We start from the raw sequence: 55338 nt of genomic DNA on the forward strand, positions 1-55338 counted from the left end.
GATGATGCCGTTGCGCGGATCCGCCTTCTTGTAGACCCGGTGGCCGAAGCCCATGATCTTTTCCTTGTCGGCCAACATCTGCTTCAGGCCGGCCTCGGCGTCGTCCGGATCCTTGAAGGTCTGGATCAGCTCCATGGCCTTTTCGTTGGCGCCGCCGTGCAGCGGCCCACGCAGCGCGCCGATGGCGGCGACCGTGGCCGAATAGAAATCGCTCAGGGTCGCCGTGACCACGCGCGCGGTGAACGTCGAGGCGTTGAACTCGTGTTCTGCATAGAGAATCAGCGAGGTCGACATGCACTTGATGGCGTCTTCCGACGGCTTCTCGCCGTGCAGCAGATGCAAGAAGTGGCCGCCGATCTTGTCGTCGTCGGTATCCACTTCGATACGCTTGCCGGATTCCACGAAGTGGTACCAGTACATCAGCATCGACGGAAAGCTGGCGAGCAGCCGGTCGGCAACATCGTGCTGCTGCTTGGCCGGGTCGTTTTCCTGCTCTATGGTGCCCAGCACGGAGGCGCCGGTGCGCATGACATCCATCGGGTGGGTGTCGCGCGGCAGCACTTCGAGCGCCGTCTTCACGCCGTCGGGCAGCGTGCGCATGCCGGCCAGACGCTTCTTGTAGTCGTCCAGCTGGCCCTGTGTGGGCAGCTCGCCGTAGAGCATGAGATAGGCGACTTCCTCGAACTCGGCCTTGGCCGCGAGATCCTCGATCAGGTAGCCGCGATAGGTGAGGCCCACGCCCTGCTTGCCGACCGTACAGATCGAAGTCTTGCCGGCGGTGACGCCCGCCAGGCCTGCGGTGTTTTCAGTCTTGCTCATGCCCTGCTCCCGGGAATTTCTTTCTAACCAACGTGATGCGTCGTATCAGGCCTGGATGTCGACCACCGTGCGACCGGTGTTCTCACCGGCCATGATCTTCTCGCACACGCCGTGAACGTCGGCCAAGCCTACGGTTTCTGTCGCGATCGCGTCCAGATGTGCCGGCTTCTGGTCGCCCGAGAGCGAAGCCCAGATTTCCTCGCGCCAGGCGTTCGGGCATTCCACCGAATGGATGCCCAGCAACGACACGCCGCGCAGGATGAACGGCATCACCGTGGTGGCCAGCTTGGGCCCACCGGCGAGGCCAATGGCAGCGACGTTTCCGTACGGCTGAACCTGGGCGACGATATTGGCGAGCAGGTCGCCGCCGACCGCGTCGATCGCGCCGGCATAGACCGGCTTGCCCAGCGGCTTGCCCTCGATATCAAGCGCGTCCGGCGTGATGACGTCGCTGGCGCCGAGCTTCTTGAGGAAATCGCCCTCGGCGTCGGCCTTGCGAGAGACCGCCACCACTTCATAGCCGGCCCGCGCCAGGATATCGACTGCGAACATACCCACGCCGCCGGTCGCTCCGGTGACCAGCACCGGCCCGTCCTCGGGTTTCTGGAAGTTGTCGGTCATGCGCTTGACCGCCATGCCCGCGGTGAAACCGGCCGTGCCCAGCGCCATGGTCTGCCACAGCGTCAGCCCCTCGGGCTTTTTCACCACGCATTCCGCGGGGATGCGCACGTACTCGGCCAGGCCGCCGTCGCGCGTCTCGCTCATGAACCAGCCGGTCACGACCACTTCGTCGCCGGGCGAAAAGCGGTCGTCCTCGCTGGACTCGACCACACCGGCCACATCGATACCGGCATTGAGCGGACGCTTGCGCGCGACTTTGCCCTTGCCGGTGATCGCCAGTGCATCCTTGAAGTTCAACGAGGAGTAACGGGACTTGATGACGACATTGCCTTCGCTGAGCTCGTTGAGCTCCATATCGGTGATGTCGGCGCTCGTGCCGTTGTCGGTATCGACGATGCGCAGTGCTTTCATATCCGGGTCTTCGTGGCTGAAGTCAGGCCGCGTTTGTATCACATTGAACAAGTGTTCGGCAGCGCTTGAGGCCTTCGGGACTCGGGCGTAGGCTTGCCGGGTCAAATCTTCAAAGAGAATGATTCATGAGCGATAACGTATATAAATCCGTCGAACTGACCGGCTCCTCCGAGACCAGCCAGGAAGATGCCGTACGCACGGCGATTGCCGAGGCTTCCAAGACGATCGGCAACATGCGCTGGTTCCAGGTCACCGGCGTTCGCGGCCATATCGAGAACAACGAGGTTGCCCATTGGCAGGTCTCGGTAAAGGTCGGCTTCACCCTCGAAGAAAAAGCGGGATGAACCCCGAACGCCTGCTAGTGGGGGTTACCTACCGCGGCTATCCGTCGTGAGCGACGCCCCCAGCGGCTGGCAGGGACGGCTCGACCGGCGCGATCTCGTCAAGGAGAACGCGCCGGCCGATCCGCTCGTGCTGTTTGCGAACTGGTACGCCGCAGCGCAGCAGGCCGACATGATCGAGCCGACGGCGATGACGCTGGCCACGGCCGACGGCAATGGCCGGCCCTCGGCCCGTATCGTTCTGCTCAAGGGCTTCGACGCGCAAGGCTTTCGTTTCTACACCAATTACGAAAGCCGCAAGGGCGAAGCACTGGCGGCCAATCCGCAGGCTGCGCTGGTGTTCTGGTGGGAGCCGCTCGAACGCCAGATCCGCATTGAAGGGTCAGTCCGCAAGCTGGACGCCGAACTGTCCGACGCCTATTTCGCGCGCCGCTCCCGCGGCAGTCGCCTGGGCGCCCATGCCTCGCCGCAAAGCCGTGTAATCGCCAATCGAGACGAACTCGAACAGCGCGTGCAAGACGTCGAGGCACGTTTTGCCGACCGCGATGTCGAACGACCCGTGCACTGGGGTGGCTATGCGCTGGTGCCCGAGATGATGGAGTTCTGGCAGGCACGCCGCAGCCGCCTGCACGACCGGCTCTGCTATCAACGCAGCGGCGCCGACTGGCAGATTGATCGCCTCGCCCCCTGAACCACACCGTGCGCGCGTCGCGCCGGCAACGAATTCGGTACAGTCTGCAGTCGCACCGACCGCATCACGCTCCGGTATGACCGCTTCGGATGGAACCAATCTTATGACTTTGCGCCCGCGCCCGGCTTCTCGTTATATATCCGCCGTCATCGCGGCGTTCGCGCTCTGGCTCGTTGCCGGCGCTGCCCAGGCCGCCATGTACGACATGCCGGCCGAAGGCTCCGACGTGGTCGGCAAGCTTCAGCATATCGAGACCTCGGAAGAGGACACGTTCGTCAAACTCGCGCGCCGCTACAACGTGGGTTATCGCGAGCTGCGGTTGTCCAACCCCGACGTCGATCCATGGCTGCCGGGCGAAGGTACGCCCATGGTGATTCCGACCCGCTATGTACTGCCCGATGTGCAGCGCAAGGGCATCGTGATCAACATCCCCGAGATGCGACTCTATTACTACCCGCCCGAAGACAGCGAGTACGCCGGCAAGGTGGTGACCTATCCGCTGGGTATCGGGCGTGAAGGCTGGTCCACGCCGCTGGCCAAGACCTCGATCGTGCGCAAGAAGGCGGATCCGACCTGGACACCGCCGGCCTCGATCCGTGCCGAGCACGAAAAAGCCGGCGATCCGTTGCCACCTGTCGTGGCCGCCGGCCCGGACAACCCGCTCGGCCAGCATGCGCTCTATCTCGGCTTGCCGTCGTACCTACTCCACGGCACCAACAAGCCCGCGGGTATCGGCCTGAAGGTCTCGCACGGCTGTATTCGCCTGTACCCGGAAGACATTGCCTCACTGTTCGCGCTGGTGCCCACCGGCACGCCGGTCAACATCATCAGCCAGCCCTACAAGATCGGCTGGGAAGGCAACACGCTGTATATCGAATCGCACCCGCCGGATGCCAATGGCGACGCGCCGGTGCGCTCGTTCACGCCCTGGGTGGAAAAGCTGATCTCGGCAACCGCCACCCATCCGGACGCGCCGGTGGATTGGGATCGAGCCCAGTCGGTGGTCGAAAAGACCGATGGCATGCCCGAGCCGATCGGCGTGCAGATCAACAGCGGCTAGGCGACAGACCGTGCCTGCTTGGCCGGTGGCCGTCTGCGCCAAGCCGAGACATAAAAAAGCCCCGCTCGAAGGCGGGGCTTTTTACTGTGGCGTTCAGCACGCCACGTCGCGGCGCCTACTTGCGCTGCGAGCTCTCGAACATGCGCTCGATGCGCTGCGAGTTCGCCTGGCTGGCGGACTTGGCTTCCTGCGCGGTCTGCATCGCGCGGTTCGCCGTACGCTGCGCCTCGTTGGCGGTCGTCTGGGCGGACTCGGCCTTACGCATGGCCTGGTCGACATTCGACTGCATGGCATCGTTGTTGCCGGCACAACCGGCAGCCGCGGCCACAACACCCACAACGAACGCGGATTTCAGCAGCGTCTTGGTCATAATGAGACTCCTGTCTTTCATACATATAACGCCGGGCGCGCGCCCGACAAGGCGTACACAAGCTATCACAGCGATGCGACTTTGTAGATTACGCCCGTTTACCGCGCGTTCAGCTTCACTTGTGGCTGACGCATCAATCGCGCGAGCATGCGCGCCCGCAAGCGTTCCGACAGTCTGAACCCATGACCGAAACCGCCATCGTCTTCGAAGAAATCGCCAGCACCAACGGCAAGCGTATCGGCCGGGCGACAATCAACAATCCCGGCGCGCTCAACGCCTTGACGCTGGACATGCTCGATCCGCTCCACAAGCAGCTCACCGCCTGGGACACGGATGCCGAGATCGCGGCCATTGTCCTCGACGCCAGCGGTGACAAGGCTTTCTGCGCGGGCGGCAACATCGTCGCGCTCTACAAGGGGCTGACCGGCCAGGGCGATCCCGACTATCCGGATCGTTTCTTTACCCTGGAATATCGCCTCTGCCACGCCATCCACATGCTGGCCACGCCCTGTATCGCCTGGGGTCATGGCCTGGTGATGGGCGGTGGCATGGGCGTTTTTTCTGCCGCTTCGCATCGAGTAGTGACCAGCGCGTCGACGCTGTCGATGCCGGAAATCAAGATCGGCCTGTTCCCGGACTGCGGCGCGACCTGGTTCTTCAATCGCCTACCTGGCCGGCTCGGCCTGTTTGTCGCGCTCGGCGGCGCGCGCCTTGGCGCCCAGGACGCGCTGCTTGCAGGCCTGGCCGACCGCGCGATCGATCACGACGCCAAGACCCAGGTCATCGACGCGCTCACCCAGATCAGCGACTGGGCCCAGCCGCATGCGGCCGTCGATCGGGTGCTGCGCCAGAGCGCAAAGGAACAGCCGGCCGAGCTCGGCCCATCGAAACTGCTCGAGCACGCCACGACCATTCGCGACGCCACTGATGCGGCCACGCTCGGCGGCATCGTCGGCGGCATCCGCAAGCTCGGCGACTCGAATGACCCCTGGCTGGCCGAGGCGGCCGCGAATCTCGACGGCGGCTGCCCGGTGACCGCCCACCTGATCTATCGCCAGCTCCGCCACGGGCGCTATCTGTCACTCAAGCAGGCCGTGATGCGCGAACTCAAGATGGCACTACAGTGCTGTCGTCACCCCGATTTCGCCGAAGGCGTGCGCGCGCTGCTGGTGGACAAGGACAAGACGCCGCACTGGCATTTCGAGTCGGTCTCGGCGGTGCCCGCCGATTATGTGGACGCCCACTTTCGCCCGCCGTGGGACGGCGACCATCCGCTGCGCGACCTGCCGGACGTCAAACCCTAGCTAGGACGAACAACTGAGCACGAGACCGCGCGCCCAGTCGGGCGGCAGTTTCGCGTAGTCGGCGTTTTCCGGCTGCTCGTCGAAGGGCCGACGCAGGATCGCGTGCAGCCGCTCGATCTCGCTGTAATCGCCTTCGTCGGCGCGATCAATCGCGTTTTGCGCCAAGTAGTTTCGCAGGATGTACTTGGGATTGGTCAGCCGCATACGCTCGGCGCGGCCGACATCGTCAGCGTTGGTATTGCCCAGGCGCTCGCGCCAGCGGGCGAGCCAGGCCGAAGCCGCGTCCCGATCGGCGAACTCGTCGATGAAAGGCGCATCGCTTGCCTCGGGGTCGGCCGAGACATGGCCAAGCGCGCGGAAGGTGCGGGTGAAATCGGCACCATCGGCGGCCATCGTCTTGAACAGGCCATCGACCAGCTCGCGATCGTCGTCGCGGGCTTGGCTCAGGCCGAGCTTGGCGCGCATGCGCTCCATATAGGCGTCGTCGAACACGCCGCGATAGCGCTGCAACAGCTTCTGGCCGATCTCGACCGCGGTATCGGGATCGCCCGACAGCAACGGCAGGATCGACTGCACGAAGCGGCCCAGATTCCATAGCCCGACATGGGGCTGCTGTTCATAGGTATAACGCCCGCCGGCGTCCGTGTGATTGCAGATCCAGTCCGGATCGAAGCTGTCCATGAAGCCGTAGGGGCCATAGTCCAGCGTGAGCCCGAGCACGGACATGTTGTCGGTATTCATCACGCCGTGACAGAAACCCACGGCCTGCCAGTCGACAATGAGCTCGGCGGTGAGATCGATCACACGCTCGACCCAGGTCCGGTAACGCTCGGCGTCGTCCTCGATCGCCGCGATCTCGGGGAAATGTTCCTCGATCACATGATCGGCCAGCGGCGCGAGCGCGTCGAAGTTGCGGTTCTCGAACAGGATCTCGAAGCTGCCGAAGCGCACCAGGCTGGGCGCGACACGGGTCATCACTGCGGCATGTTCGACCGTTTCGCGATAGACCGGCGCATCGCTGCCGACGATGGCTAGCGCGCGCGTTGTCGGAACCCCGAGCGCGGCCAGCGCTTCGCTGCCCAGATATTCGCGCACGGTCGAACGCAGTACGGCGCGCCCGTCGGCAAAGCGCGAGAACGGCGTCTTGCCAGCGCCCTTGAGCTGGATCTCGTAGGCCTGACCGCGGCTGTTGCGGATATCGCCGATGGTGATCGCACGACCGTCGCCCAGCTGGCCGGCCCAGACGCCGAACTGGTGTCCGCCATAGCGGTGCGAAACCGGTTCGCAGCCGTCCGGCAGGGCGTTGCCGGACAGCGCTTCGGCATAGCCGGCGGCACGAACTGCGTCGGCGTCGAGATCGAGCAGGGCGGCCACATCGTCGTTGAAGGCGATCGGATAGGGCGCCGGTAACGTGCTCGGCGCCTGGGCAAAGAACCACGGCTCGCCCAATGCGGCCTGGCGATTGATCCAGTTCAGCGCCAGCGCGCTCGTGGTCTGATCTGCGGTTGCTGCGTCACTCATGAGTTTAACAATGGCGACGCGCACGCGCTCAGACAAGCACGCCGACGATCAGATCACTTCTGGCCGTTCGCGGGCTGGCAGTAGGTCGCATCCGGGTCGCCGCTGCCGTCCTTGATCGCCACCTCACGGGACCCGTCACGGGCGCGGCATTCGGCCTGGCGGCGCTGGGTTTCGGCGCGCAGACGCTGCTGTTCCTGCTCGTAGGTCTTGCGCGCGTTCTGCAGACGCTCGATATCGGTCGACAGTGTGGTGTCTTCGCGATTGGTCGCGCCGCCGGGGCGGCTGGGCTCGCCGACGGCTTCAAAGGCATCGACGGGCTCGTCCAGCGGGCCCAGCTCGGCACGCTCGGGCTCGCTCGCACAGCCGGCAAACGCCAGTACACAGACAAACAGGGCGCTCGACAGCATCGCGCGCAGGCTCGGATAGGACATCGCTTTTCCCCCAACGGCTTGGATCTCGAGTCTAGAACAAATCGCGCCGCGAGGGGGCGTCATTCGCCTGTCATGACGGCAGGTTACAACGCGGCCTTGTTACAACGAGCTGATGCCCATGTTCGCTTCCGATGCCCGACTGCTGCTGCGTCTGTGGTTACAAGCACCGCGCCGTATCGCCACCGCTGCGCCGAGCGGGCGCGCCGTGTGCAACGCTCTGATCGACGATGCCACGAGTACTCACGCCCGCGACGGCTGGGTGGTCGAACTGGGCGCGGGCACCGGCCCGGTCACCCGACAGCTGCTCGCGCGTGGCGTGGCCGCTTCACGGCTATTGGCCGTGGAGGCCAACCCAGACCTGCACGCGCGCCTGTGCGAGCGCTTCGAGCCGCGGGTTCTGGCCTGCCACGACGCCACCAACCTGCCCACGCTATTCGACAGCCGGGGCATCACGCGCGTGGCGGCGATCGTATCGACCCTGCCGATCCTGAACATGCCGGTTTCGGCCCAGCGCGCCATCCTGGACGGCTGCTTCGAACGCGCCGGGCCAGATGCCAGCTTTACCCAGATCACCTACCTGCCGGGCTCGCCGGTACGCCAGCATCGGCTTGCGGAATGGGGCTATCGCGCCGAAGTCGCGCGCTTTGTGTGGTCGAACCTCCCGCCATCGACAATCTGGCGCTATAGCCGCGCCTGACTGCCTGAGCCCGACCTAAACGCGGTAGCATGCGCGCCTTGCTTGCGCGGACCATCTACCCATGCAGAGTATTCACGTTTCCCGTGTTTTCGAGGCCGATGCGGCCACGGTATTCGACGTCATCTCGGACCATGCCGGCTATGCCAGCCTGCCCGGCGTGCGCCGCGCCTGGCTGCGCCAGACGGGCGACGATCACCGCGACGGCGTGAACGCCGAGCGCGTGCTGGATCTCGGCCTGGCCCGGATCGTCGAGCGCATCACCGAATACGACCCCGGCAACGCGCTGGGCTACCAGATCATCGAATCGCCGCTACCGATCAAACACCTCGGCGCGCGCCTGCTGTTCGAAACGTTGCCCGGCACCACGCCGCGCACCCGCGTGCACTGGCGCTCGCAGCTGCGCGCCCGCACGCCGCTGGTCCAGGCACCGGTCGCCTTCGCCATTGCCCGTCAGATGGGCTTTGCCTACGGCATCGCGCTACGCATCTGGGCACGACGCCTGCGCTAAGGCCGGCGGTTTCTTTGGCGCGATACGGCGTAGCAGCACGCTCGTGTCGCGTTGCTACGCCACGCTCATCAGGCCTTGCCTTGCAACGCTAAAGATCGCCGGCAGCACAAGCCGGATGACGGCTACGGGCGATCCTGCGGCGAACGCTCGCGCAGCGCGTCGCGGATCTCGGTGAGCAGAACCTCTTCGGTCGACGGCGCAGGCGGCGCACTCGGCTCCTCGGCTTCCTTGCGCTTGAGCGAGTTGATTCCGCGCACTACCAGGAAGATCGCGAACGCGATGATCACGAAGCTGATGATGGTCTGGATGAAAATGCCGTAGTTGATCGTGACCGCGGGCGCTTCGCCCACCGCTTCACGGATCGTCACGCTGAGGTTGGAGAAATCCACCCCACCGATCAGGATACCCAGTGGCGGCGTGATCACATCGGCGACCAGCGACGACACGATCTTGCCGAACGCCGAGCCGATGACCAGACCGACCGCCAGGTCGATGACGTTGCCGCGCACGGCAAACGCCTTGAATTCACTTAAAAAACCCATGACTGACCCCCTTTAGGCAAGAACGCCTTTGGCAATCATAGCCCGCAGGCCCGCGAATCGGTAGCGTCGCCAGCCTGCCGGCGGGTCAGTCCCAGCCGATCGATTCGTAGCCCTGCTCGGCAAGGCAACGGTTCACATAGGCGCGATAGACGGGCGCCGGGTCGTTGCGATCGAACATGCCACGTATCAGGCCGGCGGTGGCGCCGCCTGCGGCACCGGCCACGGCGCCCCGCGCGGCGCTGCCATAGATGGCGCCGGCGACCGCGCCGCCCGCGCCACCGATCGCGCCGCTTTCAGCCGTGCGCCGGGCGACGTTGCCCTTGGAATAGTCGAGTCCGGCCGCCTCGGCGCGCTGCATACAGCCTTCGATGGCCTGATCGCCGGCCACGCCGCCGCGTTGCTGCAGGGTCGAGTTCGGATACAGCACCGGTCGCTGGCTCGCGCAGCCGGCGAGCAGCAGCACGCCCATACCCGCGCCCAACAGGGGATGACAAAGACGGGCCATGACAATACTCCTGGCGTCAGCCGCCGTAGGTCTGGCGCAGATAGCGCACGATATCCGCCGATTCATACATGGCCGTACCGGTGTTCGGGTCGATCAGATACGGCACCTGCATGCGCCCGGTGAGCTCGATCATGCGCTTGCGATTGCGACCCTGAACGGGCGTGTCCGGAAAGAACTTCGCGCGCACCCACGGGGGGCCCATGTCGGCCTTCACCGCCTTGCCCATGTTGCGCAGCACATAGGCCAGCTCGAGTTCGCACAGCGCTTCGCGCGCAATGCGCGAGAACGGGCTGGATTCGAAGCTGTAAAGCTCAAGCAGCTCGCCCGGGCCGCTGCCGTTGGCGCCGCGCGCGGTCATGCCGGCAAAGCCGCGCAGCGCGGTGGCCGCATTGGCGCCGACCTGCGCCAGCGGGCCCGGCGTGCCGGCATTGCGATTACGGCCTTCGCCGTAGCTCTCCCGCAGATAGGCAATGATCTCCGACGACTCGTAGAGCACGCGGCCGGTATTGTCGTCGACGAGCAGCGGGAACTGCTGGCGGCCGCCGATCCGCTCGGCTTCCGGGCGCCAGCGGGTGCCGCCACGCGGACAGGGATGGATCACCGCATCCAGGTCCAGCTCGGTCAGCGCCTCGCGCACCAGCCGGCAGAACGGACATCCCTCGTATTCGTAGAGCTTGAGCATCTTTTCCGGTTGACGGGACTTGCGGGCCCCATTTGTTCCGCGCCAGCCGCGCGCCGTGCTGGCCAGCGTGGATGTGAGCGCATTGACGATCTGCATCGTGCGTCTCGGTCGTGAAAACACCGATTTTACGCATTTGTCCGACGCGCACCTGAACGAGCCCACTTGTGGTCTGGCCTGTGCCTCGCCAGAATCCGCGCCCAGCGCGCCAGACGCGGTTTCAACAGCACGAATCGGGCCGATTGGATGGACAAGCACGACTTCGACTACGACCTGCCGGCGGATTCGATCGCCCAGCAGCCGCTGGCCCAGCGCAGCGCATCGCGCCTGCTCGCGCTCGATCGCGACAGCGGTCAGCTAAGCGACAGCGCAATCACCGATCTGCCGGCGTATCTCGAAGCGGGCGATCTGCTGGTCTTCAACGACACGCGGGTGCTCGCGGCGCGCCTGTTCGGCCACAAGAACAGCGGCGGCGCGGTCGAGGTGATGCTCGAGCGCATTCTCGATTCGCAGCGCCTGTCCGCCAAGATCCGCGCGAACAAGCCGCCGAAAGCGGGCACCGTGATCGTGATCGGCGACACCACGCTGACCGTCGAAGCGCGCGAGGGCGAGCTCTATACGCTGATACATACCGATGGCGAGTCCATCGCGACCATGATCGATACCCACGGTCATGTGCCGCTGCCGCCCTATATCCGCCGCGAGGACACCGCTGGCGATCGGGCCCGCTACCAGACCGTCTGGGCGCGGCACGACGGCGCGGTGGCCGCTCCCACCGCCGGGCTGCATTTCGATAGGCCGTTGCTCGATGCGCTGGCCGCCAAGGGCGTGGAATTCGGCTATGCCACGCTGCATGTGGGCTCTGGCACCTACCAGCGCCTGCGCGAGGGCGATCTGGCCGATCAGCGTCTGCATGCCGAACGCGTCACCGTGGACGCGCGTCTGTGCGAGCAAGTCGCGGCCGCGCACGAACGCGGTGCACGCGTGATTGCAGTGGGCACGACCGTGGTGCGCAGCCTGGAAAGCGCGGCGCGCCAGCCCGGCGCCGAGGGCTCGCTAGAGCCATTTCACGGCGAGACTGCGCTGTTCATCAAGCCCGGCGACCCGTTCCATGTGGTCAACGCCATGGTCACCAACTTCCACGAGCCGCAGTCGAGCCTGTTGATGCTGGTATCGGCCTTTGCCGGACGCGAGGCGGTTCTTGCCGCCTACGAACACGCGAAGACCGAGGGCTATCGCTTCCTGAGCTATGGCGATGCGATGTTCATCGGCGCGGGCTTGTCTACGTCGGGCTAGCTGCGAATCCGGGGTTGCCTAGCTGCGCCCCAGCCCCACCCGACGCACGAACGCCTCGAGCACGCTATACAGCCCGAAGGCCATCACCCCGATGCCGAGCACGCCCAGCAATACGCGGCCGTAGTCACGCTCCTGCACCCAGAGCATCACGCCTTCGATCCCGCGCGCGTCCGACGGATCCAGCGTGAGCGCCGAGTAGGCCACGAACGCGGCGATGCCGATGAACAGCAGGCCCCGTGAGGTCAGGCCGATGCGGCTGATCGGGTCGATCAGTTTCATCGCCAGAGGCGGCGCTTCGAACCAACGCCGAAACCCGCCGGTCACCGCCTTGTGAATATGGGCGATCCCCGCCCCGGCCACGATCAGGCCACCGATCACCACGATCCAGCGCCCGTAGGGCCATTCCAGCGTGCGTGCGACCGCGCTCTGTATCGGCTTGCTGCCGCTGTCGGACAGGCGCATGGCGATCTCGGCACAACCGAACGCCAGCGAGGCGTGCATGATCGCGCTGACCAGGAGCCCGATACGCACCGACAGGCCGCGCAGGCTCCAGCCATGCTCGTCCACGTCCAGCGTGGTCTGCACCGCACGCCACAGACTGTAGGCGAGCAGCCCCACGGCCAGCCCGAACAGCGCGATCTGGCCGCCCGCGTGGGTGCTGACCTCCTGCATGGCGCCGCGCACATCGCGTGCCTCTTCGAATTCCATCGCCGCATTCAGCGCCAGCGCGCCGACGGTCAGATAGACCAGACCACGCGCGCCGTAACCGACACGTGCGACCCATCGCACCGTCATGCGGGTGTAACTCATCGGGATTCCTCTGGGTATACTCGCCGCAAGCTTAAACTGCCTTGACCTGCTTATGGCGCCCCTGCCGTTCTGGCAACTCCTACTCGGCCTGATCTGTATTCTCGTTGCCGGGCATGTGCTGGCCTGGTGGGCCTGGCGTGCATTGGCTTTTTCCGGCCCACGCCTGGGGCGTGGCATTACCGGCATGGCCCGTCGCCGCAAGGCGCTGGCCTGGCTGCAGCGCCGCGCACCCGCGACCACGCGCTTCGTGGGCGCCCGGCTGACGGTCGAGCGCTTTTCCGGGCTGCCACTGACGCTGATCGCGGGCCTGGCGGTTTACCTCGTGTTTCTCGGCGCCGGCCTGCTCGAGGATCTGTTCGAGGGCGAAGAACTCGTGCAGTTCGACCAGCATGTGAACAGCGCGCTGGCCGTGGTGCGCAACCCGCATTTTCTCGAGTTCGCAGGCGCGATCACCGCCCTGGCCAACCTCGAGACGCTGATCGCCATCACGCTGGTCTCGACGGGCTTCCTCTGGGCCCATCGGCGCTTTGCCTATATCCCGGGGCTTCTGGTCACCGTGATCGGCTCGCAGGCCATCACCTATATCGGCAAATACGCCATCGCCCGCGATCGACCGGATTTCCTGACCTTTGCCAGCGCCAGCACGCCCTCGTTTCCGAGCGGCCATGCGACCGGTGCAATCGCGGTCTATGGCTTCATCATCTACGCCATTGCGCGTGATATCCCGGGCGTGCGGCGCCGCTTCGAGCTGGCTTACTGGGGCTGTGCGCTCATTGCCTTGATCGCCGCCAGCCGCGCCATCCTGTCGGTGCACTTCGCCAGCGACATCGCGGCCGGCCTGCTGGTCGGCGGCTTCTGGCTTTTATCGGGTTTCGCGCTTACCGAGTACCTGCGCCAGCGCGCCGACATGCCCGGGCGGTGACCCCTTCGTGCTAGATTGCATGCGGTAACAATAAATACCGATGCGTCTCAACGAGGGGAAAACCACATGATTTCCAAACTGTCACTCGGCTTTGCCGCCGGCGCGCTCGGCGGTCTCGCGACCGCGCTCACGATCTGGATCTTCGGCGTGCTCGGCATCAGCCAGGCCGCCGGTGTGAGCATCGCACCGGCACTCGGACCGACCTTTCTCTACGGCCCGATCATCTGGGGCGGTATCTGGGGCTGGATCTTCCTGACCCCGCTGGCTGCCGGCCTGCCCCTGTTCGCACGCGGGCTACTGCTCAGTCTCGGCCCGTCGCTGGTGCAGTGCTTCATCGTTTTCCCGTTCAAGCTCGACGCCGGCATGCTCGGTCTTGCCGTGGGCACGCTGACCCCGCTGTTCGTGCTGATCTTCAACGCCGTATGGGGCCTGGTCACGGCCGCGACGCTGCGTGCCCAGGGCGGCAGCGCACTGCCGGGCAGCCGCTTCTAGCCGACAGGGCTCGAGCAACCGGCCCGGCGCGCCCTGGGCGTCGGGCCGGCGCTATCCGCCGGCGTGTTCGGCTTCGTCGCGCTCGAACTGTTCCTCCAGTTCGTGCGCGGCTTCCATCACCAGCTTGGCGTAGCGGGTGTCGTCGTCGGCCGCTTCGTAGTGCTCGAACAGACGTTTTTCGTCGTGACTACGGAACATCCGCTTGGCGCGATCGACCTCGTCGGACTTGAAGCCGAGCGTCTTCAGCGCATCGCCGGCCAGCTCCAGGCTGGACAGGAAGGTCTCGCGCTGAAGCACCGTGATACCCAAATCCATCAACTCGTAGGCATGTTTGCGGTTACGCGCGCGGGCGATGATCTTGAGATTGGGGAAATGCTCGCGGACCGTGCGCGCCGTGCGCAACGATGCCTCGCGATTGCCGATGGCGAGCACGAACAGGCTGGCCTCTTCGGCCTTGGCGGCCCGCAACAGGTCGAGTCTCGACGCATCGCCGTAATAGACCTTGTTGCCGTACTTGCGCACGAAATCGACCTGATCGGCGTTGATCTCGAGCGCGGTGAAGCCGACATGCTTGGCGCGTAGCAGACGCGCCACAATCTGGCCGACGCGGCCGAAGCCGGCGATCACCACCGGGTGCTCGGAGCCGTCCGGCGTATCGAAGGTCGGCTCACTCTTGGGCGTGCGCCAGGCGTTGTAATAAGCCACCAGTTTCACGAACAGGGGCGTGACCACCATCGAGAGCGTCACGGTCGCCACCAGCAGGTCGGCCTCGGCCTGGACGAACAGCCCGCCTGCCACCGCCGTCGACAGAATCACGAAAGCGAACTCACCGCCCTGCGGCAGATAGGCCGCCAGCCCGCGCGACGCGCTCCAGCTCAGCCCCTGACGGCGGCCAAGCACGAACAGGATCGCGGCCTTGGTCAGCACCAGCCCGACCGTGAGCGCGAGCAGGAACAACGGCTGGGCGGCGATCAGTCCGAGATTGATCGACATGCCGACCGCGATGAAGAACAGCCCGATCAACAGATCCTTGAACGGTTCGACGTTGGCTTCGAGCTCGTGCCGGTACTCGGAATCGGCCAGCAGCACGCCGGCAACGAACGCGCCGAGCGCGACCGATACCCCGGTGGCCTCCATGATCACCGCGGTGCCGACCACGATCAGCAGCGTCATGGCGGTGAAGATCTCGGGCATGCGGGTCGCCGCGACCAGCCGGAAGATCGGGCGCAACAGATAATGGCCACCGACCACCATGGCCGCCATCACCGCCGCGATCTTGAGCGTCTCCAGAAGGGCGCCGAGAAAACTCACCGACTCGCTGCCGGACGACAGCAACGGCAACAGCGCCAGGATCGGAATCACCGCCAGGTCCTGGAACAACAGGATCGCGAAGGCCGCGCGCCCGTGCTTGGCGGTGAGTTCGCCGCGCTCGGCCAGCAATTGCAGCGCGAACGCCGTTGACGAGAGTGCAAGCGCGAGACCGGCCACGATCGCGGGTGCGAGCGGCAGATCGAGGAACAGCGACGCCGCGAGTGCGAGTGCACCGGCCGACAACGCCACCTGCATCCCGCCCAGCCCGATGATGGTCTTGCGCAGCGCCCACAATCGCTTGGGCTGCATCTCCAGGCCGATGATGAACAACAGCAGCACGACGCCGAACTCGGCGATATGCAGGACTTCATCGACTTCGCTGATCAGCCCCAGACACCAGGGCCCGATGACCACGCCGGCCGATAGATAGCCCAGCACCGACCCCAGCCCCAGGCGCTGGGCAATCGGCACGGCGACAACCGCCGCGGCCAGGAAAATCGCGATCTCTTCGAGTAACGGCTCCACACTCCACTCCCTTGCGACATGGCCCGTGATCGGACTTGTCAGGCATGATTCTAGCCGAGTACCCGGCGCCGAGGAGCCCGAATGCCTGCCCCGAAAATCCATCATCTGAACTGCGCCAGCATGCATCCGCTGGCCGGCTTCCTGCTCGAACATCGGGACCAGGCCCGCGATTACGCCGGGCTGGTGTGCCACTGCCTGCTGGTCGAGACGACCGACGGCCTGGTGCTGGTCGATACCGGCCTCGGCACGGCCGACGTGGCCGGCGGCCGCCCGCGTCTGGGAACGATGTTCAGCCACGTCGTACGCCCCGCGCTACGGCCCGAGGAAACCGCGCGCCATCAGGTCGAGGCGCTGGGTTTTTCAGCCGCCGACGTGCGCCATATCGTGCTCACCCATTTAGATGTGGACCATGCCGGCGGCGTCGGCGACTTCCCGAACGCCCGCGTGCACGTGCTGGCCGCCGAACATGCCGCCGCCGAGGCGCGCCGCCACGTCAAGGAACGCGACCGCTATCGACCGGCCCAGTGGCAGGGCCACGACGACTGGCAGCTCTACGACGCGACCGGCGAGGCCTGGAACGGTTTCGACGCGGTACGCGCGGTCATCGATACCGACCCGGATATCCTGCTCGTACCGGTCACCGGCCATACCCGCGGCCATGCCGCGATTGCCGTGCGCCACAACCAGGGCTGGCTGCTGCACGCCGGTGATGCCTATTTCCATCGCGATGAAATGGCGGCCAAACCCTGCTGCCCGTTCGGCCTGCGCCTGTTCCAAGCCGCCGTCGGCGTCGACAACGCGGACCGGCGCCGCAACCAGGCGCGGCTGCGTGAACTGGCGCTCGGCCATGCCGACGTGAACGTGTTCTGCAGCCACGACCCGGTCGAATTCGCCCGTGCCGGCGGCGTGCCGGGCGGCTGATCCGGGCCGCCCGCGATGGGCATGAGGTTGGTAAGCTCGGTGCGTTCAGAAGACAACAACAAACCGCGATGAACCGAACCCTGATCCGCCGCGTCTGCTCGTTGCCGGAGTACTGCGCATGAGCACCGACACGCCCCCGGGCAAGAGCGAAGGGCCGCGCGCCGGCACCATGGCCCGCCAGCAGGCGATCTATACCGCCGGCATGTCCGGGCACAAACCCACGGTGCCCATCGACTACAGCGCGCTCGAAGCCGCCGCCGAAGAGGCGATGTCGCGCGAGGCGTTCGCCTATATCGCCGGCGGCGCCGGCCGCGAATCGACCATGAGCGCCAACCGCCGCGCCTTCGAACGCTGGCGCATCGTGCCGCGCATGCTCCGCGATGTGGACAGCCGCGATACGTCCATCGAGCTGTTCGGCCGGCGTCTGAATCAGCCGTTCGTGCTGTGCCCGATCGGGGTGCTGGAAATGGCCCACGACGAGGCGGATATCGCCGTGGCACGGGCGGCGGCCGCGCGTGGCGTGCCGATGCTGTTCTCCAACCAGGCCAGCCGGCCGATGGAAGACTGTGCGGCCGCGATGGATACCGTCACGCCCGGCGCGCCGCGCTGGTTCCAGCTGTACTGGTCGAAATCCGATGCGCTGGTGGAATCGCTGGTGGCTCGGGCCGAGGCCTGTGGCTGCGAAGCGCTGGTGGTCACCCTCGACACCACGCTGCTCGGCTGGCGTTCACGCGATCTGGATATGGCGCATCTACCGTTCCTGCTCGGCCAAGGCATCGCCCAGTACACCTCGGACCCGGTGTTCCGAAAGAGTCTGGCCGGCGCCAGCGATAACGGCCCGCGTCCGAAGATCACCACCCGCACGCTGCGCAACGTGCTCGCCGCGGCACGGCATTTCCCGGGTTCGAGCCTGCGCGCGCTGACCAGCGGCGAAGCGCTGGCCGCCGTGCGCCAGTTCATCGCCACCTATTCACGCCCGAACATCACCTGGGCGGATCTGGCCTGGCTGCGCGAGCGCACGCGCCTGCCGATCGTGCTCAAGGGCGTGCTCGACGGCGCCGACGCGAAGCTGGCGGTGGAACACGGCGTGGACGGGCTGATCGTGTCCAACCACGGCGGTCGCCAGGTCGATGGCGCGCGCGCCAGTCTGGATGCGCTGCCGGAAATCGTGGCGGCCGCACCGGATCTGCCGGTGATCCTGGATTCCGGCATCCGCGGCGGCGCCGACGTGTTCAAGGCCCTGGCGCTGGGCGCGACTGCTGTGGGGCTGGGCCGGCCCTATGCCTACGGGCTGGCGCTGGCGGGAGAGACCGGAGTCGGCGAGGTACTCGACAACCTGGCCGCGGACTTCGAGCTCACGATGGCGCTGGCCGGCTGTGCCGATATCGCCGCGATCCGGGCCGGCGATACGCGGCTGGTTCGCGACGAAACGGCGCCAGGCTAAGGCGGCGAAGCGACCGAGCCATGTTCGAGTTCTTTCCCTGGCTGATCGGCCTGTCGGTACTGGCCCTGTTCTGGTGGCAGTCGCTAGGCGCGCGCTGGAGCGCCCGGCGCGCGGCGCTGAAAGCCTGCGAAGAAGCCGAGGTGACGTTCATCGACGAACTGGCCTTCCAGCGTCTGTCGCTGGGCCGCGGCACGCTCAAGCGCCGCTACCGTTTCGAGTTCTATCGTCGCGGCGACCGGCGCTATGCGGGCTGGGTCGATATGCGCGGCCAGCGGGTCGAACACGTGGAGATGGACCCGCACCCGTTCTAGTCAGCGATCTGGCGCCGCTATTCGGCCCGGCTGGTCGTTGAGCGGCCTGCGGTCAGGCGCGCGGGTCGCCGCGCCGGATCTGGTCGACCCATTCCTCTTCGCTGATCACGCCTTCATCCTCGGCTCGGCGCTGGTCGGCGTCGGAAAGCACGTCCTGCAGCCCCTCGATACGCTTCCAGCCGGCCAGCGGCGCCTCGGCGTCGGCCACCGGTACATAAGACGAGGCGGCGACGCGCTGGTAGCGATGGATATAGCGCGGACAGTTCTGCCAAAGATCGTCGACCGCCACCCGTACCAGCAGATCCGCACCCGGCCATTCGCCGATCAGCGGATCGTCCGCGCTGACAGTCGCCCGCCCCTGTACACGCAGGCGATGCGGGGTCTCGAAATCGATGAACAACAAGCCGATTTCGGGGTTCGATTGTGCGTTGCCCATCGACAGATACATGCCGTTGCCGTCGTAATTGGGAAACACCAGCGTGCTGTCGTCGAGCACACGCACGAAACCGGGCGCGCCCCCCTTGTAGGACACCGTCGGCCGACCATCGGGGTCGATCGTGGACAAAAAGAACAAGTCGCGACTTTCGATGAAGGCGCGTGTCTCGTCCTCGATGACCGTCGTCGCGGCCGCGGTCTCGATCCGGTCGGCCAGCGCACGGGTGTGGAAACGATCCTGGAGTGCGCGATGGGGCGCGCCGTAGAGTCGGCTCATGCATGTCTCCGCCGTCGCCCGGTCGGGCGGTACGTCGAGACTGGGCCGGGCGGCGGCGCGGGTCAAACGTCCCCGCCGCCGTTACCGACCCGTTCTACAGCGCCTTGCGCGGGTCGGTCTCGGCGATCATGGGCCGGTCGGCAAAACGCTCGCGCAGGTCCAGCAGCGGGTGATGGCTGCTGAAATCGAAAAGCGACCGCATCTCGGCCCAGTCGACGAGACAGAACAGGCACATGCTCGGGTAGTGCCAGGCGTCGAAGACGCCATCGGCAGCCATCTCCGACAGCGCGTCGATGGAGCGCGCGATGCGTTCGTGCTGGAGGGCGTAGAAATCGATCTCGTTGCCGGTATCCAGCCCGGAGCGCTTGGACAAGGCGACGGTGACCATCGAATCGTTGGCCGCGTCGATCAGCGTGAGCTGGTTTTCCTGCGCCCAGCTCAGGCTTTCCATGCCCATCTTCTCGCTCAGATAGCGCGCGATCACGCGCGAGTCGTAGATCGAGTGCTCACCGTCGATCAGCATCGGGATCTTGAGCGCCGGATTGTGCTGGCGCAGCTCGTCACGATCGGCGCCGTAGATATCGAGGCTGGCGAATTCGTAGTCGGTATCGCCCAGCAGCAGGCGCGTGCGGCGCACATAGGGCGATGTGCCTGAACCCAGCAGTTTCATGTCGTTTCTCGGCGGATGGAATGACCCGGGCGATTCTACGTGCGCGGAACGGCCGGGCACAGCTAGACTTCGAGCTCTTGCCCGCAGCCCGGAAAACCGCGATGAAACCGACCCCCAAAGCCGATATCACCCTGCGTTTTCTCGCCGAGCCGTCGGATGTGAACTTCGGTGGCAATGTGCACGGCGGCAATGTCATGAAGTGGATCGACCACGCCGGCTATACCTGTGCAGCGAACTGGAGTTCGGCCTACTGCGTGACCGTATACGTGGGCGGCATCCGCTTCCTCAAGCCGATCAGCGTGGGCGATCTGGTCGAGCTCAAGGCCGAGCTCATGCATACCGGCCGCACGAGCATGCATATCTCGGTGAGCGTGCACGCCCGCAATCCGCGGGACCCGGCACGTCGGTTCACCACCCACTGCATCCTCGTGTTCGTGGCTCTGGACGATCAGGGCAAGCCGGTGCGCATTCCGGATTTCGTGCCCGAATCCGAGCATTCGCAACGTCTGAACGCCTACGCAAAACGCATGATCGAACTACGCGAGCAGATGCAGAGCGAGGCCCAGGCCTTTCTTACCGAAATGGACGTCTGAAGACGCGCTCGCTTCGTCGAATCCATGCGCCGGAACACAGGATCTGCTGGCGCCTCAAGGTCTACGGCGACCGGCTGCGTCATCCGATCGTCGTGCGCATGTTGTAATCTGTGCCTGGTCGGACACGCTCGGCGGGTTCGGCTTCGCCAATGGGGGACTGTAAAAGGCATGGCGAAAAGCGCAGGCAATTGCGGTCGAATCGAACGGTATTGACGCCGATGGAACCCTGATCGATGCCGCCTGTCTTTTCTTTCGAGTTTACGAAGAGCGAGCCATGAATCGACGCAATCTGCTGAAGGCCTCACTGGCCCTGACCACCCTGGGCCTGCCGACCTTCCCACTATGGGCCAAGACTCTCGGCGAGGATTCACCGGGCAAGCCGTTCGACTTCGAATGGCTCAAGCAACACGCCAAGGCAATGGCCGACAAGCCGCACAAGTCCAACGCCGAGGATTTGCCGGACACGCTGTCGAACCTGCAGCCGCTCGACTATCAGAAGATCGCCTACGACCGGGCCAAGGCGCTTTGGCATGGCAATTCTGATTTCGACCTGCGGATCAATTTCTTTCATGTCGGCATGCAGTTCGATGTCCCGGTGCGCATGCATGCGGTCGATCCGAACACCAACACCGCGCGCGAAATCCATTTCCGCCCCGAGCTGTTCAACTACGACAGCTCCGGCGTGGATACCGCGCAGCTGCAGGGCAAGGATCTCGGCTTTGCCGGCTTCGTACTCGCCCGCAACCCGGAATCCGACATCATCGACGAGGCCGGCGCCTTCCTGGGTGCAAGCTATTTCCGGTTTATCGACGAGAACAAGCAGTACGGCATCTCTGCGCGTGGCCTGGCGGTGGATACCGCCACCGACGACACCGAAGAATTCCCGGATTTCACCGAATTCTGGTTCGTACAGCCGGAAAACGACAACCGCCGGGTCACGGTCTACGCGCTGCTCGACTCACCCAGCGTGACCGGCGCCTACCGTTTCGATATCGACGTGCAGAAGAAGGGCACGGTCATGGATGTCGACATGGAGATCTTCACCCGCAAGCCGATCGAGCGCCTGGGCATTGCGCCGATGACCAGCATGTTCCTCAAGGGCACCAGCCAGCCGCGCGGACGCGACACGATCCATCCCCAGGTCCACGATTCGGACCGACTAGAGATGTGGCGCGGCAACGGCGAATGGGTCTGCCGGCCGCTGTTCAATCCCAAGACACTGCAGTACAACGCGTTTCCGGACGAGAATCCGCGGGGTTTCGGGCTCGTGCAGCACGACCACGATTTCGACAACTACCGCGATGACGTGGCCTGGTACAACCGCCGCCCGAGCCTCTGGGTAGAGCCGACCAGCGACTGGGGCGCCGGCGAGGTTGCCCTGATCGAACTGCCCACCGTGGGCGAAACGGTCGACAACATCGTGTCGTTCTGGATACCGCAGGAGCCGGTCGAGGCCAACCAGCACCTGCATTTCAGCTACAAACTGCACTGGCTTCCGTTGCCGCCGGTCGGACCGACGCTCGCGCAGGTGGAAAAGACCTGGTCAGGCATGGGCAACGTGCCGGAAGGCTGGATTCCGGGCGATCGCTCGCCCGAGGAATATGCCCGCCGCTTTGCGGTCGATTTCGTCGGCGACGAACTCGACGACCTGCCTGCGGATACCGATGTCGAGGCACGCGTGGAAGTTTCCCGCGGCAAGCTGGGCATGATCGAAGCCCGGCGCTTCGAACCGATCAAGGGCTATCGCGCCATCTTCGACTGGGTGCCGGAAAGCGATTCGGACGAAGCGGTTTCGATCCGCCTGTTTCTGCGCGCCGGTGACCGGCCGCTGACCGAAACCTGGCTCTACCAGTGGGTCCCGCCCAAGCCCGAGGATCGCTATTACTAGGCGCAGCGTCCCGGCGGCGCCAGGCCGGCGCAGGCTGTCTTGAGCGGCGTCTTTCTGGCACTGGCCTGGCGGCTGCCGTTATTGGTCCTCACCCTGGCGGCCAGCGGCTGGGGCGCGCTGGCGCTGCATTTTCGCGGTCCGGAGCATGCGGCCGTTCGCTGGGCGCTCATCGCGCTCTGGCTCGCAGCCGGTGTGGCCACACTCGTGACAGTGGCGCTGCCGCGCGCGCCGGCATCACTCTGGATCGGCCCCGGCCTGTTCGTGTTCTCGATACTCGTGTTCGCGGGCTGGTGGCAGGGCATTCAGCCAAGCCATGACCGCGACTGGGCGGATGACGTCGCTCGTTTGTTGAAGGCCGATATCGACGGCGATATCGTCACCCTCGAGAACGTACGCAACTTCGACTGGCGCAGCCGCAGCGATTTCGACGCTCGTTGGGAGACCCGCCGCTACGATCTGACCCAGCTCCAGAGGGCCGATCTCGTCGTGTCTTACTGGATGGGTCCGGCCATTGCTCACACGCTGGTCAGCTTCGGCTTCGATGACGGCCGCCAACTCGTGTTTTCGGTCGAGGTACGGCGTACCCACGGTCAGGAGTTCTCTGCGCTCGGCGGTTTTTTCCGCCAGTCCGAGCTGGTGCTCGTGGCCGCCGACGAGCGCGATATCGTGCGCACCCGCAGCAACGTGCGCGACGAACAGGTCTATATCTACCCGGTCGCCATGCCGCGCGAAGAACTTCGTTCGCTGTTCAGAGCCTATGTCGACGAGGCCCAGCAATTGGAGCGGGAGCCACGCTTCTACAACACCCTGCTATCGAACTGCACGACGATCGTCTACGACATGGTCAAGCGCATCGTCCCCGGCCTGCCGTGGGACTATCGACTGCTGCTGTCGGGCTATCTGCCGGACTACATCTACGATCTCGGCGCGCTGGACACGCGCCAGCCGTTCGCCGAACTCCAGCGCCGCGGTTATATCAACGAACGCGCTATCGCCTCGGACGTGGACGGACACGCCAGCCCAGCGTTTTCGGCTGCGATCCGCGCCGGCGTGCCGGTTCCCGAACGCCCGCCGGGCGACTGACGCGCACCGGCCCGCGCCGGAGTGCGCGCGTCCGGGCTGGCCAAACCGGCCGATCCGCGCAACGATGGCAGGGCGCAGGTCCCAAGTCGGCCGCGCGCCATCGTCAGGGGAGGGCCTGCCATGTCGAAGCGTTCGATGATCTTTGCCTTTGTCGTACTGCTGCTGTGCAGCCTGCCCGGCGCCGCGCTTGCCGAGGCGCTCGAACCGTCGCCGGCTCTGTCACCCACCGACGTGGTCCGCGCCCAGCTTGCCGCTCTGCGCGCCGAAAATCGCGACAACGGCGCACGTCGTGCCTTTCGTTTTGCTTCGCCGGCCAATCGCCAGACCATCGGCAGTGCCAGCGATTTCGCGGCCGTGCTCGAACAGGGCTATGCCGACATGTTCAGCCAGGTGCGCGCTCGCGTGAAGCTACAGCAGCGCGACGGCGATCAGGCGCGGGTGGTGGCCGAACTGGAGCAGATCGACGGCCGCCAGAGCGCCTATGTGTTTTTCCTGAGCCGTCAGCCAAGTGGCAACTGTGAAGACTGCTGGATGACCGACGGCGTCTATCCGCTGGAGTCGACCCACGACGCACCGATGTACAGCATCTAGGCCGAAGCGGTCGCGTCGGAGTCGTTGCACCGCTCAGGCGTGGGGTGGCGGTTGCGCCGGCGGGCTCGCATCATTGTTCAGCGGCGCGCCAGCGACCTGGTCGCGACCGTTGTTCTTGGCGTCGTAGAGCGCGCGATCCGCTGCATGGACCAGCACGTCAATATCCGCGTCGCTGTCGGCATCAAAATTCGGCTCGAACGTGGCCACCCCAGCACTGATCGTCATGGTGAGCGTCCGGTCGGCTACGTCCGGGATCGTGAAAGGCCGCTCCCGCAACGCGACTCGCATCCGCTCGGCGACCTCTAACGCCTCGTCGAAGTCCGTTTCCGGTAAAAGCACCACGAACTCCTCGCCGCCGAAACGCGCCATCAGATCGCTCTGGCGTATATAAGGCGTCAGCGTCTCGACCAGGTGGCATAGCGCGGCATCGCCCGTGGCATGGCCATAGGTATCGTTTATGCGCTTGAAATGATCGATATCGACAAACATCAGACTCACCTTGCGGCGGCTGCGCCTGTGGCCTTCGAGGGTCCGCTTGCCTTCGATCAGGAAATAGCGCCGGTTGGCGAGGCCGGTCAGGGCATCGGTCACGGCAAGCGCCTCGACCTGGCTGCGATAGATGAACACCCGTGAATACAGGAATTCGCACAGCAACTGGATACAGACGATAGGCAGGAATCCCATCCAGACATAGGCGTTGTACACACGCCAATCGAGCCCCGCAGACAGGCCGAGCGGCTCGACCAGCATGGGAAAGACACAGATCAGGGTGAGGACCAGAACCGCAAACGTGATCGATTGCCCGACCACGAGAAACGGCCCGAATATGAAGAAATAGAGAAAACCGCCGACGCCGTAGACCGGCCCGTTCTCCAGGATCGAAAGGATCTGGATAAATGCCGCAGATGCCACCAGCGGCATGAGCATTGCGCCGATCCGCGCCGTGAACGAATGAATGTTGCGCCAACTCGCAAGGGTCCAGACCACGATCGCCCCGCACTGGACCAGGCGAAGCCAGACAGCGCGGCCGGCGTTGTCGGGATCGATCGCGTAATCCCAGGAGATGGTCAGCAAAACGAAAAGCGCCGTGATCACCAACGCGCCGCGGGTGAACAGGCGAAAGTCCTCTGCCTTGGTCGTGAGGTATTCGGCACTGTGGATATGCCGCAGCCAGCCCACGAGTTCCCGCGCGCCGCGACGCACAATCGTGTTCGCCTCACGAAAGGTCATCTACAGTCCTTCGTTGCGGGCCAACGAACGGGCGGAACCCTTGCCCCGAAAATTCATCTTAACGGTTGCGCGCGTTGTGAGCACGATGTAAACCCCGCAGAAAGCGGGCACAATCCACTAGCCCGTGAGCCTCTTGTACATCACGAAGGCATCGACTTCGCCTTCGACAGGGTGGCGGAACGCGCCGGGCAACTGCCCCACGATCTCGAAACCGAGTCGCTGCCACAATCGCACGGCGCCGGTATTCGTTTCGACCACCAGGTTGTACTGCATGGCACGAAAGCCGTGGGCAATGGCCTCGCTCTGCGAGTGTTCACACAACGCCGATGCCACGCCCCGGCCGCGCGCTTTCGTCGCGACGATGTAGCCGCAGTTGCAGACATGATTGCCAAGTCCGGGCTGGTTCGGTTTTAGGAAGTAGGTACCCAGCAGCTCACCGGTCCCCGCATCGACAGCCACGAAGGTCGCGACCGGTTGCTCGATCCAGACGGCTCGCGCCTGCTCTTCGGAGATATCGGTCGGGTAGCTGTAGGTCTCGCCGGCACGAAAGACCGGCTCGATCAAGGCCCAGAGCTCGGCCCAGTCGTCGCCACGGAATCTGCGGATCGCGGTCATGGTCGACGCTCTCCTAGGCACTGCCGCTGTGGTCGATGATCTGCCCCGGGGCGCCCTGCTCGAAGCGCTGTTTCAGATCGTCGGGAATCGGCGTCTTGGCGAAGGGCTCGGTCGTCATGAGCACATAGGTCGCTTCGGCACGACACAGCGGTGTGCCGTCCTCGGCGCGCACGATGTCGTATTCGATCGCAAACGATGTCCGTCCGACGCGGATAACCTGTACCTGGACATCCAGCACCTCGTCGAAATGAGCGGGTGCCTGCCACTCGAGCGTCAGCTTGACGACCTGATTGTCGAGCCCGCGCGCCAGAAGCTGTTGATAATCCCGCCCCAGCGCACGCATGAACTCGGTCATCGCGAGATCGACATAGTCCGCGTAGCGGGCATTGAACACGACCTGCTGGGCGTCGCATTCGTTATAGCGCACGCGGAACCGGTAGCGAAAAGGGGCGGTGCTCATAGCGTTATCCGGCCGGGCAAACGCGCCACGCCGAGCGGCATGGGCCGTATGCAGAGAAAAGGGATGCGATCTGTCATTCTGACCGAGCACATTACCAGCAGCGCCCGCTCATCGCAGGCCACACCCATGATTCAGCAAGCGATTTTTGGTAGCGACACGCCCAAGCCGTATGCTCGCCGGTTCGCCGACGACAACAGCATCCCCAACAGTCGCCATCCCGTGCTCATCTATCGTGCGAACGCCGCCGATCAAGACGGGCTGGCGAACCGGCTGGAACAGCTATTCGCATCGCACGGCTGGCCGCCACAGTGGCGTGGCGGCGTATTCGACTACCACCACTACCATTCGAACGCGCACGAGGTCCTTGGCGTTGCAAGCGGCACGGCCATGCTGATGCTCGGTGGCGAACAAGGGGAAACGGTAGACATCGCGCCGGGTGACGTCGTCATCCTGCCTGCCGGGACTGGCCACTGCCGTATCCAGGCGAGCGTGAATTTCGAACTGGTCGCCGCCTACCCACCCGATCAGCAAGACTGGGATCTGTGCCGGCCGGGCCAAGTCGACCTCGGCGCAGCCCGTGATCGAATCGCCACGCTGACTGTGCCAGAGCAGGATCCCGTTGCGGGCGCTGAGGGGGCTCTGGTCTCACTCTGGCGTTGACCACCGATCGACTGTTCTGTCCATGGCGGCCGAGCCATGCACAATAAAGATCTCGATCTCGCGAACGACGAGCAAGGAGTATCGCCACATGGGGCTGCAGAACGATCTGACCCGCCGACTGAATATCACCTATCCCGTGATTCAGGCGCCGATGGCCGGCGGGACCACCACGCCGGAACTGGTGGCCGCTGTATCGAACGCCGGCGGACTCGGTTCGATCGGCGCCGGCTACATGCCCCCCGAGGCGCTCGAGGCTGCGATTACCCGCACCCGCGAACTCACGGATCGTCCCTTCGCGGTGAACCTGTTCATACCGAACGCATTCGCTGTCGATGACGATCGTGTCGAGCAGGCCAACGCCCGCCTGGACGATTTTCGTCGCGAGCTCGCGATAGAACGACCGACGCCGCCCACGCAATACGCACAGTCTTTCGAAGACCAGTTCGAAGCCGTGGCAAGCGCCGGCGTTTCCGTATTCAGTTTCACCTTTGGCCAGCTCGAATCGGGCCGTATCGAACGCCTGCACGCTGGCGGCACTACCGTGATCGGCACCGCAACCACCGTCGCCGAGGCGCGCGCGCTCGCGCTGGACGGCGTAGACCTGATTGTGGCCCAGGGCGCCGAGGCGGGCGGGCATCGCGGCACTTTCCTTGGCAGCTTCGAACAGGCCTTGGTCGGCACCATGGCACTCGTTCCCCAGATCTGCGATGCCGTCGATGTGCCGGTAATCGCCTCCGGCGGCATCATGGACGGTCGCGGTCTGGCAGCCGCCACCGCGCTCGGCGCGCAGGGCGTTCAGATGGGCAGTGCCTTCCTGACCTGTCACGAAAGCGGCGCCAAGACGGCCCATAAAAAAGCGCTGCTCGCCAGCGGCGAACGCGCAACGATGGTGACTCGAGCGTTTTCCGGCAAACCCGCTCGCGGGCTCGCGAATCGGTTCATCGCGGCCATGGCGTCACTGGAGCCGGCGCTGCCCGATTACCCGGTGCAGAACGCCTGGACGAAGGATATTCGCGCGGCTGCCGGACAAGCCGGCGACGAGGCTTTCATGTCGCTATGGGCCGGGCAGGCGGCTGCACTCTCGCGGGAGGTGGCCGCGGCAGATTTGCTTGATTCGCTGATCACCGACTACGCGCGTTATATCGACGGTGTCAAAAACGATAGCGACTGAATGTTTCACGGGAAACTTCGTAAAGTCAGACGGATAGGGCGCATAAAATGATCGGCGAAGCTGAGATGTCGCACTTGAGACGCTGCGTGGCGCTGGCGGCCGAAGCCTTGGCAGCGGGCGACGAGCCTTTTGGCTCCGTCCTTGTGGACGGACAGGGCCAGGTACGGACTGAAGATCGCAACCGCATAGCCGGTGGCGATGCTACCCAGCACCCGGAATTCGCGCTGGCGCGCTGGGCCGCGGCCCATATGACGGCCAAAGAGCGTGAAGCTGCTACCGTCTACACGTCCGGCGAGCATTGCCCGATGTGTGCCGCTGCACACGGCTGGGTGGGGCTCGGGCGTATCGTCTACGCCAGCTCTTCGGCCCAGTTGGTCGACTGGCTGACCGAATTCGGGGTAGAACTACCGCCAGTCACGCCGCGTCCGGTGCATGAAATTGCCCCCGCCGTGCGCGTCGAGGGGCCGGTCGATTCCTTGGCTGTGCAGATCCGCCACCTGCACGCGCAACGCCACGGCCGCGGCTAGGCGCAAGCGCGACAGGCGACTGAAAACTCGTCGTCGCCGGCCGATAGCTCTAAGAGCGAAAAGAAAAAAACCACACCGGCCCGGCCGGCGCGACCGTCACATCCGGGCCAGCCGACGCCGGCGAACGAGAAGAACCACTGTGCCAACATCCGATGCGCATGCGGCAGGCGCCCGCTACGCCATAGCGCGCCTGCTCGGCGAATTTGCCGACCCGAACACCGAAGAGCGCTATCGCAAGAGCGTGCAGCACCGTATTGCGCGTCATCTGCGCCATGTAATCGGCGTCTGGGGTGCGCTGTGGCTGGCCTTCAGCCTGAGCGACCTGCACTACTACGGCGCAGGCGCGCAATACTTTTTGATGCTCGGCTGCCGCGTGGCGTTTGTGGGCCTGCTGGGCGGCTGCGCGATGTGGATCAAGCAAAAACCGGCGTTGGCGACCGACGGCCGTCTCATCACTGCCGTGACGATCCTGGGCTTCACGCAGGTCTTTGCTGTCTACTTCATCAGTGCAGACGATGAAATCCGCTGGCTCGCCGCGCTGACGATCGTCTTGATCATGGGCGTGTTTGTCCTTGTGCCCAACCGCACCATGCTCGCGGTCGGCGCGGCGCTCTACGGCGCTGTGGGCACCATGATCTGTGTGGCGCTGAATATAAGCGAAACCAGTGCGTTGCGTATGGCAGTGCTGGCCTTGATGCTGTTCATGCCTGGCATGGCCGGTGGCATGGCAGCGTATCGCTTCGACGTGGTCCGCCGCAGTGAGTTCGCCGCGCTCGAACAGGCCGAGCAGGAGATCGAGCGCCGTCGCGAGTTGGAGTTGGAGTTGCGACGTCAGGCGCGCACCGATCCGCTCACTGGCGCCAGTAATCGTCGCGACTATGAAGCCCTGTTCGCCCAGGAGCGCCGACGCGCGATCCGCTATGGCCGGCCGCTGTCCATATGCGTGCTCGATATCGACCGTTTCAAGTACGTCAACGATACCTATGGGCACGGCGCAGGCGATGCCGCCCTGGTCGCGCTGGCCGATATCTGCCGAGTCGCGATGCGAGATGCGGACATACTCGGGCGCATCGGCGGCGAGGAGTTCGTGCTGATTCTGCCCGAGACCACGGTCGACGACGCCGTGGCATTCGCCGAGCGGCTACGCCTGAGTCTTGCTGCGGCAAATATTCAGGCCGGGGCCCACAATTTCCGGCTGACAGCGACGTTCGGCGTAACCACGCTGACGGAAGAGGATAAAGACATCGCCGACCTCATCCTGCGTGCGGACCTTGCGCTGTATGCCGGCAAGGACGGTGGCCGCGATCAGGTGCGCTCAAACTGAGCGCCCGCGCTGCCATCCACGCGCTGGCGCTCAGTCGCGAATATCCAGACGCAACCGCTCGATAACCGCCACGCCCTCCACCACCCGCAAGGTGGCGCTCTCGTGTAGATCCAGCGTGCGCACATCGGCGCCCGAGGCGAGACGCTCTTCGATCTCGGAAAACGCCAGCACGCCCTCGTCGGCTGCGAGAAGATCGGGCTCGGCACGGCGAAAGGCGTAATCGTCGGCACGCTCGAAGGTGTCGCGCCATAGGGTTTCGAACTCGGCACGCGTGAGCTGCGTCCAGCCGGCGCCATTGGGCCGACGGACACGGATCTCGGCATCGGCCGAGATCTGCTGCGCAATACCGGCGGCGTCCTGCGCCTGGGCGGCCGCGTCGATAGCCGCGAGGGCCTCGAGTACGGCGGCGCGCCGGGTGGAATCCAGCGTCGTTTCCACTTGCCGGCCCTCTCCGCGCTCGGAAAGAAACTGCTGGGCCCGCGGGTCATTGCCGTTCCAGGCCGCGGTACGAATCCAGTCCAGCCCGGCGAGATGGTCGCCACGACGGTACAGGCGACGGCCGATCACCCACTGCGCCCGCGGGTTGTCGTGTTCCGCGGCGGCGCGATACCAGCGATCGGCAAGTGCCGCGTCGGTGGGTGCGCCGCGCCCTGTGCGGTAGGCCCTGGCCACCTGGTACATGGCGTTCGCATCGCCCCTACGAGCAGCCTTTGTATACCAGTACAGCGCCTGTTCCTGGCTGCGGCGCCCGCCTTCGCCCGCGGCATACATGCTGGCGAGATTGGTCATGCCCGGCACGCTGCCCTGCTCGGCGAGCGTACGGTAGCGGGCGCGGGCTGCTTCGAAATCGCCGGACTTGTAAACCGCATAGGCCTTGAGCGCGCGCACCATGTCGCGTGCGACCTTCTCTTGGCCAGTGGCCGGCGTAGACTCGCCAAACCCGGCCGGCTGAGCGCCGGCCGGCGTCAGGCAGACAGCCAGCAAAAACACAGAAACGCCACGCCAGAATCGCGAACAGACCACGTGCATGCCCTCCCTCACGCGGCGCGCTGGATCGCGCGCTACGCTTCGACGAACCCCCGTGGCCGAGATTAGCAGGCCCGGCGGCGCCGCGCCCTCGCTATCTAGCCTTTCTCGTTGAACATCTGGATCCGGCCGCCGTCGACGACGAGATCGTGGCCATTCACGAACGCTGCCTCGTCGCTGGCGAGAAAGACCGCGGCGTTGGCGATATCCACCGCATAGCCGGAACGCGGCAGCGGCGTGGCGCCGGCCAGATTGCCGGTGAGCTTATCGAGCTTGGCCGCGTTTTCCTCGTCGGAAAGAGTCTGCGCACGAGCCGAGCCGCCCCAGAAGATCGGCGTGGCGATCGCGCCGGGCGAAATGGCGTTCACACGAATGCCGTGTTCGCCGAGTTCGACGCTGGCGATCCGGGTGAAATGGGCCGCCGCGGCCTTGGCGCCGGAATACAGATAGCCGCCCTGGTTGAGCCGGTGCGCGGCGATGCTGGCGTTGTTGATGATGCTGCCGCTGCCCTGGGCTTTCATCACCCGTGCGGCGTGCTTGATGCCGAATGCGACGCTGCCGGCGAGCAGCCGCATGAAATGATCGAAGCTGGCTTCGTCGATGGTCTCGGCGGTACTGCGCTCGCCAGCGCCGGCATTGTTGAACAGGCAATCGAGCCGGCCGAAGCGTTCGACCGTGGCATCGATCAGGGCGGCCATCTCGCTTTCGTTGCTCACATCGGTACGCGTGAAGGCGACCTTGTCGCCGAGCTCGGCGGCCAGCGCTTCACCCTTGTCCACGCTGCGAGCGGCGAGCATAAGCGTGGCGCCTTCCTCGGCAAAGCGGCGCGCCGTGGCTTCGCCGATGCCGCTGGTCGCGCCAGTGATGATGGCGATCTTGTTCTCGAGTCTTGCGGTCATGACTATTCTCCTCCTCAAGGACGAAAGCGCCCGCCCGGCGACAGCCGGACGAGCGCTTTGCAGGTGGCGTTCGGCGCTGGCTATTGTGCTTCGAGTTCGGCCAGTGCCTCTTCGCGGCGCTCGCTCCACAGGTCGGCAAACGCGTCGTCGTCGAGCTCCTCACCTTGGTCGACGATTTCGTCCCATGCCGCACGCAGCGCGTTCAGACGCTCGAGCCGCGCTTCGTTCCACTGCTCGGAGTCGTCGTTCCAGACGCCGATCTCCTTGAGATAACGCACGGCACCCGGATGGAACGGCGCATCGATCGGCGGAACGGCCGCCTGCTTGATCGCATAACGCGGCGCGGTAGCCGTCGCGTTCTTGTACATGCCGTAGGTCTCGTCCAGCGCCTTGGTAACGGCATAGGCGGTGTCGTCATCCATATCCGAGCGCACGGTGAGCACCGGATAGCGATACGCCATGAGCTGGGCCGGATTGTCTTCCGACAGGCCGGCACCCTGGGCTTCCGATACCGGTTTGAACAGCGGCGCGACGTCGTTCAGGCGCGCCCAGCCAGCTTCGTCGCTGGCATCAAGATCGAGCCACTTGATCCCGCGTGGCGATTCGGCGAGTTCATACATCTGGCCGGTGGCGGTCACGGTGCAGGTGACGTCGGCCTTGTTCTCCGACAGCGAGGCCATGGTGGCCGCATAGGTCGGGAACGTGACCACTTCGACGTCATCACGACTCAGCCCGGCGAAGGCGAGCATTGCGTCGCACTTCAGGCTGCTCGACGGATTGGCGGCCGGGTAGGCCACGCGCTTGCCTTCGACATCGGCCACCGACTCGATGCCCGTATCGGCCGCGACGGCCATGCCGAAGGAATTGACCTTGCCCATGAGCACGCGCAGATCCTGCGGCCCAAAGCGCGGGGTGGCGAAATCGAACAGGCCTTCCGTGGCGAAGAAGGCTTCGTTGCCGAGAAAGCCGATATCCGCGCGCTCGTTGAGGATCGGCTGCAGGCGGCCGATCGCCGAACCCGAGGGCTGGATCCGCACACGCATGCCGTATTCGCGACCAAACGCATCGGCGATGGCCGAGGCCTCGGCATGGCCAGAGGCGCCGAGATCGTAGGACGTCCAGATCATGGTGCGGGGCATGTCCTGGGCCTGAGCGCTCGTGGCGGTCATGAACAGACACAGCGCAACAAACGGGGTCGCGGCGAGCAATGCCAACGAACGTCGGGCAATCGATTGCAGCATGGGTTCTCCTCCAATGGCTGGCTTTCGTTTTATGAAATAGCGTTTCGAGCGACTTTTGCACGATCGACAGGGCAGCGCAATCCGTCTTACGTCGGGCGAGCAAAGCGTTGCATCCTTTGCCACGCAGACCCGTGGCCTCAAACGACGACACTCGACGAAAACGTGCAGGCGGCTACGTTCGCGTATAGGATCACCCAAATGCGTGCATATACACCCAAATCCGTCGGCAGCAATCCATGCATCTGTGCGCGGGTACGTCGCGGCGCCCGCGCGTTGACGGCGCTCTACGATACGGCGCTCGCGCCTGCCGGATTGAACGTGGCGCAGTTCTCGCTGCTCCGACACATTGAGCATCTGGGCCCGATCGGCGTGCGTGCGCTGGCCGAATCCAGCGGCCATGAACGCAGCACGCTCGCACGTACCCTGCGCCCGCTCGAAAGCGCCGGCTGGATCGAGATCCGCCGCGGGGCGGACCGGCGCACGCGCGAAGCACGGCTGACCGACACGGGGCACGCGACGCTCAGACAGGCTGCCCCCCTCTGGAAACAGGCCCAACGCACCGCCGACGCACGCCTCGACGGTGAACACGACACGCTGTTCCGCCTGCTCGAACGATTGGAGATCCCCGCACCATGAGTGCCATCGAAAACCCGGCCCGCGTATCGCCGTGGGTGATGGTGGCCTGCGGCGCCGCCATCGTCACGCTGTCGATGGGCGCGCGTCAGGCATTCGGTTTGTTCCTGCTGCCGATGTCCGGTGATATCGCCATCGACCGGGAGAGCTTCGGCCTGGCAATCGCGATCCAGAGCCTGCTGTTCGGCCTCGTCCAGCCGTCCGTCGGCGCGGCCGCCGACCGCCACGGCGCGGGGCGCGTGATTGTCGCCGGTGCGCTGCTCTATGCGGGCGGCCTGGCGCTGGCGGCAACGGTCGGCAGCGCGCTGGGCATCAATGCGAGCCTGGGTGTGCTCGTCGGCCTGGCGCTGGCCGGCACGACCTTCGTGGTCGTTCTCGGTGCCATCGGCCGGGTGGTCAGTGAAAAGCAGCGCGGGCGGGCGTTCGGCATCGTTACCGCCGGCGGTTCGGTCGGCCAGTTTCTGGTTGTGCCGTTCACCCAGGAAATCATCGGCGTGGCCGGCTGGCGCGAAACCCTGCTCGTGCTGGCCGGCCTCATGCTCATCATCATCGCGCTCGCACGCGGGGTGACCGGCCGGGCGCCGCGCGACGAACTCGCCGACGGCGTGGATACCGGGTCGTGGCAGGCGCTAAGGCGTGCCTCGGGCCATTCGGGATTCCTGCTCCTGAATGCCGGATTCTTCGTCTGCGGCTTTCATATCACCTTCCTATCGACCCACCTGCCGGCCTATCTGGGTGACGGCGGGCTGGATGCCTCGATCGGCGCGAATTCGCTGGCCCTGATCGGGCTGTTCAATATCTTCGGGTCGTATTATTTCGGTTTCTGTGCCGATCGCTATCGCAAGAAACATGTTCTCACTTGGCTCTATCTGGGCCGGGCCGGGGTGATTTCGCTATTCGTCCTGATGCCGCTGTCTTCGGCCAGCGCGCTGATCTTCAGCGCCGCGATCGGCTTTCTGTGGCTGGGCACCGTACCGCTGACCAGCGGCTTGGTCGGGCAGATCTTCGGCATGCGGCATCTGTCGCTGCTGTTCGGCGTGGTGTTCATGAGCCACCAGTTCGGCAGCTTCTTCGGCGCCTGGGCGGCGGGCTGGTCCTACACCCTCACCGGCTCCTACGATCAGACATGGGTCGCGTCCATCGTGCTGGCGCTGGTCGCGGCGGCCCTGCACTGGCCGATCCGCGATACGCCGGTTTCGCCGATCACGGCGACGCCCGCCAGGGCCTGAGCCGGCGGGCTAGGCGGGCTGCCAGGCGCGGCTAGGCCGGCGCCAGCAGCACCCAGGTCTGGGCATGGATGCCGGGGAAGAGCTTGATGCGCTTGACGATGCGCAGGCCCGCCTCGGCGACCTCGGATTCGAAATCGCGGCGCGGAATCATCTTCACGCGCACTTTCTTGCCCTTGAGGCGCATCAGCAGACGCTTGCTCCAGTAATGCAGCGAGCCGTCGTCGTAATAGGTCATCACGATCTGGCGCTGATTGGCCGCCAGCGTGCGCAATGCCTTGATGCGCAGCTCGGGATGATGCAGATGCTGGAACAGGCGCACGCACAGCGCGCGGCTGGCCCCGTCAGCGGTCGCCGGCAACGGCTTGAGCACATCGGCCTGCTCGGCGTGATCGCCGTCGCAGAAATCCGCGTTCCCACTATAGATGTCGACCATGGCCTGGGACTGGTCCATGGCGCTGACCCGCAGGTTCATGCCCTTGAGCAGCGGGTAGAACCGCCCGTATCCACAGGGAATGTCCGCGATATGGCCATTGCATGTCGGATGTGGGTGCTCCAGCAGGCGGGCGGCCAGCCGCTGCTCGCGACGGGCGACCAGGCGCTGGAAGAAGCCGCGATAACGACGCACGGCATAGTCACGACCGCTGTCGGCCTGCCTGAACGGCTTTGTGGATCTGGCTTGCTGCACGTATGCGCCGGGATTGAAAAAACGAGCGACGAGCCTACGTGCTTTGCTGCAACCCCACCTTAATGTTTCCGTGATGTTGCAGCGCGTCAGGCTTGTAAGGCCTGAATTCGTGATGTTTTCGGCGACAAGGCGCTGTTTTGACGAAACTGCATCGCCGACAACACCCACATGCAAAAAGCTATCGGCGCGCTATTCATGCATGTTGAATGCATTTTTAGGGCTCTATCGTGACTTCCGGCTTGAATAGCCCTCGAGCCGCGTCGCGACCGTCCTCACGTGCGCGCACTCCAGGCCACGTCGGCAACGCCGCGTTTGAGATTTTCATAGCGCGCAGCGGTGAAGAAATAGTCACTCAGACGATTAACGAAACTGCGCGCCGGCGCGGACACGGGATCGACGTGGTGCAAGCTCTGCAGGTCACGCTCGCAGCGCCGGCAGACCGTGCGCGCCATATGCAGCACGCTGGCCGCCTGACTGCCGCCGGGCAGGATGAAGTTCTTCAATGCCGGCAGTTCCACATCCGCGGCATCGATCCAGCCCTCGATCTCGTCGGTATCGGCCGTGGCGATGCTCGGGATCTCGAAACCGACTGCCTCGGGATTGGGCACCGCGATCTGCGAGCCGAGCACGAATAGACGGTGCTGGACGATATCGAGCTGGGCCGGCAGCGGCGCGCTCAGCCCTTGTGCGATGGCCATGCCGACGAGGCTATTCAGTTCGTCGGTATCGCCGTAAACCGTCAGCCGTAGATGATCCTTGGGCACCCGCCCGACGCTGAGCAGCTGGCTGGTGCCCTCGTCACCGGTACGGGTATAGACCCGCGCCTTTTTCGTGTCGCCTGTACTCAATCAGGACACCGGATCGCCGGCGATCGTATCGCGACCACTCAGGGTCACGAGCGCGACATGCGCGACGCCCGTCGCGGCGACCCAGAAGGCCATCGTGGCGAGATAGGCCGGGAAGTAAGTGACCTCGCGCGCCGCGAACTCGGCAAGACTCGGGTTAGCGAACTGGCCGGACAGCCAGTAGAAACCACCGCTCGAGAAGGCTTCGCAGAGCAGCGCACCTACCAGCACGCTGGCCACCAGCGGCGCGACGGTGGACCAGGCGAAGCGATGCTGGCTGGCATACCAGCGGCCCGCGCCCCAGAGCGAGGCATAGGCAGGCAGCAGCATGGCGTAAGCCGGGGTGAAGCAATAGGCGCTGACGCCGGACCAGCCCACGGCCACCGCATCGAGCACGAAGGCCAGCACCAGCAGCGCCGGCAAGGCCAGCGCGGCATTCAGATACACGCCGGCAGCAAAGAACACCGCCCAGGAGCCGCCGTGCAGCAGATCGCCGCCGGGCACCTGTGGGCTGCGGGTCACGGCCATGAACAGCGCGAGCGCGCCGGCGACAAGCAGCTGATTTTTTGTCGACAGAGGATGCGTCATCGGTTGGCCTTTCTGGTCGGTTGCGGCTTCAAGCGCTTCAAAGTGTTCAAGATCGGCGCGCCACGCCGGCTGGCGGCACGCGCGTTGCTACCAGGCAGCATAACGCAAGGTCACGAACAGGCGGCGTCCCGGCTGCTCGAAGAAGCGAGATGTCTGATAGGTCTCGTCGAAAATATTATTCAACTGGGCTTCGACCTGCCAGTTCTTGGCGAATCGGTAGCCGGTCCGCAGATCCACCAGCTGGTAGGCGTCGAGTTCGTTCTCGTTGGCCAGGTCCTCGTAGCTGGAATCGGCCACGAACAGGCTGGCGCCGACCGATACGCGTGCGAATTCGCGATCGACATCCAGCTGTACGGAATGCTCGGGCCGGCGAATCAGCTCGTTGCCCCGGTTGGCTCCATCGTTCCGGTTCTCGGCATCGAGCCAGGTCGCCTGCGCATTGATCTGCCATTCGGCGATGGCCGTGCCCAGGCTGGCCTCGACGCCGCGGATGCGCGACTCGGACACGTTCACCGGCGTATCCACGAAACCATCGCCGTCGGTATCCGCGTTGGTGATCAGGTTGTCGATATCGGTCTGGTAGGCATGCAGCGACCAATCGCCCCAGTCCTGGGTGGCGTCCAGCCCCACTTCGATCGAGTCGGAGGTTTCAGGATCGAGATCGGGATTCGAAAAGCCGGGAAAATACAGCTCGTCGAAGGTCGGCGCCTTGAACGCCGTGCCATAGGACGTCATCAGCCGATAGCGCTCGGTGAGATCGAAACCGTAGGTCGCCGAACCGGTGGTCTGGCTGCCGAACTGCTCGTTGTCGTCGTAGCGACCGGCGAGCTGGACGTGATGGCGCCCGGCATCGCCGAGATACTGGGCAAACACGCCGGTATTGTCGCGGGTGGTGCCGTCGTAGTCAGTACTGCTGTCGAGGTTGTCCTCGTCGTGGTCCGCGCCCAGCGTGAACAGCCCGATATTCCCGAGATCGAAATCGTTCTGCCAGGACAGGCTGTTGCGGCGCGTATCGAAACGGCTCACGAAAACACCGTTGAAGTAGTTTTCGCTCTCGTCCCAGTTGGCGCCCGCCGTGAGTTTGGTACGCCACAGTTCTGTCGCCTGCCAGTCCAGCGTGGTGCCGAGCACCTGGCGGATCGCATCCGACTCGTTGCCGACGAAGATCGAACCGTCGTATTCGTTCTCGCTTTCCACGCGCAGCAGGTTCAGACCGAAATCGACGCCGCTGTCGAAACGATGGCCGAAGTTGAGCGCGCCCGAGACCCGCTCGTAGCCGTCGTCGTCGGGCTCGTCAGCAAAGCAGCCGCCGCCCGCAGTCACGGATTCGCCGTCGCAGGCGTCGAAACCGTGGGTCTGAAAACGCGACACGCTGATGTTGTAGTGCGTCTTGCCGTCATTGCCGGCCAGGCCGGCGCGGGTTTCGAAGGTGTCGTCGCTCCCGCCACCGATCGAGAAGCTCGGCTGGGTGCCGCGTATGCCTTCGCCGCTGCGGGTAAAGATCTGGATCACGCCGCCGATCGCCTCCGAGCCGTACAGCGAGGAACGCGGCCCGCGCACGATCTCGATACGCTCGATCTGGTCGACCGGCAGGTCCTCGATCGCAGGCTGGCCGGAGGTCGCCCGCCGGTACTCGATGCCGTCGACCAGCACCAGCACGTGATCCGATTCCGTGCCGCGCATGAAGATGGACGTGAGCTTGCCTTGGCCGCCCTGATTGGCCACGGACACGCCCGGCGAGCGGCGCAACAGATCGTAGGTAGTGCGCGGCTGCAACCGCTCGATATCCTCTCGCGTGATGACGGTGGTCGGCGCCAGCGTGGCGCTTTCACGCTGCGGCGTGCGCGTGGCCGTGACGACGATATCGTCGAGCCCGTCGGCGGCATCTTCGGCAGGCGCAGCAGCAGCGGCGATATTCACGGGCAGCAGCACGGCACAGCCCAGCAGTGCCACAACAGGCAGACAACGGTGGTTCATCGGTTCCCCTCGTACAACGAGCGCGCTCACCCGCGCGTCGGACAGATATCTGTCGGACAAGGCGCAGACGTGACGAACCGGATAGAAAACTCGAGCGCCGAAATACCGCTCGGCGCGCAATTGTCTCCATGCCAGCCCATCGCCCACCGCGATGCCAGACCCCCAAGTCGTACAGGCCGGTCTCCGGGCTCGCGAGTTGGCCATCAGGCCCGAGCGTCGTGCCTTCCCGGGGTCGGTGTGCAACCGATAACCCAGTGGCCTGATACGACGCCGTCGACTCGCCTACCGTTGCGGGGGCAGCGCCGGAATGATCGACACTTCACGCATCGACGCACCGGCTTCCCGTTTAATCCGTCGACCATCGGCCGGCGGACACCTGTAGCATCGCAAGCGTAGAGAGCCTTTGCATACGGCGTCAAGCCGCTCGTGCCGGGCTTCAGGCCGCGCCAGAAGCACTCGATCGGCACCGTCTGGACGCCGGAATCGCATGCATCAAGGCCCGCCGCTTTTCTGTGTATCCGGATAAGCGGATATAATCACCGCCAATATTCAGCAGGCTTTAGCAGGATTGGGACGATGAGCGATCTTACAGACGCGCTGGCCGAGCGCATTCTCGTGCTGGACGGCGCCATGGGAACCATGATCCAGAACCACGACCCGGACGAGGCCGAGTATCGCGGCCAGCGTTTCGCGGACTGGGAGAGCGATCTCAAGGGCAACAACGACCTGCTCACGCTCTCCAACCCGGATCTCATCCGCGAGATCAGTGCCGCCTATGCCGAGGCCGGCTCGGACATCATCACCACCAACACCTTTTCGTCGACCACGATCGCCCAGGCCGACTACCACATGGCCGATCTGGCCTGGGAAATGAACGTCGAGGCCGCAAAGCTCGCGCGCGAGGTCGCCGAGGAATATGCCACGCCGGGCAAGCCGCGCTGGGTGGCCGGTGTGATCGGGCCGACCAACCGCACCGCCTCGATCTCGCCGGACGTCAACGACCCCGGCAAGCGCAACACCGATTTCAACGAGCTGGCGCAAGCCTACGGTGAAGCCGCCGAAGCACTGCTCGACGGCGGCGTCGACATCATCCTGATGGAGACGATCTTCGATACGTTGAACGCCAAGGCCGCGATCTACGCCTATCGCAAGCTGCTGCGCGAGCGAAACGTCGACGTGCCGCTGATGATCTCGGGCACGATCACCGACGCCTCGGGCCGCACGCTTTCGGGGCAGACCACCGAGGCGTTCTACAATTCGGTCGCCCACGCCCGCCCGCTGACCATGGGCTTGAACTGCGCACTGGGCCCGGATGCGCTGCGCCAGTACGTGGCCGAGATGTCGCGCATCACGCCCTGCTACACGCACGCCTACCCGAACGCGGGTCTGCCCAACGAGTTCGGCGAGTACGATCTGCAGCCGGACGAAATGGCCGAGCACATCGGTGAGTGGGCCGAAGCGGGCCTGCTCAACATGGCCGGCGGCTGCTGCGGCTCGACACCGGAACATATCGGCGCCATCGCCCAGGCCGTCGCCGGCAAGACGCCGCGCCAACGTCCCGACATCAAGCGCGCGATGCGCCTGTCCGGCCTCGAGCCGTTCACGGCCTCGGCATGAACGCGCCTCATATCCAACCGCTTCAGCGCGTACTGAATTGATGGCCACGTATCGGGATGACGAAACCTATGCCGTGCTCGGCGCCGCCATGGAAGTACACCGTGTACTCGGCCAGGGCTTTGCCGAGCCCGTGTATCACGAGGCGCTCACCCTCGAGTTCGAAGCGCGCGGGATAGCGTTTCACCGTGAACTGCCGCTGACCATCGAATACAAGGGCGAAGCGCTGGCCGCGGCCTATGACGCGGATTTTCTCTGTTTCGATAATGTGCTCGTCGAACTGGCAGCACTCGATACGCTGACCGACAGGGACCATGCGCGGGTCTTGGCCTGCCTGAAAGCCTGCGGTATCGACAAAGCCCTGCTGATCAATTTCGGCCAGACCAGCCTGCAATACCGACGCATCACGCGCCCGGACGCAACATCCTGATTCTTTTCGTTTTCATCTGCGAAATCTGCGGATAACTGCTTTATGACCTCAGCAACCAGCTTCATCAACATCGGCGAGCGCACCAACGTCACCGGCAGCAAGCGCTTCATGCGCCTGATCAAGGAAGAGGACTACGACACCGCGTTGAACGTTGCCCGGGATCAGGTCGAAAACGGCGCCCAGGTCATCGATATCAACATGGACGAGGGCATGCTCGACTCGGTCGAGGCCATGCGCAAGTTCCTGAACCTGATCGCCGGCGAGCCGGACATCGCCAAGGTGCCGGTAATGGTCGACTCCTCGAAATGGGAGGTCATCGAGGCCGGGCTGCAGTGTATCCAGGGCAAGGGGATGGTGAACTCCATCTCGCTCAAGGAAGGCGAAGAGAAGTTCTTCGAACAGGCCCAGGCCTGTCTCGACTACGGCGCCGCCGTGGTCGTGATGGCCTTCGATGAACAGGGCCAGGCCGATACGGAAGACCGCAAGGTCGAGATCGCCGAGCGCGCCTACAAGCTGCTCACCGAAGAGATCGACTTCCCGCCCGAAGACATCATCTTCGATCTGAATATCTTCGCGATCGCCACGGGCATCGAGGAACACAACAACTACGCGGTCGATTTCATCAACGCGACCAAGCGTGTCCGCGAGTCCTGCCCGGGCTGTCACGTGTCCGGCGGGCTGTCGAACGTGTCGTTCTCGTTTCGTGGCAACGAGACCGTCCGTCAGGCGATGCACTCGGTGTTTCTCTACCACGCGATCCCGGCCGGCCTGGACATGGCGATCGTCAACGCCGGCCAGCTCGAGGTCTACGACAACATCCCCGACAAGCTGCGCGAAGCCTGCGAGGACGTAATCCTCAACAAGCGCGAGGACGCCACCGAGCGGCTGCTCGATCTCGCTGAAGAGTACCGGGGCAAAGGCAAGAAGAAGGATTCGAAGGAAGATCTGGCCTGGCGCGATTTCGAGGTCAACAAGCGCCTCGAGCACGCCCTGGTCAAGGGCATCGACAGCTATGTCACCGAGGATACGGAAGAAGCCCGCCAGAAGGCCGACAAGCCGCTGGAGGTTATCGAAGGCCCGCTGATGGACGGCATGAACGTGGTCGGCGACCTGTTCGGCGACGGCAAGATGTTCCTGCCACAGGTGGTGAAGTCCGCGCGCGTGATGAAGAAGGCCGTGGCCTATCTCATGCCCTATATCGAGGAAGAGAAGGCCGACGAAGACAAGGGCTCCAACAACGGCACCATTATCATGGCGACCGTGAAGGGCGACGTGCACGACATCGGCAAGAACATCGTCGGCGTGGTGCTCCAGTGCAACAACTTCGAGGTGATCGATCTCGGCGTGATGGTGCCGATGGCCGACATCCTCGACGCCGCCGAAAAGCACGGCGCCCAAGTGATCGGCCTGTCCGGCCTGATCACGCCCTCTCTGGACGAGATGGTCAACGTCGCCGCCGAGATGCAGCGCCGCAAGATGACCACGCCACTGCTGATCGGCGGCGCGACCACGTCGCGTGCGCACACCGCGGTCAAGATCGACCCGGCCTACGACGGCGCGGTCATGTGGGTGAAGGACGCCAGCCGCTCGGTGCCGGTGGCCTCACGCATGGTCAGCAAGGATGCACGCGAGAAACTGGTCGCCGAGCTCAAGGAAGACTACGACAAGCTGCGCGAGCGCCACGCCAACAAGAAGAAGGACAAGTTCCTGACCCTGGCCGACGCGCGCTCCAACGGCGTCGCCCTGGACTGGGAGAACTACGAACCGCCGCGGCCGAAACTTCCGGCAACCACCGATTTCGCCGAGCGCCAGGCACCGCCGGGCTACGGCGAGCCTAACGAGGCCGGCATGTACGTGTTCAAGGATTTCCCGATCGAGAAACTGGTCGACACCATCGACTGGACGCCGTTCTTCATGTCCTGGGAGATGAAGGGCCGCTACCCGAATATCCTCAACGATCCGAACAAGGGCCCGGAAGCGCGCAAGCTCTTCGACGACGCCCAGGCCATGCTCAAGCAGATCGTCGACGAGAAATGGCTCACGGCGCAGGCGGTGGCCGGCCTGTTTCCGGCTCAGCGCGTCGGCGACGATATCCACGTTTTGAGCGACGATCGGAGCGAGACGCTGCACGTCATGTGCAATCTTCGCCAGCAGACCGAGCACCGCAAGGGCGTGCCCAATCGCTCGCTGGCCGACTTCATCGCCCCCGAGGACTCGGGCAGGCACGACTGGGTCGGCGGATTCGCGGTCACCGCCGGGCTCGGCTCGAAAGCGATCGTCGAGCGCTTCAAGGCGGAGCACGACGACTACAACGCGATTCTTGTCGAAGCACTGGCCGACCGGCTGGCCGAGTCCTTCGCGGAATGGCTGCACAAGTTCGTGCGTACCGATCTATGGGGCCACGTGCCGGACGAATCGCTGGAAAACGAGGAACTCATCGGCGAGAAGTACGAAGGCATTCGCCCGGCGCCGGGCTACCCGGCCTGCCCGGAACACACCGAAAAGGACACGCTCTGGGAGATGCTCGACGTGGAGGCCAACACCGGCATCGAGCTGACCGAGTCCCGCGCCATGTGGCCCGGCGCGGCGGTATCCGGCTGGTATTTCAGCCATCCCGAATCGCGCTACTTCGTGGTCGGGCGCGTGGCCAAGGATCAGGTTCGGGATTACGCCGAGCGCAAGGGCTGGGACATCGCCACCGCCGAAAAGTGGATCGGCCCGAACTTGGGCTACGAGCCGGGCGGCTGATCAGCGGATGGGAACCGGCAACGGGAGCGCATCGATCGCACCCGTTGCCACGCAAAGCGGTGGCCGGCGGCAAGGCGGTCGATTGTGGCTTCCTCTGCCGCCATGGCAGCCGCGCCGACGCGTCGTCCTAAGGAGCGGCCCCGCTAGGTCCCCGTCGACAGCCGCAGCGGGCGCGTATCCGCGGACGCGTCGTCATCGCTCTCCGCGACACGGCCATGCAGGTGGATCGCGCAGGCCACACGCAGCATGGACGTCAGGTTGGCGACGGCCCCCTGTCGCTCGACCACCTCGCCGTGCAGCGTGCTGATGAAATTGGACACCGATCGTCCTTCGGCCGCCGCCAGGCCTTCCAGTATTTCCCAGAATTCGTTCTCCAGCCGGACGCTGGTCACGAATCCCTGCAGACGCACCGATCGTGTCGTGCTCTCGTAGCGTTTCGGGTTCGCGGACGCATAGATATTGCACATGCCAAGCCTGCTCCTGCTGCCGCAGCCGCGCGGCGCGATCTCTCCATGTATCTTGAACCTATCCCTTCGTCGCACCGAGGGCAATGTAGTAACGCCTTAATACCACCGCACGGACAGGCGAAGGCTAGGCTCGAAGGAGAACCGATAAATACACGGCAGGCGCACTGCGACCTGCCGGGCCGAGGAGAGCATCATGTCCGAGACCGTCCTGTCACGGCGCGGCTTCCTGAAGGGAAGCGGTGCTGTGCTGATGGGCACGCTCGCTGCTTCCAGCGGCGCCATTGCCCTGATCACCCCCTCCCGTAGCTGGGCGCTCGAACTGCGCCATCTCGACGAACACCAGAGCCGCACGCTGCTGCAGTTCAGCCGCCATCTGTATCCACACGAAACGCTGGACGACGCCGTCTATGCGCTGGTGGTCAAGGATCTGGATGCCGCCGCAGAAAGCGAAGACACGCACGCGCTGCTGGCCGACAGCGTGAAACAGCTGGACGCCGAGGCCGACGGCCGCTGGCTGGATCTGGACGCCGACGAACGCCTGGATCGCGTGGCCGCGCTCGAAGGCACACCGTTCTTCGCCAAGGTGCGCAGCACGGCCGTGGTCTCGCTCTACAGCAACGACATGGCCTATGCCCACTTCGGTTACCCGGGGCCGAAGGGTGACCCGGGCTATCTCTATCGCGGCTTCAATGATCTGCACTGGCTGCCGGATTTGCCGGCCAGCGCGAGCGGCCCGATCCCCGGCGCCAGCGCGTCTTGAAGGAGGGCGAAACCATGGGACAGTACGACAACCAGAAGACATTCGCCGCCGACGACGACAGCGTGGTGGTGATCGTGGGCTCCGGTGCTGGCGGCGGCACCCTCGCCAACGGGCTCGCCCAGAAAGGCATCGACGTGGTGCTGCTGGAGGCGGGCGACCTGCATACACCGGATGATTTCATTGCCGACGAATGGCCGTCGTTCACCCAGCTGGCCTGGAACGACCCGCGCACCGCATCGGGCGAATGGCGTGTGGCCACCGATTTCCCGCAGCTGCCGGCCTGGATCTGCAAGACCGTCGGCGGCAGCACGGTGCACTGGGCGGGCGCCAGCCTTCGCCTGCAGAAACACGAGTTCAAGGCGCGCTCGACCTATGGCGATATCGACGGCGCCAACCTGCTCGACTGGCCGATCACGCTCGCCGAGCTGGCTCCCTACTACGACCAGGCCGAGAAGAAACTCAACGTCACCCGCACTAACGGCCTGCCGGGGTTGCCCGGCAACAATAACTTCAAGGTCATGCACGCCGGCGCCAAGAAACTCGGCTATACCGAATGCTCGACCGGGCATATGGCGATCAACAGCATCAACAAGGACGGCCGCCATCACTGCATGCAGCGCGGTTTCTGTTTCCAGGGCTGCAAGTTCTCGGCGAAATGGTCGACGCTGTTCACCGAGATCCCGGCCGCACTCGCCACCGGTCATGCCGAAATGCGTACCGGCGCCCACGTGGCCCGTATCGAGCACGATGAAAAAGGCCAGGCCAGCGCGGTGGTCTATTTCGACCGTGACGGCAATACCCGCCGCCAGAAAGCACGCGCCGTGGCGATCGCCGGCAACTCGATCGAAACACCACGGCTGCTGCTCAATTCGGCCAGCGAGCAGTTTCCAGACGGGCTGGCCAACGGCTCCGGCCAGGTCGGGCGCAACTACATGCGCCACACCACGGCCTCGGTCTATGGCGTGTTCGAGGAACCGGTCGAGATGTACAAGGGCACGACCATGGCCGGCATCATCAGCGACGAATCCGGCCACGACACCAGCCGCGGCTTTGCCGGCGGCTACGAGTTCGAGACGATCTCGCTGGGCCTGGCCTTCACCGCGGCGTTTTTGAACCCGGGCGCCTGGGGCGCCGATTTCGCGAACGCGATGGACCACTACCGGCATATGGCCGGCATGTGGATCGTCGGCGAAGACCTGCCGCAGGAGCGCAACCGCGTGAGCCTCAACCACGACCTCAAGGACCAGCACGGCCTGCCGGTCGCGGATGTCTGGTATGCCGACCACGCCAACGACGCGGCCATGCGCGAACACGCCTACAAACAGGGCACTGCGTTGTACGAATCGGTCGGCGCCACGCGTGTCTATCGCACGCCGCCATACCCCTCGACCCACAATCTCGGCACCTGCCGCATGAGCGAACGCGCCGAGGACGGCGTCTGCAACGGCCATGGCCAGAGCCACGAGATCGCCAACCTGTTCATCTCCGACGGCAGCCAGTTCACCACCAGTGCCGCCGAGAACCCGACGTTGACGATCGTGTCGCTGGCGCTGCGCCAAGCCGACTATATCGCCGGCCGGATGGACAAACGCGCGATCTGATCGCGGTCTGGCAATGAGCCGGCCGGCGCGCTCTCGAATCTTCCGGGCGCGACCGGCCCGGCAGCGTTGTAGCACCGCGAGTGCGCAGCGCGGGCGCTTTGATCGCCCAGTCCATGGCTTGCGCCACCCGATCAGCGCGGGCCGGACGACGCCTCGCGAACGGCGGCCGGCAGATTGTCGGGATCGTAGGCCGGCACCTGCGCCAGCCGCTCGGCGACCGAGGCATGGAACGACGCGTCGGCGCCCGGCTGGCGAACATGCTTGCCGAGCGTGCGCCAGGCGCCGCGATAGGACTCGTGCAGCCGCCCGGCCGGGTCGCCGTCAATATGCTCGCGGGCATCGAGCTTGAGCGCCAGGCCGGCGGCCTGTGCGCGCTCCAGCATCCAGCGCAGGGACAGATCGGCGAGGCCGCGTTCGGCATAGCCGCCGCCGACGTCGCTGTGCACGCCGGCAAACCAGACCTGGCGCACATGCTGGCCGGGTTCGAGCGACTGCTCGTCCCAGAGGGTCGGCTTGAACGGGCCGCGCCGCTCGTCGATCGCCAGCGCCTGTACGGCATGGGTCACGCCGGGGCTCAAGCGGTTGTCGTGGAAGCGCCGCAGGCGCATCAGCAGGCCGAGCGCGCCGACGGTTTCCCAGACGCCGACGAAATACGGCGCACAGGCACGCGCGGTGGGCGCCGCATCGCGCGCTTCGGCCTCGCCGTCATCGAGATAGGCCTTGACCGCGGCCTTGGCCCGGTCGCGCGCATCGGTCTCGAGCACGCCGACGGTATCCACCAGCGCAGCCAGGGTGCGGGCGGTGAAAGCGCCGCGGCTGAAGCCGAAGATGAACAGTCGGTCGCCGGCCACATAGGTATCGATCAGAAAGCGGTAGGCACGCACCAGATTCTGCTGGATGCCGTAGCCGAAGCCGGCGCCGAGCAGCTTGCCCATGGTCTCGCCGACGTTCACGCCGAAGAAATCGGCGCCGAAGGTGCCGACCCCCGGCTCGTAAAAGGAAACCTGGTCCGTCCGATCGCTCGCCAGTGCCTCGTATAGATGCACCACGTTGGTGTTGAGTCCACCGAACTGGCTGTTCGTGCCGTCGCAGCAGACGACGATGTCCTTGCTCATGGGACCTCGTGCGCAGGGTCGGAATCGATACCTCACGGTCCCAGCCCGACCCGCCGGCGACAATCCGGAAGTCTGACGAGACAGCTGGTTTCTGCAACGACTCCTTTGACGCCCGCCGGGCGCTGAGGGCGCTCAGTCGCCGGCGTCGAAACGCCCGAGGTTGCGGTCCACGCCCTCGACCCGGGGATGATCCGCAGCGAAATGACCGGCGAGCAGGAACGGATGGGCTGTCTCGCCGCCGCATCAAGGCTCGGTCCGAAGGCGCTGGTCGAACGCTCTAGGGCTTAAGCGTACGAAGCCGGCAGCTGTCGTCGCGGCCCACCCGCGACATGCGGCTCACGTCATCCGCGAAAGCGTGTCGTCGCGGCGAATCACGCGGTGGTAAAGCGCGCCGGCGATATGCAGCGCGATCAACAGCAGAATCGCCAGGCCCAGCCAGTAGTGCACGGCAGACAGCGTGTCGGCGATGGCCGGCGACTTGCCGATCGGGCTCCACACCGTGAACAGGCCGAACCAGTCGAGCGGAAAACCGTGCGCGTTGGTGGTGAGAAAGCCGATAACCGGCTGTGCGATCAGGGCGAGATAGAGCGCCCACTGATTGATGTGCGCGACGCCGGCCAGCCAGGCCGGCATTTCTGGCTTGGGCGGCGTCTGGGTCAGAAACCGTACGCACAGTCGGGCAAGCATGAGCCAGAGCACCAGAAATCCGAGCGATTCGTGCCAGAAATAGAACGCGGTCTGTGCGTCCTTGGCGATGAACGATATGACCGCGCCCAGCGGCCAGGCTGCGAACACCAGCACAGCCACAATCCAGTGAAATGCGCGCGCGACGGGATGATAGCCGGCGCCGTTCTGCGTATTCATTGCTGCGCTCCTCGAATGCCGCGGACCACCTAACTATGGCGCATACCCGCTACGCTTGTCTGGCTGCTTCGGCAGACGCCCCGCGAGCCTCTACAGGCCCATGCAGCACGTAGACATGACGAACGACGCGTTATCGTGTCGTTTAACGCCCGGACCTGACGCCCAGCACCTGACGCCCTGATATGCACGCTCTCACGAATCACCGTTTGCAGACGGCTGTATGCCCGCACGAAACACGGACAGCGGCGCCATGAGATTCCTGCTCGACGCGCTGTCCAACGCCGCGGAGCCTGCGATCATCCCCGCGGACAGCGGTACGCTGCGCCGTCTGCGGCGCAGTGCGATGGGCGCAATGGGCGCGGTGTTTGCCGCGCTAGTGCTCACAAGCCTCGAACTGGGCCGGGTATTCGACCTGGGCTGGCATTTTCCGGTCCTTGTCGCGATCGGCTTCCTGCCCATCGCCAGCCTCGTCGTGCTCGCGATGCCCTGGCACCCCTATGCGCGCTTCGGACTCGCTAACGTTGTCACCACGATCCGCGCCGCACTCACCATGCTCACCGGCGCGCTGGTCGTGGAGTTTCTGTTTGCCGAGCATTCGGTCGCGCTCTCCTGGCTGGCGACCGCCATCGCGGGCGTCGCCCTGACCCTGGACGGCGCCGACGGCTTTGTCGCCCGGCGCGGTCGCATGGCCTCGCGCCTGGGCGCGATCTTCGATATGGAAATCGATGCGCTGCTGATCCTGTTCCTGTCCATGCTGGTCGCCGCCAGCGGTAAGGCCGGCGCCTGGATCGTGCTGATCGGCTTGATGCGCTATGCGTTCGCAGGCGCACAGCTCGGCGTATCACGCATCCAGGGCGCGCTGGCGCCTTCCATGCGCCGCAAGGTCGTGTGCGCCGCGCAGGGCGTGTTGCTGTGCCTGATGATCAGCCCGTTCGTATCCGCACCGGCCGCGCAGGCGATGGGGGTGATCGCCCTGATTGCGCTGACTTGGTCGTTTGCCGTGGACGTGGTCGCGCTGGCGCGGCAGTCCGCCCAAGGCTATCGCGCATGACGCCGAGGGCCGCACTCGGACTGTGGCGATCGCTGATCATCTACTACGCCCAGCCCTGGCGCACCATCGCGCTGCGGCGTTTCTACCGGGCGTTGATCGCGCCGGGGGATCGGGCGTTCGATATCGGCGCGCATGTCGGCCATCGCAGCCGCGCGCTGGCTGCCGCGGGCGCCCAGGTCGTCGGGGTTGAGCCGCAGCCGGTGTTCAGCGATTTTCTCGCGCGCCGGGTGGCCTGTGAGTCGATCACGACCCGCGCTGTCGCGCTCGGCAGCGCGCCCGGGCGGGCGACCCTGCATGTCTCGAGCCGTCATCCGACGGTATCGACACTTTCATCGCGCTGGATCGATCAGGTGACGCACCGGCCGGGGTTTCGCCAGGTCCGCTGGCAGGATCGGGTCGAGGTCGAAGTCAGCACGCTCGATGCACTGATCGCCGAGTTCGGCGTGCCTCACTTCTGCAAGATCGACGTCGAAGGCCTGGAAGCCGAGATTCTCGACGGCCTCAGCCAGCCGATTGCGCTCGTCGCCTTCGAATACAACCCGGCGACGCCGGATATCGCGCGTGCCTGTATCGCGCGCCTGGAAACGCTCGGCCGCTACCGCTTCAATCGCGTGGTCGGGGAAAGCCACCGCTTCTATCACGCCGACTGGATCGACGCCGACGCCATGCGCACGGAACTCGCGAACCTGTCGGATACGCGCGCACCGGGCGATATCTACGCCCGGCTGTCGGACACGGTCGACGGCTGATGCCGCCACGGCCGCCACACCAGAATCACGGCACCGGGCAACGCCCCCGCGAGCGTTACCAGCCCGTAAACCACGCTGGCAGCGACACCGTCAGCGCCGCTATAGCCGGCCAGCGGCCAGAGCGCAGCCGCTGCGGCTTCGCGCACGCCCCAGCCGGCGAAGGACACCGGCACCAGCATGGTCAACAATGCCAGCGGCAGAACCATCACGGCCGTTATCGGGTGCAACGGCGCACCCACGGCATACGAAGCCAGAGCGAAAACCGCCAAGTAACAGGCCACGATCGACAACGACAGCACGCCTTGAACAAACCACAGCCCGTGACTGAACCAGGCCACGCGCAAGGCCGGACCGAAATCGACCAGAAAACGGGCAAACCGGGATGCGCCCAAACGCGCGAAGCGCATGGTGACGCCTGCCAAGCCCAGAAAAACCAGCAAGGCCAGCACAACGGTCACCACCAGACGCAGGCCCGCAGCAGGCATCACAGTCGTCGCCGTAGCCAGCCAGCACAGCAGGCCGACAACGGCTACCAGCGCAAACGCCACCTGGCCGGCCAGGCGCTCGAGCAACACCGCATGGGCCGGCGTCTGCCATTGATCGGCTACGCGCTCGGACTGGCGATTGCGCACCACCCGAAGCACGTCGCCGGACACCCCGCCCGGCAGTACCTGGTTCAACCAGCTGGCGACATAGTATTCACCGATCGCGGCTCGCCAACCCAGCCGCTGGCCCAGACACGCCGCGGTCACGCGCCATCGCACGGCCGAAAGCAGAACGTGCAACTGCACGCCCAGCAGCGCTATCGCCACGACGGTCCCATCGACGCCCTGCAACGCGCCCAGCGCTGCGCCGAGATCGACCTGCCAGGCAAGCAGCCCGATCAACCCGGCCAGCAGGCTGAAGCGCACGGCCATGACCGGCGATATGAAAGACGATGTGGCGATTCGAACAGCTTCCGGCGTGGCGGCGATGCCCAATTCTACGGTGGTGCCTCCAAAAAAGGATGCCGCGTCGCGGCGCGGCGCTTGTGCCGGGCATGGTCGCGAGCATGAGCGACACGCAGCGCAAGCGGTTGAAAAGCGCCTGGCCGGTCGTCCGGGTGATGCTCGGCCTGGGGCTGCTGGCAGGCGTGTTCGCGCTACCGGCGCTGCTGGCACCTGACACGGCCGCGCCGGCGATCAAACTGCCCATTGAAGCGTTATGGGCGGTCGTGGCGCTCGGCCTGGCGCGGCCCCGCGCGGTGTTCGAGACGATCCGCGGCGTGGTGGCGGTCTGGGCGCTGCTGGTTGGCGTGCTCTGCGCGGCGGATGTGGGTGTGCGCACGGCCTTCGCTCGCGTGTTCGATCCGGTGCGCGACCTCGGTCTTGTGGCCGACGGCTGGCGCATGCTGTCGGGAACACTCGGCGTTTGGCCAGCCGCCAGTCTGCTGGCCGGCGTGCTCATCGCGGCACTGGCATGGCTGTGCGCCATGCTCTGGGGTCTGGGCGGTATTGCACGGCTGGGTCACGCCCGTACGCGGTTCACGCTGTCAATCGCCGGTCTCGGCGCACTGTGCCTGGTGATAGCGGCACTGCCGGGCGCACGCGATCTGGCGCCGGGGTTCAGGAGTTCGGCAAGCGGCTACATCAGCGCGCGGGTCGCCGGCATCGAAACCGCGCTGGCCGATCGGCGTGCCTTCGAGCGCGCGCTGCCCCGGGATGCGCTTGCCGGCATCCCGGCCGACGCGCTGCTCTCACGGCTCGCGGGCGTGCGGGTGATGGTCGTCTTCGTCGAATCCTATGGGCGCAGCGCGCTCGACGATCCGCGCTATCAGGACAGCACCCGTAAACGCCTGCAGCGGATCGAGGCGTCGCTGCGCGCGGCCGGGCTGAGTGCACGCAGCGGCTGGCTGGATTCCCCGGTTGTGGGCGGCCAGAGCTGGCTCGCGCACGCCACGTTGCTGTCGGGGTTGTGGGTCGACAACCAGAACCGCTACGACCGGCTCATCGACAGCGATCGCGCCAGTCTGAACCGGCTGTTCAAGCACGCCGGCTGGAGCACCGTGGCGGCCATGCCCGCCATTACGCTCGCATGGCCGGAGGCCGCCTGGTTCGGCTACGACCAGGTGCTCGCCGCCGCGGACCTGGGCTATCGCGGCGAGGCCTTCAACTGGGTCACCATGCCCGATCAATACACGCTCAGCGCCACCGAGCGCCTGACGGCGGCGATGCCGGCGCCGCTCATGATCGAGACCGCGCTCATCTCCAGTCATGCGCCGTGGACACCCATACCCGAGATGGTGCCCTGGGAAGCCGTGGGCGACGGCACGATCTTCACCCCCCAGGCGCGCCGCGGCGACCCGCCCGAGGTGGTCTGGCGCGACGCCGAACGCGTACGTACCCAGTACCGGGGCGCCATCGATTATTCGCTGGCCGCCGTGGGGTCGTTCATGGCCCGCCACGGCGATAACACGCTGTTCATCGTGCTGGGCGATCACCAGCCGGCGCCGCTGATCACCGGCGCACAGGCATCGCAGGCGGTGCCGATTCATTTCGTTGCGGACGATCCCGAGCTGCTATCGAATCTGCGCTCCTGGCCGCTCACCGCGGGCCTGATTCCGGGGCCGCACGCCCCTGTTGTACCCATGGACGAATTTCGTGCGGACTTTGTGCGCGCCATGAGCGCGCCGCTGCCCGAGATGCCGGCAAACGACTGATAAATGCGTTCTCGAGCGCTACACTGCGCGCCCTGCTGAATGGGTTCGTGATGCTAGATTTATCCCGATTTGCCTTGTTCGTGCCGACGCTACTGTTGGTTTCGCTCACCCCCGGCATGTGCATGATGCTGTCGCTGAGCCTGGGCATGAGCATCGGCGTGCGCCGCACCCTGTGGATGATGATCGGCGAGCTCGTCGGCGTGGGGCTGGTGGCGGTCTCGGCCGTCATCGGCGCGGCCGCGATCATGCTGCGTTATCCGACGCTGTTCATGGCGCTCAAATGGGCCGGCGGGGCCTATCTCGTGTATCTGGGCGTGACAATGTGGCGCGCGCAGGGCACGTCGGCCATGCACGGCGCGCCCGGCGCCGCGCCGACACTGCGCCCGATCCCGCTGATAACCCAGGGTTTTGTCACCGCGGTCGCCAATCCCAAGGGCTGGGCATTCTTCATCGCGCTGCTACCGCCGTTTCTCAACGCCGAGACCGCGCTCGCGCCACAGCTGACGGTGCTGATCAGCCTTATCCTGACGATCGAGTTCTCCAGTCTGCTGCTCTATGCGAGCAGCGGGCGCCTGGTCCGCAGCCTCCTGAACGAGCCGCGCAACGTGATGTGGCTCAACCGCATTGCCGGCTCGCTGATGATCGGCGTCGGCATCTGGCTCGCGCTGGAGTAACGCCGAGCCAAGTGCGTGCCACCGGCTTCAGTCCCCGTCGCCGGCGCGATGGGCCAGAAACACGGCATGGTCTCGTCCGACCTGTTCGGCATAGTCCATCGCCAGCGTGACGACCTGGCTCTTGAACGCTTCGCGCTTATCGCCGGTGAAGGCGGTGACCGCCCGACAAAAACAGCCGGGATCGTCCGGTCGCAGCGCATGGGCACCGCGGATATGTTCACGCGCGAGGATGCGCCCCCACTGGCGGCTCAGACGACGATATTCCTTGAAGTCGTCGATGTCGTCGGTCGGGAAGTCTTCCTTGTAGGGCGAACGCTGGCGCACGGAGAAATGGTTGTCGCCCAGGGTGAGCCAGCCGAGATACTCGTCGGCATGGTCGGCCAGCGCGATGAAGGCATGGGCATGACGCTCGGCTTCGTGCTTGAAGCTCTTGCGCCATTTACGGCGGTCCGCCGTGCTCATGTATGGATAGGCGGACGGGCGCTGCTGTGACTTGATATCGAGGATGATGTCGTCGTCGGGGCTATCGCTGGCGCCCTGTACGAGCGCGTAGTAGCGCGCCACGCCGAGCGAGCCGGTGCCCGCGTTCACGCGCCGAGCGACGTCCTTGACCGCGAAATGTGAGGCATCGCGGCCCTCGATGCTGCCGGGCTGCAGCGTCTCGGGGTAATCCTCGGCCAGCGCCTTGAGCAGTTCGCTGCGTTCGCTGGCCGAGAGCGGCGCGAGCTTCTTGTATTCGGTATCGAACAGGCGCTCGCCGTCCTTCATCACCGTCCACTTGGCCAGCTGCTCGGCCACGCCTTCCTCGGCCAGCACCTCGCGCATGAACGGGCCGATCGGCTTCTTGATGTATTTCACGTGGATATCGTCGGCGCTGCGGCCGTCGGCGTGGTCTTCCACGGTGTCCAAATAGGCGGACAGGAAATGGCGGATCGCGCGCCGGGTCTTCTTGGTCGACAGCTCGGCGTTCTCGTCGGCGTCGAGCACCATGCTGATCGCCTGGCGCCAGAGGTCGTACTGGTAGTCGCCGATGAAGGCGTCGTCGAAATCGTCCATGCCGTAGTGCACGCCCTGGCGATCATCGCCGTAGGCGCCGAAGTTGTAGACATGAGCATCGCCCTGCAGCCAGGTCTGGCTGTCGAACACACCGCCGAAGCGATGATGGCGCCAGTCGTTCCAGTGATCGCGCCAGTACAGATGCGCCGTTCCGCGAAAGAACCGGTAGGCGGATTTCGACATCTTGGCGTACTTGCGGGCCCGGTCGGCATCGCTGATATCGCGGTTCTGGGCATCGATCTCGGCAAGTACGAGCGACTCGCGCTCGCTGCCGGTGAAGAAAGGAAAGTTCATGGCGATGGTCTTCGCGCAAACGCGTCAAACTACGGCAC

At 65.0% G+C, this 55338-nt stretch carries 56 protein-coding genes, 2 pseudogenes and 1 riboswitch (1 of these 59 cut by a window edge); of the genes and pseudogenes, 31 read left to right on the plus strand and 27 right to left on the minus strand.

The window, feature by feature from the left end:
- Both prpC and SADO_RS07955 read right to left on the minus strand, forming a co-directional pair.
- On the minus strand, window positions 1-819 hold the 5' portion of the coding sequence (prpC, locus tag SADO_RS07950) for a bifunctional 2-methylcitrate synthase/citrate synthase (protein ID WP_353110642.1). Its footprint begins 315 nt before the window's first position; only the first 819 of its 1134 coding nucleotides appear in the window; it begins with the start codon at window positions 817-819; its stop codon lies beyond the left edge, outside the window.
- Window positions 820-864: 45 nt separating this feature from the next.
- Entirely contained in the window at window positions 865-1851 is a 987-nt protein-coding gene (locus SADO_RS07955) for a YhdH/YhfP family quinone oxidoreductase (RefSeq protein WP_353110643.1), read from the minus strand.
- A 125-nt stretch (window positions 1852-1976) separates the two neighbouring features.
- Here SADO_RS07955 and SADO_RS07960 point away from each other — a divergent pair, with 125 nt between their 5' ends.
- The 3 genes from SADO_RS07960 (at window position 1977) to SADO_RS07970 (ending at window position 3943) form a co-directional block, all read left to right on the plus strand.
- On the plus strand, window positions 1977-2195 hold the full coding sequence (locus SADO_RS07960; RefSeq protein WP_353110644.1) for a dodecin: 219 nt from the start codon (window positions 1977-1979) through the stop codon (window positions 2193-2195).
- A 46-nt stretch (window positions 2196-2241) separates the two neighbouring features.
- On the plus strand, window positions 2242-2883 hold the full coding sequence (pdxH, locus tag SADO_RS07965) for a pyridoxamine 5'-phosphate oxidase (protein ID WP_353110645.1): 642 nt from the start codon (window positions 2242-2244) through the stop codon (window positions 2881-2883).
- Window positions 2884-2986: 103 nt separating this feature from the next.
- On the plus strand, window positions 2987-3943 hold the full coding sequence (locus SADO_RS07970) for a L,D-transpeptidase family protein (RefSeq protein ID WP_353110646.1): 957 nt from the start codon (window positions 2987-2989) through the stop codon (window positions 3941-3943).
- A 115-nt stretch (window positions 3944-4058) separates the two neighbouring features.
- On the opposite strand, the gene SADO_RS07975 is transcribed toward SADO_RS07970, so the two are convergent.
- A complete protein-coding gene (locus SADO_RS07975) occupies window positions 4059-4313 on the minus strand; it encodes an Lpp/OprI family alanine-zipper lipoprotein (protein ID WP_209062678.1) in 255 nt (84 codons plus the stop codon).
- Window positions 4314-4495: 182 nt separating this feature from the next.
- On the opposite strand from SADO_RS07975, the gene SADO_RS07980 reads away from it, so the two are divergent.
- The gene (locus SADO_RS07980) at window positions 4496-5617 is read left to right on the plus strand and encodes an enoyl-CoA hydratase/isomerase family protein (protein ID WP_353110647.1); all 1122 of its coding nucleotides are present in this window, start codon (window positions 4496-4498) and stop codon (window positions 5615-5617) included.
- Here the strand turns inward: SADO_RS07980 and SADO_RS07985 are convergent, their stop codons facing one another.
- A complete protein-coding gene (locus SADO_RS07985; RefSeq protein ID WP_353110648.1) occupies window positions 5618-7138 on the minus strand; it encodes a protein adenylyltransferase SelO in 1521 nt (506 codons plus the stop codon).
- A 53-nt stretch (window positions 7139-7191) separates the two neighbouring features.
- The gene (locus tag SADO_RS07990; protein ID WP_353110649.1) at window positions 7192-7569 is read right to left on the minus strand and encodes a hypothetical protein; all 378 of its coding nucleotides are present in this window, start codon (window positions 7567-7569) and stop codon (window positions 7192-7194) included.
- 118 nt (window positions 7570-7687) lie between these two features.
- On the opposite strand from SADO_RS07990, the gene SADO_RS07995 reads away from it, so the two are divergent.
- The gene (locus tag SADO_RS07995) at window positions 7688-8266 is read left to right on the plus strand and encodes a class I SAM-dependent methyltransferase (RefSeq protein WP_353110650.1); all 579 of its coding nucleotides are present in this window, start codon (window positions 7688-7690) and stop codon (window positions 8264-8266) included.
- 61 nt (window positions 8267-8327) lie between these two features.
- A complete protein-coding gene (locus SADO_RS08000) occupies window positions 8328-8774 on the plus strand; it encodes an SRPBCC family protein (RefSeq protein WP_353110651.1) in 447 nt (148 codons plus the stop codon).
- Between the two features lie 122 nt (window positions 8775-8896).
- Here the strand turns inward: SADO_RS08000 and mscL are convergent, their stop codons facing one another.
- From mscL to SADO_RS08015, 3 genes are all read right to left on the minus strand, one after another.
- The gene (gene mscL, locus SADO_RS08005) at window positions 8897-9316 is read right to left on the minus strand and encodes a large-conductance mechanosensitive channel protein MscL (protein WP_353110652.1); all 420 of its coding nucleotides are present in this window, start codon (window positions 9314-9316) and stop codon (window positions 8897-8899) included.
- A gap of 85 nt (window positions 9317-9401) precedes the next feature.
- Window positions 9402-9821: a hypothetical protein gene (locus SADO_RS08010; RefSeq protein WP_353110653.1), complete on the minus strand. Its 420-nt coding sequence runs from the start codon at window positions 9819-9821 to the stop codon at window positions 9402-9404.
- Between the two features lie 16 nt (window positions 9822-9837).
- Window positions 9838-10599, minus strand: coding sequence for a glutathione S-transferase N-terminal domain-containing protein (locus SADO_RS08015; RefSeq protein WP_353110654.1), 762 nt, complete (start codon window positions 10597-10599; stop codon window positions 9838-9840).
- A gap of 147 nt (window positions 10600-10746) precedes the next feature.
- Between SADO_RS08015 and queA the strand changes: the two genes are divergently transcribed.
- A complete protein-coding gene (gene queA, locus SADO_RS08020) occupies window positions 10747-11796 on the plus strand; it encodes a tRNA preQ1(34) S-adenosylmethionine ribosyltransferase-isomerase QueA (RefSeq protein ID WP_353110655.1) in 1050 nt (349 codons plus the stop codon).
- 18 nt (window positions 11797-11814) lie between these two features.
- On the opposite strand, the gene SADO_RS08025 is transcribed toward queA, so the two are convergent.
- On the minus strand, window positions 11815-12606 hold the full coding sequence (locus SADO_RS08025; protein WP_353110656.1) for a DUF1206 domain-containing protein: 792 nt from the start codon (window positions 12604-12606) through the stop codon (window positions 11815-11817).
- Between the two features lie 52 nt (window positions 12607-12658).
- Here SADO_RS08025 and SADO_RS08030 point away from each other — a divergent pair, with 52 nt between their 5' ends.
- A complete protein-coding gene (locus tag SADO_RS08030; RefSeq protein WP_353110657.1) occupies window positions 12659-13528 on the plus strand; it encodes a phosphatase PAP2 family protein in 870 nt (289 codons plus the stop codon).
- 66 nt (window positions 13529-13594) lie between these two features.
- A complete protein-coding gene (locus SADO_RS08035) occupies window positions 13595-14020 on the plus strand; it encodes a hypothetical protein (protein ID WP_353110658.1) in 426 nt (141 codons plus the stop codon).
- A 51-nt stretch (window positions 14021-14071) separates the two neighbouring features.
- Here SADO_RS08035 and SADO_RS08040 read toward each other — a convergent pair whose 3' ends face one another.
- Window positions 14072-15856 (minus strand): monovalent cation:proton antiporter-2 (CPA2) family protein, encoded by a 1785-nt coding sequence (locus SADO_RS08040; protein WP_353110659.1) that lies wholly within the window; start codon window positions 15854-15856, stop codon window positions 14072-14074.
- 81 nt (window positions 15857-15937) lie between these two features.
- Between SADO_RS08040 and SADO_RS08045 the strand changes: the two genes are divergently transcribed.
- The 3 genes from SADO_RS08045 (at window position 15938) to SADO_RS08055 (ending at window position 18532) form a co-directional block, all read left to right on the plus strand.
- On the plus strand, window positions 15938-16777 hold the full coding sequence (locus SADO_RS08045) for an MBL fold metallo-hydrolase (RefSeq protein ID WP_353110660.1): 840 nt from the start codon (window positions 15938-15940) through the stop codon (window positions 16775-16777).
- 118 nt (window positions 16778-16895) lie between these two features.
- Window positions 16896-18221 carry an alpha-hydroxy-acid oxidizing protein gene (locus SADO_RS08050; protein WP_353110661.1) on the plus strand — a complete coding sequence of 442 codons (1326 nt, stop codon included), beginning with the start codon at window positions 16896-16898 and terminating at the stop codon, window positions 18219-18221.
- 20 nt (window positions 18222-18241) lie between these two features.
- Complete coding sequence (locus SADO_RS08055) at window positions 18242-18532, plus strand: DUF3301 domain-containing protein (protein WP_353110662.1); 291 nt, start codon at window positions 18242-18244, stop codon at window positions 18530-18532.
- 52 nt (window positions 18533-18584) lie between these two features.
- Here the strand turns inward: SADO_RS08055 and SADO_RS08060 are convergent, their stop codons facing one another.
- Window positions 18585-19244, minus strand: a complete 660-nt coding sequence (locus SADO_RS08060; protein WP_353110663.1) for a pyridoxamine 5'-phosphate oxidase family protein — start codon at window positions 19242-19244, stop codon at window positions 18585-18587.
- A 94-nt stretch (window positions 19245-19338) separates the two neighbouring features.
- The gene (locus tag SADO_RS08065; RefSeq protein WP_353110664.1) at window positions 19339-19914 is read right to left on the minus strand and encodes a glutathione S-transferase family protein; all 576 of its coding nucleotides are present in this window, start codon (window positions 19912-19914) and stop codon (window positions 19339-19341) included.
- Between the two features lie 101 nt (window positions 19915-20015).
- Here SADO_RS08065 and SADO_RS08070 point away from each other — a divergent pair, with 101 nt between their 5' ends.
- The 4 genes from SADO_RS08070 (at window position 20016) to SADO_RS08085 (ending at window position 24069) form a co-directional block, all read left to right on the plus strand.
- The gene (locus SADO_RS08070) at window positions 20016-20507 is read left to right on the plus strand and encodes an acyl-CoA thioesterase (RefSeq protein WP_353110665.1); all 492 of its coding nucleotides are present in this window, start codon (window positions 20016-20018) and stop codon (window positions 20505-20507) included.
- Between the two features lie 274 nt (window positions 20508-20781).
- Window positions 20782-22395: an OpgD/OpgG family glucan biosynthesis protein gene (locus SADO_RS08075; RefSeq protein WP_353110666.1), complete on the plus strand. Its 1614-nt coding sequence runs from the start codon at window positions 20782-20784 to the stop codon at window positions 22393-22395.
- Window positions 22396-22434: 39 nt separating this feature from the next.
- Window positions 22435-23478, plus strand: a complete 1044-nt coding sequence (locus SADO_RS08080) for an Lnb N-terminal periplasmic domain-containing protein (protein ID WP_353110667.1) — start codon at window positions 22435-22437, stop codon at window positions 23476-23478.
- Window positions 23479-23598: 120 nt separating this feature from the next.
- Window positions 23599-24069: a DUF4864 domain-containing protein gene (locus SADO_RS08085; protein WP_353110668.1), complete on the plus strand. Its 471-nt coding sequence runs from the start codon at window positions 23599-23601 to the stop codon at window positions 24067-24069.
- A gap of 33 nt (window positions 24070-24102) precedes the next feature.
- Here the strand turns inward: SADO_RS08085 and SADO_RS08090 are convergent, their stop codons facing one another.
- From SADO_RS08090 to SADO_RS08100, 3 genes are all read right to left on the minus strand, one after another.
- Window positions 24103-25299 carry a GGDEF domain-containing protein gene (locus SADO_RS08090; RefSeq protein WP_353110669.1) on the minus strand — a complete coding sequence of 399 codons (1197 nt, stop codon included), beginning with the start codon at window positions 25297-25299 and terminating at the stop codon, window positions 24103-24105.
- A gap of 117 nt (window positions 25300-25416) precedes the next feature.
- Window positions 25417-25914, minus strand: a complete 498-nt coding sequence (locus SADO_RS08095; RefSeq protein ID WP_353110670.1) for a GNAT family N-acetyltransferase — start codon at window positions 25912-25914, stop codon at window positions 25417-25419.
- A gap of 13 nt (window positions 25915-25927) precedes the next feature.
- Window positions 25928-26374, minus strand: a complete 447-nt coding sequence (locus SADO_RS08100; protein WP_353110671.1) for an acyl-CoA thioesterase — start codon at window positions 26372-26374, stop codon at window positions 25928-25930.
- Between the two features lie 126 nt (window positions 26375-26500).
- Here SADO_RS08100 and SADO_RS08105 point away from each other — a divergent pair, with 126 nt between their 5' ends.
- The 4 genes from SADO_RS08105 (at window position 26501) to SADO_RS08120 (ending at window position 30056) form a co-directional block, all read left to right on the plus strand.
- Window positions 26501-27034 (plus strand): cupin domain-containing protein, encoded by a 534-nt coding sequence (locus SADO_RS08105; RefSeq protein ID WP_434547897.1) that lies wholly within the window; start codon window positions 26501-26503, stop codon window positions 27032-27034.
- Window positions 27035-27122: 88 nt separating this feature from the next.
- Window positions 27123-28205 (plus strand): NAD(P)H-dependent flavin oxidoreductase, encoded by a 1083-nt coding sequence (locus tag SADO_RS08110; protein ID WP_353110673.1) that lies wholly within the window; start codon window positions 27123-27125, stop codon window positions 28203-28205.
- A 47-nt stretch (window positions 28206-28252) separates the two neighbouring features.
- The gene (locus SADO_RS08115; RefSeq protein WP_353110674.1) at window positions 28253-28732 is read left to right on the plus strand and encodes a nucleoside deaminase; all 480 of its coding nucleotides are present in this window, start codon (window positions 28253-28255) and stop codon (window positions 28730-28732) included.
- Window positions 28733-28871: 139 nt separating this feature from the next.
- The gene (locus SADO_RS08120) at window positions 28872-30056 is read left to right on the plus strand and encodes a GGDEF domain-containing protein (RefSeq protein WP_353110675.1); all 1185 of its coding nucleotides are present in this window, start codon (window positions 28872-28874) and stop codon (window positions 30054-30056) included.
- A gap of 30 nt (window positions 30057-30086) precedes the next feature.
- On the opposite strand, the gene SADO_RS08125 is transcribed toward SADO_RS08120, so the two are convergent.
- The 3 genes from SADO_RS08125 to SADO_RS08135 all read right to left on the minus strand — a co-directional run bounded on the left by SADO_RS08125 (window position 30087) and on the right by SADO_RS08135 (window position 33222).
- Window positions 30087-31046, minus strand: a complete 960-nt coding sequence (locus SADO_RS08125; RefSeq protein ID WP_353110676.1) for a tetratricopeptide repeat protein — start codon at window positions 31044-31046, stop codon at window positions 30087-30089.
- Between the two features lie 134 nt (window positions 31047-31180).
- A complete protein-coding gene (locus SADO_RS08130) occupies window positions 31181-31981 on the minus strand; it encodes an SDR family NAD(P)-dependent oxidoreductase (RefSeq protein WP_353110677.1) in 801 nt (266 codons plus the stop codon).
- Between the two features lie 80 nt (window positions 31982-32061).
- Window positions 32062-33222, minus strand: a complete 1161-nt coding sequence (locus SADO_RS08135; protein ID WP_353110678.1) for a TAXI family TRAP transporter solute-binding subunit — start codon at window positions 33220-33222, stop codon at window positions 32062-32064.
- Between the two features lie 198 nt (window positions 33223-33420).
- On the opposite strand from SADO_RS08135, the gene SADO_RS08140 reads away from it, so the two are divergent.
- Both SADO_RS08140 and SADO_RS08145 read left to right on the plus strand, forming a co-directional pair.
- Window positions 33421-33858 (plus strand): MarR family winged helix-turn-helix transcriptional regulator, encoded by a 438-nt coding sequence (locus tag SADO_RS08140; RefSeq protein WP_353110679.1) that lies wholly within the window; start codon window positions 33421-33423, stop codon window positions 33856-33858.
- Complete coding sequence (locus tag SADO_RS08145) at window positions 33855-35084, plus strand: MFS transporter (protein ID WP_353110680.1); 1230 nt, start codon at window positions 33855-33857, stop codon at window positions 35082-35084. The genes SADO_RS08140 and SADO_RS08145 overlap by 4 nt, the downstream gene beginning before the upstream one ends.
- A gap of 31 nt (window positions 35085-35115) precedes the next feature.
- Here SADO_RS08145 and SADO_RS08150 read toward each other — a convergent pair whose 3' ends face one another.
- From SADO_RS08150 to btuB, 4 genes are all read right to left on the minus strand, one after another.
- Complete coding sequence (locus SADO_RS08150; protein WP_353110681.1) at window positions 35116-35769, minus strand: class I SAM-dependent methyltransferase; 654 nt, start codon at window positions 35767-35769, stop codon at window positions 35116-35118.
- Window positions 35770-36041: 272 nt separating this feature from the next.
- The gene (locus SADO_RS08155; protein WP_353110682.1) at window positions 36042-36617 is read right to left on the minus strand and encodes a cob(I)yrinic acid a,c-diamide adenosyltransferase; all 576 of its coding nucleotides are present in this window, start codon (window positions 36615-36617) and stop codon (window positions 36042-36044) included.
- On the minus strand, window positions 36618-37202 hold the full coding sequence (locus tag SADO_RS08160; RefSeq protein WP_353110683.1) for a hypothetical protein: 585 nt from the start codon (window positions 37200-37202) through the stop codon (window positions 36618-36620).
- An 87-nt stretch (window positions 37203-37289) separates the two neighbouring features.
- The gene (gene btuB, locus SADO_RS08165; RefSeq protein ID WP_353110684.1) at window positions 37290-39179 is read right to left on the minus strand and encodes a TonB-dependent vitamin B12 receptor; all 1890 of its coding nucleotides are present in this window, start codon (window positions 39177-39179) and stop codon (window positions 37290-37292) included.
- Window positions 39180-39336: 157 nt separating this feature from the next.
- A riboswitch (cobalamin riboswitch) is annotated at window positions 39337-39574 on the minus strand.
- 181 nt (window positions 39575-39755) lie between these two features.
- On the opposite strand from btuB, the pseudogene SADO_RS08170 reads away from it, so the two are divergent.
- From SADO_RS08170 to metH, 3 genes and pseudogenes are all read left to right on the plus strand, one after another.
- Window positions 39756-40784, plus strand: a pseudogene (locus tag SADO_RS08170) (homocysteine S-methyltransferase family protein); the annotation flags it as partial.
- A 52-nt stretch (window positions 40785-40836) separates the two neighbouring features.
- Window positions 40837-41223 (plus strand): GxxExxY protein, encoded by a 387-nt coding sequence (locus SADO_RS08175; protein WP_353110685.1) that lies wholly within the window; start codon window positions 40837-40839, stop codon window positions 41221-41223.
- A gap of 54 nt (window positions 41224-41277) precedes the next feature.
- Window positions 41278-43971 (plus strand): annotated as a pseudogene (gene metH, locus SADO_RS08180) (methionine synthase); the annotation flags it as partial.
- 143 nt (window positions 43972-44114) lie between these two features.
- Here the strand turns inward: metH and SADO_RS08185 are convergent.
- Entirely contained in the window at window positions 44115-44438 is a 324-nt protein-coding gene (locus tag SADO_RS08185) for a ribbon-helix-helix domain-containing protein (RefSeq protein ID WP_353110686.1), read from the minus strand.
- 193 nt (window positions 44439-44631) lie between these two features.
- Between SADO_RS08185 and SADO_RS08190 the strand changes: the two genes are divergently transcribed.
- Together SADO_RS08190 and SADO_RS08195 are read left to right on the plus strand one after the other, a co-directional pair.
- Window positions 44632-45198: a tat (twin-arginine translocation) pathway signal sequence gene (locus SADO_RS08190; RefSeq protein WP_353110687.1), complete on the plus strand. Its 567-nt coding sequence runs from the start codon at window positions 44632-44634 to the stop codon at window positions 45196-45198.
- Window positions 45199-45212: 14 nt separating this feature from the next.
- On the plus strand, window positions 45213-46799 hold the full coding sequence (locus SADO_RS08195) for a GMC family oxidoreductase (protein WP_353110688.1): 1587 nt from the start codon (window positions 45213-45215) through the stop codon (window positions 46797-46799).
- Window positions 46800-46930: 131 nt separating this feature from the next.
- On the opposite strand, the gene SADO_RS08200 is transcribed toward SADO_RS08195, so the two are convergent.
- Entirely contained in the window at window positions 46931-47914 is a 984-nt protein-coding gene (locus tag SADO_RS08200; RefSeq protein ID WP_353110689.1) for a T6SS phospholipase effector Tle1-like catalytic domain-containing protein, read from the minus strand.
- Window positions 47915-48250: 336 nt separating this feature from the next.
- Window positions 48251-48778 (minus strand): cytochrome b, encoded by a 528-nt coding sequence (locus tag SADO_RS08205; protein ID WP_353110690.1) that lies wholly within the window; start codon window positions 48776-48778, stop codon window positions 48251-48253.
- Between the two features lie 250 nt (window positions 48779-49028).
- Between SADO_RS08205 and SADO_RS08210 the strand changes: the two genes are divergently transcribed.
- Window positions 49029-49829, plus strand: a complete 801-nt coding sequence (locus SADO_RS08210; protein WP_353110691.1) for a CDP-alcohol phosphatidyltransferase family protein — start codon at window positions 49029-49031, stop codon at window positions 49827-49829.
- Entirely contained in the window at window positions 49826-50578 is a 753-nt protein-coding gene (locus SADO_RS08215; RefSeq protein WP_353110692.1) for an FkbM family methyltransferase, read from the plus strand. The genes SADO_RS08210 and SADO_RS08215 overlap by 4 nt, the downstream gene beginning before the upstream one ends.
- Here SADO_RS08215 and SADO_RS08220 read toward each other — a convergent pair.
- Window positions 50545-51495 carry a lysylphosphatidylglycerol synthase transmembrane domain-containing protein gene (locus SADO_RS08220; RefSeq protein ID WP_353110693.1) on the minus strand — a complete coding sequence of 317 codons (951 nt, stop codon included), beginning with the start codon at window positions 51493-51495 and terminating at the stop codon, window positions 50545-50547. The two genes, SADO_RS08215 and SADO_RS08220, sit on opposite strands and share 34 nt — an antisense overlap.
- 134 nt (window positions 51496-51629) lie before the next feature.
- On the opposite strand from SADO_RS08220, the gene SADO_RS08225 reads away from it, so the two are divergent.
- Both SADO_RS08225 and SADO_RS08230 read left to right on the plus strand, forming a co-directional pair.
- Window positions 51630-53276: a sulfatase-like hydrolase/transferase gene (locus tag SADO_RS08225; RefSeq protein ID WP_353110694.1), complete on the plus strand. Its 1647-nt coding sequence runs from the start codon at window positions 51630-51632 to the stop codon at window positions 53274-53276.
- Window positions 53277-53326: 50 nt separating this feature from the next.
- Window positions 53327-53950, plus strand: a complete 624-nt coding sequence (locus tag SADO_RS08230) for a LysE family translocator (protein ID WP_353110695.1) — start codon at window positions 53327-53329, stop codon at window positions 53948-53950.
- Between the two features lie 27 nt (window positions 53951-53977).
- Here SADO_RS08230 and SADO_RS08235 read toward each other — a convergent pair whose 3' ends face one another.
- Window positions 53978-55300, minus strand: a complete 1323-nt coding sequence (locus tag SADO_RS08235; RefSeq protein ID WP_353110696.1) for a DUF2252 domain-containing protein — start codon at window positions 55298-55300, stop codon at window positions 53978-53980.
- Window positions 55301-55338: the final 38 nt, after the last annotated feature.

Origin of the sequence: Salinisphaera dokdonensis CL-ES53, assembly GCF_040361215.1 — a bacterium.
GTDB classification, from domain to species: Bacteria; Pseudomonadota; Gammaproteobacteria; order Nevskiales; family Salinisphaeraceae; genus Salinisphaera; species Salinisphaera dokdonensis.

Coding starts and splice junctions, on each gene's coding strand:
- SADO_RS07955 (WP_353110643.1), bottom strand. CDS start 1,851: ATGAAAGCACTGCGCATCGTCGATACCGACAACGGCACGAGCGCCGAC.
- SADO_RS07960 (WP_353110644.1), top strand. CDS start 1,977: ATGAGCGATAACGTATATAAATCCGTCGAACTGACCGGCTCCTCCGAG.
- SADO_RS07970 (WP_353110646.1), top strand. CDS start 2,987: ATGACTTTGCGCCCGCGCCCGGCTTCTCGTTATATATCCGCCGTCATC.
- SADO_RS07975 (WP_209062678.1), bottom strand. CDS start 4,313: ATGACCAAGACGCTGCTGAAATCCGCGTTCGTTGTGGGTGTTGTGGCC.
- SADO_RS07980 (WP_353110647.1), top strand. CDS start 4,496: ATGACCGAAACCGCCATCGTCTTCGAAGAAATCGCCAGCACCAACGGC.
- SADO_RS07985 (WP_353110648.1), bottom strand. CDS start 7,138: ATGAGTGACGCAGCAACCGCAGATCAGACCACGAGCGCGCTGGCGCTG.
- SADO_RS07990 (WP_353110649.1), bottom strand. CDS start 7,569: ATGTCCTATCCGAGCCTGCGCGCGATGCTGTCGAGCGCCCTGTTTGTC.
- SADO_RS07995 (WP_353110650.1), top strand. CDS start 7,688: ATGTTCGCTTCCGATGCCCGACTGCTGCTGCGTCTGTGGTTACAAGCA.
- SADO_RS08000 (WP_353110651.1), top strand. CDS start 8,328: ATGCAGAGTATTCACGTTTCCCGTGTTTTCGAGGCCGATGCGGCCACG.
- mscL (WP_353110652.1), bottom strand. CDS start 9,316: ATGGGTTTTTTAAGTGAATTCAAGGCGTTTGCCGTGCGCGGCAACGTC.
- SADO_RS08010 (WP_353110653.1), bottom strand. CDS start 9,821: ATGGCCCGTCTTTGTCATCCCCTGTTGGGCGCGGGTATGGGCGTGCTG.
- SADO_RS08015 (WP_353110654.1), bottom strand. CDS start 10,599: ATGCAGATCGTCAATGCGCTCACATCCACGCTGGCCAGCACGGCGCGC.
- queA (WP_353110655.1), top strand. CDS start 10,747: ATGGACAAGCACGACTTCGACTACGACCTGCCGGCGGATTCGATCGCC.
- SADO_RS08025 (WP_353110656.1), bottom strand. CDS start 12,606: ATGAGTTACACCCGCATGACGGTGCGATGGGTCGCACGTGTCGGTTAC.
- SADO_RS08030 (WP_353110657.1), top strand. CDS start 12,659: ATGGCGCCCCTGCCGTTCTGGCAACTCCTACTCGGCCTGATCTGTATT.
- SADO_RS08035 (WP_353110658.1), top strand. CDS start 13,595: ATGATTTCCAAACTGTCACTCGGCTTTGCCGCCGGCGCGCTCGGCGGT.
- SADO_RS08045 (WP_353110660.1), top strand. CDS start 15,938: ATGCCTGCCCCGAAAATCCATCATCTGAACTGCGCCAGCATGCATCCG.
- SADO_RS08050 (WP_353110661.1), top strand. CDS start 16,896: ATGAGCACCGACACGCCCCCGGGCAAGAGCGAAGGGCCGCGCGCCGGC.
- SADO_RS08055 (WP_353110662.1), top strand. CDS start 18,242: ATGTTCGAGTTCTTTCCCTGGCTGATCGGCCTGTCGGTACTGGCCCTG.
- SADO_RS08060 (WP_353110663.1), bottom strand. CDS start 19,244: ATGAGCCGACTCTACGGCGCGCCCCATCGCGCACTCCAGGATCGTTTC.
- SADO_RS08065 (WP_353110664.1), bottom strand. CDS start 19,914: ATGAAACTGCTGGGTTCAGGCACATCGCCCTATGTGCGCCGCACGCGC.
- SADO_RS08070 (WP_353110665.1), top strand. CDS start 20,016: ATGAAACCGACCCCCAAAGCCGATATCACCCTGCGTTTTCTCGCCGAG.
- SADO_RS08075 (WP_353110666.1), top strand. CDS start 20,782: ATGAATCGACGCAATCTGCTGAAGGCCTCACTGGCCCTGACCACCCTG.
- SADO_RS08085 (WP_353110668.1), top strand. CDS start 23,599: ATGTCGAAGCGTTCGATGATCTTTGCCTTTGTCGTACTGCTGCTGTGC.
- SADO_RS08090 (WP_353110669.1), bottom strand. CDS start 25,299: ATGACCTTTCGTGAGGCGAACACGATTGTGCGTCGCGGCGCGCGGGAA.
- SADO_RS08095 (WP_353110670.1), bottom strand. CDS start 25,914: ATGACCGCGATCCGCAGATTCCGTGGCGACGACTGGGCCGAGCTCTGG.
- SADO_RS08100 (WP_353110671.1), bottom strand. CDS start 26,374: ATGAGCACCGCCCCTTTTCGCTACCGGTTCCGCGTGCGCTATAACGAA.
- SADO_RS08105 (WP_434547897.1), top strand. CDS start 26,501: ATGATTCAGCAAGCGATTTTTGGTAGCGACACGCCCAAGCCGTATGCT.
- SADO_RS08110 (WP_353110673.1), top strand. CDS start 27,123: ATGGGGCTGCAGAACGATCTGACCCGCCGACTGAATATCACCTATCCC.
- SADO_RS08115 (WP_353110674.1), top strand. CDS start 28,253: ATGATCGGCGAAGCTGAGATGTCGCACTTGAGACGCTGCGTGGCGCTG.
- SADO_RS08130 (WP_353110677.1), bottom strand. CDS start 31,981: ATGACCGCAAGACTCGAGAACAAGATCGCCATCATCACTGGCGCGACC.
- SADO_RS08135 (WP_353110678.1), bottom strand. CDS start 33,222: ATGCTGCAATCGATTGCCCGACGTTCGTTGGCATTGCTCGCCGCGACC.
- SADO_RS08140 (WP_353110679.1), top strand. CDS start 33,421: ATGCGTGCATATACACCCAAATCCGTCGGCAGCAATCCATGCATCTGT.
- SADO_RS08145 (WP_353110680.1), top strand. CDS start 33,855: ATGAGTGCCATCGAAAACCCGGCCCGCGTATCGCCGTGGGTGATGGTG.
- SADO_RS08160 (WP_353110683.1), bottom strand. CDS start 37,202: ATGACGCATCCTCTGTCGACAAAAAATCAGCTGCTTGTCGCCGGCGCG.
- btuB (WP_353110684.1), bottom strand. CDS start 39,179: ATGAACCACCGTTGTCTGCCTGTTGTGGCACTGCTGGGCTGTGCCGTG.
- SADO_RS08175 (WP_353110685.1), top strand. CDS start 40,837: ATGGCCACGTATCGGGATGACGAAACCTATGCCGTGCTCGGCGCCGCC.
- SADO_RS08185 (WP_353110686.1), bottom strand. CDS start 44,438: ATGTGCAATATCTATGCGTCCGCGAACCCGAAACGCTACGAGAGCACG.
- SADO_RS08190 (WP_353110687.1), top strand. CDS start 44,632: ATGTCCGAGACCGTCCTGTCACGGCGCGGCTTCCTGAAGGGAAGCGGT.
- SADO_RS08195 (WP_353110688.1), top strand. CDS start 45,213: ATGGGACAGTACGACAACCAGAAGACATTCGCCGCCGACGACGACAGC.
- SADO_RS08200 (WP_353110689.1), bottom strand. CDS start 47,914: ATGAGCAAGGACATCGTCGTCTGCTGCGACGGCACGAACAGCCAGTTC.
- SADO_RS08205 (WP_353110690.1), bottom strand. CDS start 48,778: ATGAATACGCAGAACGGCGCCGGCTATCATCCCGTCGCGCGCGCATTT.
- SADO_RS08210 (WP_353110691.1), top strand. CDS start 49,029: ATGAGATTCCTGCTCGACGCGCTGTCCAACGCCGCGGAGCCTGCGATC.
- SADO_RS08215 (WP_353110692.1), top strand. CDS start 49,826: ATGACGCCGAGGGCCGCACTCGGACTGTGGCGATCGCTGATCATCTAC.
- SADO_RS08220 (WP_353110693.1), bottom strand. CDS start 51,495: ATGGCCGTGCGCTTCAGCCTGCTGGCCGGGTTGATCGGGCTGCTTGCC.
- SADO_RS08225 (WP_353110694.1), top strand. CDS start 51,630: ATGAGCGACACGCAGCGCAAGCGGTTGAAAAGCGCCTGGCCGGTCGTC.
- SADO_RS08230 (WP_353110695.1), top strand. CDS start 53,327: ATGCTAGATTTATCCCGATTTGCCTTGTTCGTGCCGACGCTACTGTTG.
- SADO_RS08235 (WP_353110696.1), bottom strand. CDS start 55,300: ATGAACTTTCCTTTCTTCACCGGCAGCGAGCGCGAGTCGCTCGTACTT.